At 73.4% G+C, this 57671-nt stretch carries 45 protein-coding genes (1 of these 45 running past the window's edge); 30 read left to right on the top strand and 15 right to left on the bottom strand.

From position 1 onward, the window contains the following. The 3 genes in view from crtI (AB0M30_RS04515) to AB0M30_RS04505 are tightly spaced (each overlapping or abutting the next) and all read right to left on the bottom strand, a layout consistent with a single transcriptional unit that may run on beyond the window. Nucleotides 1-1069: the 5' portion of a phytoene desaturase family protein gene (gene crtI, locus AB0M30_RS04515; protein WP_364579751.1), read on the bottom strand. 443 nt of this gene lie to the left of the window's left edge; the window shows 1069 of its 1512 coding nt (coding positions 1-1069); it begins with the start codon at nucleotides 1067-1069; the stop codon falls past the left edge of the window. Next, nucleotides 1066-2166 (bottom strand): glycosyltransferase, encoded by a 1101-nt coding sequence (locus AB0M30_RS04510; RefSeq protein ID WP_364579748.1) that lies wholly within the window; start codon nucleotides 2164-2166, stop codon nucleotides 1066-1068. The genes crtI (AB0M30_RS04515) and AB0M30_RS04510 overlap by 4 nt, the downstream gene beginning before the upstream one ends. Then, a complete protein-coding gene (locus AB0M30_RS04505) occupies nucleotides 2145-2963 on the bottom strand; it encodes a carotenoid biosynthesis protein (protein WP_364580483.1) in 819 nt (272 codons plus the stop codon). The genes AB0M30_RS04510 and AB0M30_RS04505 overlap by 22 nt, the downstream gene beginning before the upstream one ends. A gap of 382 nt (nucleotides 2964-3345) precedes the next feature. Between AB0M30_RS04505 and AB0M30_RS04500 the strand changes: the two genes are divergently transcribed. The 9 genes from AB0M30_RS04500 to AB0M30_RS04460 all read left to right on the top strand — a co-directional run bounded on the left by AB0M30_RS04500 (nucleotide 3346) and on the right by AB0M30_RS04460 (nucleotide 13804). Next, nucleotides 3346-4446 (top strand): polyprenyl synthetase family protein, encoded by a 1101-nt coding sequence (locus AB0M30_RS04500; RefSeq protein WP_364579745.1) that lies wholly within the window; start codon nucleotides 3346-3348, stop codon nucleotides 4444-4446. Nucleotides 4447-4891: 445 nt separating this feature from the next. Further along, on the top strand, nucleotides 4892-6367 hold the full coding sequence (gene crtI, locus AB0M30_RS04495; RefSeq protein ID WP_364579742.1) for a phytoene desaturase family protein: 1476 nt from the start codon (nucleotides 4892-4894) through the stop codon (nucleotides 6365-6367). Beyond that, nucleotides 6364-7326, top strand: coding sequence for a phytoene/squalene synthase family protein (locus AB0M30_RS04490; RefSeq protein ID WP_364579740.1), 963 nt, complete (start codon nucleotides 6364-6366; stop codon nucleotides 7324-7326). The genes crtI (AB0M30_RS04495) and AB0M30_RS04490 overlap by 4 nt, the downstream gene beginning before the upstream one ends. Before the next feature lies 1 nt (nucleotide 7327). Continuing rightward, a complete protein-coding gene (locus AB0M30_RS04485; protein ID WP_103342234.1) occupies nucleotides 7328-7669 on the top strand; it encodes a lycopene cyclase domain-containing protein in 342 nt (113 codons plus the stop codon). Beyond that, entirely contained in the window at nucleotides 7666-7986 is a 321-nt protein-coding gene (locus tag AB0M30_RS04480) for a lycopene cyclase domain-containing protein (protein ID WP_364579738.1), read from the top strand. The genes AB0M30_RS04485 and AB0M30_RS04480 overlap by 4 nt, the downstream gene beginning before the upstream one ends. Beyond that, complete coding sequence (locus AB0M30_RS04475) at nucleotides 7983-8714, top strand: class I SAM-dependent methyltransferase (RefSeq protein WP_364579736.1); 732 nt, start codon at nucleotides 7983-7985, stop codon at nucleotides 8712-8714. Before AB0M30_RS04480 ends, AB0M30_RS04475 begins: the two co-directional genes overlap by 4 nt. Further along, nucleotides 8711-10252, top strand: a complete 1542-nt coding sequence (locus tag AB0M30_RS04470) for an NAD(P)/FAD-dependent oxidoreductase (protein WP_364579733.1) — start codon at nucleotides 8711-8713, stop codon at nucleotides 10250-10252. The genes AB0M30_RS04475 and AB0M30_RS04470 overlap by 4 nt, the downstream gene beginning before the upstream one ends. A 5-nt stretch (nucleotides 10253-10257) precedes the next feature. Continuing rightward, nucleotides 10258-11529, top strand: coding sequence for an NAD(P)/FAD-dependent oxidoreductase (locus tag AB0M30_RS04465; protein WP_364579730.1), 1272 nt, complete (start codon nucleotides 10258-10260; stop codon nucleotides 11527-11529). 400 nt (nucleotides 11530-11929) lie between these two features. Beyond that, complete coding sequence (locus AB0M30_RS04460; protein WP_364579728.1) at nucleotides 11930-13804, top strand: Calx-beta domain-containing protein; 1875 nt, start codon at nucleotides 11930-11932, stop codon at nucleotides 13802-13804. Nucleotides 13805-13849: 45 nt separating this feature from the next. On the opposite strand, the gene AB0M30_RS04455 is transcribed toward AB0M30_RS04460, so the two are convergent. The 3 genes from AB0M30_RS04455 to AB0M30_RS04445 are packed head-to-tail and all read right to left on the bottom strand — an operon-like array spanning nucleotide 13850 to nucleotide 28015. Next, nucleotides 13850-14836 carry a 3-oxoacyl-ACP synthase gene (locus tag AB0M30_RS04455; protein ID WP_364579726.1) on the bottom strand — a complete coding sequence of 329 codons (987 nt, stop codon included), beginning with the start codon at nucleotides 14834-14836 and terminating at the stop codon, nucleotides 13850-13852. Then, nucleotides 14833-20214, bottom strand: coding sequence for a condensation domain-containing protein (locus tag AB0M30_RS04450; RefSeq protein WP_364579724.1), 5382 nt, complete (start codon nucleotides 20212-20214; stop codon nucleotides 14833-14835). Before AB0M30_RS04450 ends, AB0M30_RS04455 begins: the two co-directional genes overlap by 4 nt. Before the next feature lie 13 nt (nucleotides 20215-20227). Beyond that, complete coding sequence (locus tag AB0M30_RS04445; protein ID WP_364579721.1) at nucleotides 20228-28015, bottom strand: amino acid adenylation domain-containing protein; 7788 nt, start codon at nucleotides 28013-28015, stop codon at nucleotides 20228-20230. A 255-nt stretch (nucleotides 28016-28270) separates the two neighbouring features. Between AB0M30_RS04445 and AB0M30_RS04440 the strand changes: the two genes are divergently transcribed. Genes AB0M30_RS04440 through AB0M30_RS04425 form a run of 4 tightly spaced genes read left to right on the top strand, consistent with a single transcriptional unit; the run spans nucleotide 28271 to nucleotide 31510 of the window. Further along, complete coding sequence (locus AB0M30_RS04440; RefSeq protein WP_364579718.1) at nucleotides 28271-28555, top strand: acyl carrier protein; 285 nt, start codon at nucleotides 28271-28273, stop codon at nucleotides 28553-28555. Between the two features lie 5 nt (nucleotides 28556-28560). After that, entirely contained in the window at nucleotides 28561-29655 is a 1095-nt protein-coding gene (locus tag AB0M30_RS04435; RefSeq protein ID WP_364579716.1) for an acyl-CoA dehydrogenase family protein, read from the top strand. Further along, nucleotides 29652-30674 (top strand): HAD-IIIC family phosphatase, encoded by a 1023-nt coding sequence (locus tag AB0M30_RS04430; RefSeq protein WP_364579713.1) that lies wholly within the window; start codon nucleotides 29652-29654, stop codon nucleotides 30672-30674. The genes AB0M30_RS04435 and AB0M30_RS04430 overlap by 4 nt, the downstream gene beginning before the upstream one ends. After that, on the top strand, nucleotides 30671-31510 hold the full coding sequence (locus AB0M30_RS04425) for a 3-hydroxyacyl-CoA dehydrogenase family protein (RefSeq protein ID WP_364579710.1): 840 nt from the start codon (nucleotides 30671-30673) through the stop codon (nucleotides 31508-31510). The genes AB0M30_RS04430 and AB0M30_RS04425 overlap by 4 nt, the downstream gene beginning before the upstream one ends. Here the strand turns inward: AB0M30_RS04425 and AB0M30_RS04420 are convergent. Beyond that, nucleotides 31495-32331, bottom strand: coding sequence for a PaaX family transcriptional regulator C-terminal domain-containing protein (locus AB0M30_RS04420; protein ID WP_364579707.1), 837 nt, complete (start codon nucleotides 32329-32331; stop codon nucleotides 31495-31497). The two genes, AB0M30_RS04425 and AB0M30_RS04420, sit on opposite strands and share 16 nt — an antisense overlap. A gap of 154 nt (nucleotides 32332-32485) precedes the next feature. On the opposite strand from AB0M30_RS04420, the gene AB0M30_RS04415 reads away from it, so the two are divergent. From AB0M30_RS04415 to AB0M30_RS04405, 3 genes are all read left to right on the top strand, one after another. Continuing rightward, complete coding sequence (locus AB0M30_RS04415) at nucleotides 32486-33799, top strand: MFS transporter (RefSeq protein ID WP_364579705.1); 1314 nt, start codon at nucleotides 32486-32488, stop codon at nucleotides 33797-33799. Beyond that, on the top strand, nucleotides 33796-35145 hold the full coding sequence (locus tag AB0M30_RS04410; protein WP_364579702.1) for an alpha/beta hydrolase: 1350 nt from the start codon (nucleotides 33796-33798) through the stop codon (nucleotides 35143-35145). The genes AB0M30_RS04415 and AB0M30_RS04410 overlap by 4 nt, the downstream gene beginning before the upstream one ends. Before the next feature lie 104 nt (nucleotides 35146-35249). Beyond that, nucleotides 35250-35852, top strand: a complete 603-nt coding sequence (locus tag AB0M30_RS04405; protein WP_364579699.1) for an NAD(P)H-binding protein — start codon at nucleotides 35250-35252, stop codon at nucleotides 35850-35852. A 61-nt stretch (nucleotides 35853-35913) separates the two neighbouring features. Here AB0M30_RS04405 and AB0M30_RS04400 read toward each other — a convergent pair whose 3' ends face one another. Then, nucleotides 35914-36816 (bottom strand): LysR family transcriptional regulator, encoded by a 903-nt coding sequence (locus AB0M30_RS04400; protein ID WP_364579696.1) that lies wholly within the window; start codon nucleotides 36814-36816, stop codon nucleotides 35914-35916. A gap of 34 nt (nucleotides 36817-36850) precedes the next feature. On the opposite strand from AB0M30_RS04400, the gene AB0M30_RS04395 reads away from it, so the two are divergent. Next, on the top strand, nucleotides 36851-37630 hold the full coding sequence (locus AB0M30_RS04395) for an inositol monophosphatase (RefSeq protein WP_364579694.1): 780 nt from the start codon (nucleotides 36851-36853) through the stop codon (nucleotides 37628-37630). Between the two features lie 11 nt (nucleotides 37631-37641). On the opposite strand, the gene AB0M30_RS04390 is transcribed toward AB0M30_RS04395, so the two are convergent. Then, nucleotides 37642-38808 carry a serine hydrolase domain-containing protein gene (locus AB0M30_RS04390; protein ID WP_364579691.1) on the bottom strand — a complete coding sequence of 389 codons (1167 nt, stop codon included), beginning with the start codon at nucleotides 38806-38808 and terminating at the stop codon, nucleotides 37642-37644. 86 nt (nucleotides 38809-38894) lie between these two features. On the opposite strand from AB0M30_RS04390, the gene AB0M30_RS04385 reads away from it, so the two are divergent. Together AB0M30_RS04385 and AB0M30_RS04380 are read left to right on the top strand one after the other, a co-directional pair. Continuing rightward, nucleotides 38895-39551 (top strand): response regulator transcription factor, encoded by a 657-nt coding sequence (locus tag AB0M30_RS04385; protein ID WP_364579688.1) that lies wholly within the window; start codon nucleotides 38895-38897, stop codon nucleotides 39549-39551. Further along, entirely contained in the window at nucleotides 39548-40648 is a 1101-nt protein-coding gene (locus AB0M30_RS04380) for an ATP-binding protein (protein WP_364579685.1), read from the top strand. The genes AB0M30_RS04385 and AB0M30_RS04380 overlap by 4 nt, the downstream gene beginning before the upstream one ends. A 26-nt stretch (nucleotides 40649-40674) precedes the next feature. Here AB0M30_RS04380 and AB0M30_RS04375 read toward each other — a convergent pair whose 3' ends face one another. Both AB0M30_RS04375 and AB0M30_RS04370 read right to left on the bottom strand, forming a co-directional pair. Beyond that, entirely contained in the window at nucleotides 40675-40893 is a 219-nt protein-coding gene (locus AB0M30_RS04375; protein ID WP_364579682.1) for a hypothetical protein, read from the bottom strand. Continuing rightward, complete coding sequence (locus tag AB0M30_RS04370; RefSeq protein ID WP_364579679.1) at nucleotides 40886-41821, bottom strand: PHB depolymerase family esterase; 936 nt, start codon at nucleotides 41819-41821, stop codon at nucleotides 40886-40888. The genes AB0M30_RS04375 and AB0M30_RS04370 overlap by 8 nt, the downstream gene beginning before the upstream one ends. 198 nt (nucleotides 41822-42019) lie before the next feature. Between AB0M30_RS04370 and AB0M30_RS04365 the strand changes: the two genes are divergently transcribed. Both AB0M30_RS04365 and AB0M30_RS04360 read left to right on the top strand, forming a co-directional pair. After that, complete coding sequence (locus AB0M30_RS04365; RefSeq protein ID WP_364579676.1) at nucleotides 42020-42856, top strand: PaaX family transcriptional regulator C-terminal domain-containing protein; 837 nt, start codon at nucleotides 42020-42022, stop codon at nucleotides 42854-42856. 74 nt (nucleotides 42857-42930) lie between these two features. Then, entirely contained in the window at nucleotides 42931-44439 is a 1509-nt protein-coding gene (locus tag AB0M30_RS04360) for a hypothetical protein (RefSeq protein ID WP_364579673.1), read from the top strand. Between the two features lie 133 nt (nucleotides 44440-44572). On the opposite strand, the gene AB0M30_RS04355 is transcribed toward AB0M30_RS04360, so the two are convergent. Beyond that, complete coding sequence (locus tag AB0M30_RS04355; RefSeq protein ID WP_364579670.1) at nucleotides 44573-45118, bottom strand: 2'-5' RNA ligase family protein; 546 nt, start codon at nucleotides 45116-45118, stop codon at nucleotides 44573-44575. A 205-nt stretch (nucleotides 45119-45323) separates the two neighbouring features. Further along, nucleotides 45324-45569, bottom strand: a complete 246-nt coding sequence (locus AB0M30_RS04350) for an ATP F0F1 synthase subunit C (RefSeq protein WP_103342261.1) — start codon at nucleotides 45567-45569, stop codon at nucleotides 45324-45326. Nucleotides 45570-47041: 1472 nt separating this feature from the next. Here AB0M30_RS04350 and AB0M30_RS04345 point away from each other — a divergent pair. The 9 genes from AB0M30_RS04345 to AB0M30_RS04305 all read left to right on the top strand — a co-directional run bounded on the left by AB0M30_RS04345 (nucleotide 47042) and on the right by AB0M30_RS04305 (nucleotide 56330). Next, nucleotides 47042-47776, top strand: a complete 735-nt coding sequence (locus AB0M30_RS04345; protein ID WP_364580480.1) for an AfsR/SARP family transcriptional regulator — start codon at nucleotides 47042-47044, stop codon at nucleotides 47774-47776. 274 nt (nucleotides 47777-48050) lie between these two features. Further along, nucleotides 48051-48302: an acyl carrier protein gene (locus tag AB0M30_RS04340; protein ID WP_364579667.1), complete on the top strand. Its 252-nt coding sequence runs from the start codon at nucleotides 48051-48053 to the stop codon at nucleotides 48300-48302. Between the two features lie 10 nt (nucleotides 48303-48312). After that, nucleotides 48313-49563 (top strand): beta-ketoacyl-[acyl-carrier-protein] synthase family protein, encoded by a 1251-nt coding sequence (locus tag AB0M30_RS04335; protein ID WP_364579665.1) that lies wholly within the window; start codon nucleotides 48313-48315, stop codon nucleotides 49561-49563. Then, on the top strand, nucleotides 49560-50669 hold the full coding sequence (locus tag AB0M30_RS04330) for a beta-ketoacyl synthase N-terminal-like domain-containing protein (protein ID WP_364579662.1): 1110 nt from the start codon (nucleotides 49560-49562) through the stop codon (nucleotides 50667-50669). Before AB0M30_RS04335 ends, AB0M30_RS04330 begins: the two co-directional genes overlap by 4 nt. Beyond that, nucleotides 50666-51406, top strand: coding sequence for a 3-oxoacyl-[acyl-carrier-protein] reductase (gene fabG / locus AB0M30_RS04325; RefSeq protein WP_364579660.1), 741 nt, complete (start codon nucleotides 50666-50668; stop codon nucleotides 51404-51406). The genes AB0M30_RS04330 and fabG overlap by 4 nt, the downstream gene beginning before the upstream one ends. Nucleotides 51407-51421: 15 nt before the next feature. After that, the gene (locus AB0M30_RS04320) at nucleotides 51422-52798 is read left to right on the top strand and encodes an ATP-grasp domain-containing protein (RefSeq protein WP_364579657.1); all 1377 of its coding nucleotides are present in this window, start codon (nucleotides 51422-51424) and stop codon (nucleotides 52796-52798) included. Nucleotides 52799-52830: 32 nt separating this feature from the next. Next, complete coding sequence (sbnB, locus tag AB0M30_RS04315) at nucleotides 52831-53868, top strand: 2,3-diaminopropionate biosynthesis protein SbnB (protein WP_364579655.1); 1038 nt, start codon at nucleotides 52831-52833, stop codon at nucleotides 53866-53868. Nucleotides 53869-53881: 13 nt separating this feature from the next. After that, nucleotides 53882-54865: a 2,3-diaminopropionate biosynthesis protein SbnA gene (gene sbnA / locus AB0M30_RS04310; protein ID WP_364579652.1), complete on the top strand. Its 984-nt coding sequence runs from the start codon at nucleotides 53882-53884 to the stop codon at nucleotides 54863-54865. Between the two features lie 163 nt (nucleotides 54866-55028). Further along, a complete protein-coding gene (locus AB0M30_RS04305; protein ID WP_364579649.1) occupies nucleotides 55029-56330 on the top strand; it encodes an MMPL family transporter in 1302 nt (433 codons plus the stop codon). On the opposite strand, the gene AB0M30_RS04300 is transcribed toward AB0M30_RS04305, so the two are convergent. Both AB0M30_RS04300 and AB0M30_RS04295 read right to left on the bottom strand, forming a co-directional pair. Next, a complete protein-coding gene (locus AB0M30_RS04300; protein ID WP_103342269.1) occupies nucleotides 56323-57288 on the bottom strand; it encodes an ATP-binding cassette domain-containing protein in 966 nt (321 codons plus the stop codon). The two genes, AB0M30_RS04305 and AB0M30_RS04300, sit on opposite strands and share 8 nt — an antisense overlap. Beyond that, nucleotides 57288-57491, bottom strand: coding sequence for an MbtH family protein (locus AB0M30_RS04295; RefSeq protein ID WP_013225885.1), 204 nt, complete (start codon nucleotides 57489-57491; stop codon nucleotides 57288-57290). The genes AB0M30_RS04300 and AB0M30_RS04295 overlap by 1 nt, the downstream gene beginning before the upstream one ends. Nucleotides 57492-57671 lie beyond the last annotated feature (180 nt).

The raw sequence follows: 57671 nt of genomic DNA, 5'->3' as shown, positions 1-57671 counted from the left end.
CGCAGATGTAGACCGCCGGGTCGTCGACCGGCCGGGGCGTGCGGCCGAAGAGCGCGTCGAATTCGGCGTCGTAAGCGGCCGGGAACAACACGCGGTGGTGGCCGGGATCCGGTGTCGTGCCGCGCAAAGCGAGCAGCAGCACGAATCCGGCCGACGACGGCTGCGTCCGCCGCAGGGCTCGGCGCGGCCGGCGGGTGCGGGGGTCGTCGAGCAGGTCGCCGTACACGTGCGTCGCGTCCGCGTTGGCCACCACCACCGAGGCCGCGAGCCGCTCGCCGCTCGCCAGGCGGACGCCGCGGACGCCGGCCGGGCCGGTCTCGATCGCGGTGACCTCCGCGTCCGTCCGGACTTCGACGCCCAGCGCGGCGAGCCGGCCCAGCAGGGCGTCCCCCAGCCGGCGCAGGCCGCCGCGGACGTGCCAGGCGCCGAATTCCTGCTCCACGAACGGGACGACGCTCAGCACGGCGGGCAGCCGCCGCGGGTCCGAGCCCGTGTAGGTCGCGTAGCGGTCCAGCAGCATCCGGGCGCGCGGATCGCTCAGGCGGCGCCCGATCCCGCGCAGGGTGCGCCACGGGGCGATCGCCATCAGGTCCCGGACGCTCCTGGCGTGCTTGAGCAGGTCCCGGGTGCCGTTCAGCGGGCGGCGCAACACCGGCTCCCCGACCAGGCCCCAGAGCCGCTCCGCGTCGCGCATCAGCCCACGCCACTCGTCGCCGGCGCCGCCGCCGAAGGCCGCCTCGAGCGCGCCGGGGACCGCCGCCCGCTCGTGGGGGACGGCCAGTTCGGTGCCGTCGGCGAACCGGTAGCGGCAGGCGGGGTCGACCGGGACGATGTCGACCAGCTCGTCCAGGTCGGCGCCGGTGGCCGCGAAGAGTTCGCGGTAGACCGAGGGCAGGGTGAGCAGCGAGGGACCGGTGTCGAAGGTGAACCCGTCCCGGGTGAACGTCGCGAGCTTGCCCCCGCATGACGCCGAGCGCTCCAGCACGGTCACCCGGTGCCCGGCCGCGGCGAGCCGGGCCGCGGCCGCGAGCCCGCCCATGCCGCCGCCCACCACGACGACGGCACTCATACCGGACGCCCCTTCCACACGAGCCGGCCGGTGATCCGCGCCCGCCACGACCGGCCGATCAGCCCGGCCAGCGCGAGCACGGACACGGGGTGGGCCAGGCTGTCCGGCCACACGCGGCCCCCGGTGCGCCGAGCCGCCACGACCCGCCCGGCTACGCCCGCCGCGTAGCCCACCAGGCCCGCCCGCGAGCCGGCCAGGGCCGCCACGGCGGGCAGCACCCACACCACCAGCAGCAGCCCGGTGATCGCCACCGCCGCCGGAGCCGGACCCGTCGCCGACCACAGCGACTTCGTGTAGCCCTCCCGCAGCTGCGGCCACGTCGCGTACATCCGGCACTCCGCGACCCGGCTGCCGTCCGCGACCACCCCGCGGCCGCCCGCGCGCTTCACCGCGCGCATCAGCGCGATGTCGTCCAGCACCTCGCCCGCGACCGCGGTGAACCCGCCGCACTTGCGCAGCATCGCGGCGTCGATGACGAAGAACTGGCCGTTGGCCGCGGAAAGCGACGGCCGCGACGACGTCTCGGCGAGCCGCAGCGGCAGCAGCACCAGCCACGACCACTGCAGTAACGGCTGCACCAACCGGGCCCCGAGCCCCTCCGCGCGCTGGCGCGGAAACGGCGACACCGCGTCGAGATCCGCCTCGCGCAGCAGGGAAACCGCGGCCGCGACGGCGTCGGGAGCCAGCACGACGTCCGCGTCGACGCAGACCAGCACGCTCCCCCGCGCCCGCTGGGCCAGCTGGTGGCACGCGTGCGGTTTGCCCAGCATCCCCGGCGGTGGCTCGGTGCCGGTCAGCAGCGTGACCCGCGGCCCGGCGACCCGGCGGACGACGTCCGCCGTCCCATCGCGGGAACAGTCGTCCAGCACCAGGATTTCGGCGTCGTCGAGGCCGCGCTGCGCCAGCAGCGACCGCAGGGCCGGGGTGACGCGGTCGGCTTCGTCGCGCAGCGGCAGCAGGATCGACACGGCTTCGCGGCACCGGGCCGGCCCCTCGCGCGGCGCCCGGACGATCCGCGCGTTGTACGCCGCGTGCGCGGCACCGGCCACCGCGGCGCAGGCGGCGGCGCGCACGATCACGCGGACACGCGCGCCCATCGGAATCCCCTCCCCAGCCGGATCGCGAACGGCACGGCGACCGCGCCCATGAGCACGCCGCCGGCGACGGCCACCCACGGCCGGCCGAAGAACGCGAAGTGCGCCCACACCGACGAAAACCACGTCCAGAGGTACAACGCGGGCGCCGGACCGGCGGCGAGGCCCGGGATCGGGTCCGGCGGCCGGGGCACCCAGCGGTGCAGTGCGGCCTGGATGAGGACGGCGACCAGCAGCCAGCCGGCGAAGTTGGTGGCCGGGATGCCGGCCACCAGCGGCAACGACGGCTCGGGCGACGACCAGATCCAGTACCCCTCGTCCACCATCTGCGGGTCGAGGAAGACGTCCCACGCCGCCAGCGCGCACGCGGCCACCGCGACCACGCCGGCCGGTTTCACGGCCAGTGCCCGGCCGGCCAGCAGCGCCGGCCACGCCATCATCAGCCAGGCGAGCGGGACGATGCCCGGCACGCCGGCGACGGGCCAGCCGAGCAGGTCGGTGTAGGCGTAGCGCCCGAACGGAACTCCGGTGTGCAGGCCCGTCACCTCGGCCAGCAATCCGCCGCCGCCCGCGACGACCGCCAGCGTGACCGCCGCCCGGGCGCCGCAGCGGGACCACACGTCGGCGAGGGACGCCGCCGCGAAGCACAGCACCGTGAGCACGGTGAGCGCGGTGCGGCCGCCGGGGTCGGTCACCGAGTAGAAGATCTGGCAGAGCACGGTCGCCGCGGCGCAGAGCCAGGCGGCCAGTGCGGGCGGGGTGGGGCGGAGACGGGTGAATGCGGCGGTCCGCGAAACCATCACGGAAGCAGAATAGCCCGGCAGTGAAAGGCCTGAACCTCGTGGCCTCGATTTCTCCGGCCGCTTCGATAATCGATGTTTGGCTCAGTGATAAATGGGCATGACAATGCACGACGAGCACCCGGCGACGCCCAGGTGTGGGCGAGCGCCGCCGGGTGCGGGGCCCGCGACCGAGGGATGGCACGGCGGGCCCGCCGGGACGACGTGTGGCGTCGCCGACCCGGCCCCAGGGAGGTCCTTCCGGTGCAACACCGATGCAGATCGCCGGGCGAAGTTCGGTGATCACGCGGGTTTCCTGGTGTTCATCGGGTTCAAGTAGACAAGCTACACCACATGTGAAACGGTTGCGAATCGAATAGGCCGAGAGTGGGAGGGGCGCCGGATGACCGCGACCTTGACGACGGGGGTGGCCCGCGCGGGCGATGCGCCCGCCGAGCGGCTGGACGCACTGGGCCGTCGCTGCCTCGCCGCGGCGCACGGATTCGTGAGCGAGCGGGCGACGGAACATTTCGCCGGCCGCAGCGAGGGAGCGCTCGCGGAAACCGCGGTTCCGGAGTTCGTCGCGGGCGGGAAATGCCTCCGCCCGCTATTCGCCTACGTCGGGTGGCGGTGCGGGCAACCGGAATCCGACGCCGCCGTCCGCGCGGCCGCCGCGCTGGAACTGCTGCACTGCTTCGCCCTCGTCCAGGACGACGTGATGGACGGCTCCGCGCTGCGCCGCGGCCGCACCGCGCTGCACGTCCGGTTCGCCCGCTGGCACGAGGAACAGGGCTGGGCGGGCTCGGCGCCGCGGTTCGGCGAGTCCGCCGCGATCCTGTTCGGCGACCTGTTCCTGGTGTGGTCCGAGCAGATGCTGCGCGAGAGCGGGCTGACGCCGGAGCAGCTGGCGCGGGGCTGGACGCACTACGACGCGATGCGGGCCGAGCTGGCCGTCGGCCAGCTCGCCGACCTGGTGAACGACGCGCGGGCGCTGCCCAGCTGGGACACCCTGCTCGACGTCCTGCGCCGCAAGTCCGGCAACTACACGGTCCGGCGGCCGCTGGAGTTCGGGGCGGCGCTCGCCGGCTGCGGCCCGGAGCTGATGGCCGGGCTGGGCGAGTTCGGCGGCCTGGTGGGCGAGGCGTTCCAGCTCCGCGACGACCTGCTGGGCGTGTTCGGCGACCCGGCCGTCACGGGCAAGCCGGCCGGGCAGGACCTGCGCGAGCGCAAGGCGTCCAGCGTGGTGGTGCTCGCCGCGGCGATGGCCGACCGGCGCCGGCAGACCGAGTTCGCCGAGCTGCTGGAGCTGGAAACCGTGGATGACGAGGCGGTTTCGCGCTGGCGAGAGCTCATCGTGGCCACCGGCGCGCGGGAGCGCATGGGCGAGCTGATCCGCGAACGCGCCGACAAGGCGCTGGCGGCGATCGACCCGGCGGTGGTCCCCCGGCACGCCGGTGACCTGCTCGCCGCGCTCGCGGCCCGCTGCACGGAGCGGGAGCGATGATGGGCACGCCGATCCCCGCAACCGCCGACCCCGCACCACACTGGCGCCCTGCCCGCAGCGCTCGCGGTCCACTGCACGGAGCGGGAGCGATGACGGGCACGCCAAACCCCGCAACCGCCGACCCCACACCACGCCGGCGACCTGCCCACAGCACTCGCGGTCCACTGCACGGAGCGGGAGCGATGACGGGCACGCCAAACCCCGCAACCGCCCACCCCACACCACACTGGCGCCCTGCCCACAGCACTCGCGACCCACTGCACAGAGCGCGACCGACGCCAAGCCAGCCGAACCCCGCAACCGCCAACCCCGCACCACACCAGCGGCCCACTGGCCGCCCGCCGCACGGAGCGTGGCCGACGACAAGCCAGCCGATCCGAAGCCGAGCAGGCCAAGCACCCGCCGCGACCATCCCCGCCGCCTTCCCAGCCACGGAACGGAACCGATGAAAACCGTGCCCGGACCGGTCAACCGGGTCGTCGTCGTGGGCGCCGGGCTGGCCGGCCTCGCCGCCGCCCTGCACCTGGCCGGCCGGGGGCGGGAAGTCACCGTCCTCGAACGCGATCCCGGGCCCGGGGGCCGTGCGGGGCGCGTCGAACGGCACGGCTACCTGCTCGACACCGGCCCCACCGTGCTGACCATGCCGTCGATCCTCGCCGGCACCTTCGCCGCCGTCGGGGCCGAGCTCGGCACCGAACTACCGCTGACGCAGCTCGACCCGGCGTACGTCGCCCAATTCGCCGACGGCAGCACGCTGCCCGTGCACACCGACGCGGCCGCGATGGCCGACGCGGTCCGCGACTTCGCCGGCCCCGCCGAAGCCGCCGGCTACACCCGGCTGCGCGACTGGCTGACCCGGCTCTACCAAGCCGAATTCGGCCGGTTCATCGACGCGAACATCGACTCCCCGCTCGGCATGCTCCGGCCGGAACTGGCCCGGCTCGTGGCCCTGGGCGGGTTCCGGCGGCTCGACGGCCGGGTCGGCCGGTTCCTGCGCGACGAGCGGCTGAAGCGGGTCTTCACCTTCCAGGCGCTCTACGCGGGCGAATCCCCGATGCGGGCGCTGGCCCTGTACGCGGTGATCTCGTACATGGACACCGTCGGCGGGGTGTACTTCCCGCCCGGCGGCATCGCGGCCCTGCCGCAGGCGCTCGCCCGCGTCGCGGCCGACGCCGGGGTCAAGTTCGGCTACGGCGACGCCGTCGCCGAGCTCGAACGCGCCGGGTCCCGCGTGACCGCGGTCCGGACCGCTTCCGGAGCCCGCTACCCGTGCGACGCCGTCGTCCTCACCACCGAACTGCCCGAGAGCTACCGGTTGCTCGGCCGGAAGCCGCGGCGGCCGGTCCCGCTGCGGGCCGCGCCGTCCGCGCTCGTCGTGCACGCCGGCGGCCCCGCCACGCACCCCGAGGTCGCGCACCACACCATCTCCTTCGGGCACGGGTGGCGGTCGACCTTCGACGAGCTCATCACCCAGGGCCGGCGGATGAGCGACCCTTCGCTGCTGATCACCCGGCCGACCGCCACCGATCCCGGGCTCGCCCCGCCCGGGCGCCAGCTCTATTCCGTGCTCGCCCCGGTGCCCAACCTCGACCGCGGCCCCGCGGACTGGGCGGCCGAAACGGACTCCTACGCGGAAGAGGTCCTCGACGTGGCCCGGGCCCGGCTGCTCCCCGGCTTCACCCCGGACTTCACGCACGTCATCGGACCGGCCGAGTGGGCGGACCGGGGCCTGGTCGCCGGGACGCCGTTCAGCTACGCCCATTCCTTCGGTCAGACCGGGCCGTTCCGGCCGCGGAACCTCCCCCGCGGGACGGACAACGTCGTCCTGGCCGGCGGGGCCACGGTGCCCGGCGTGGGCGTGCCGACCGTGCTCATCTCCGGCAGACTGGCTGCCGACCGGATCACCGGAGGGACGCGATGACCCGACGTGAACTCGACGCCGCCGGCATCCGCGAGCCCGGGCTGCGCGCGGCCTACACGTGGTGCCGCGAGCTCAACGCCCGGCACGGCCGCACGTACTTCCTCGCGACGCGGCTGCTGACCCCGGCGCAGCGGCCGGCGATCCACGCGCTCTACGGCTTCGCCCGCTGGCTCGACGACATCGTCGACGAACCGGAGGACGACGCCACGCCCGAAGCCCTCGACGTCCGGCTGCAGGAGGTCGAGAAGCGGTTCCTCGCCGACCTCGACGCCGGCGCGAGCGACGACCCGCTGCTCACCGCGGTGATCGACACGGCGGCCCGGTACACCCTCGCCAAGGCGTACTTCGAAGCGTTCTTCACCTCGATGCGGATGGACCTCACCGTCACCGGCTACGCCACCCGGGAGGAGCTCGACACGTACGTGCACGGCTCCGCTGAGGTGATCGGCCTGCAGGTGCTGCCGGTGCTCGGCACCGTCGCCCCGCGCGAAGAGGCCGCGCCGAGGGCCGCCGCGCTCGGGAAAGCCTTCCAGCTCACCAACTTCCTGCGCGACGTCGCCGAGGACCTGGAACGCGGCCGCGTCTACCTGCCGGCCGACGAGCTGGCCGTGCACGGCGTCGACCGCGCCCGGCTGCACTGGTGCGCCGCCCGGGGGCGGGCCGATCAGCCGGTCCGGGCCGCGATCCGCAACCAGATCGCCGTCACCCGCGACATCTACGCCGAAGCCCGGCCGGGCATCGCCATGCTGCACCCGGTCTCCCGCCCGTGCGTGGCCACGGCGGCGAGGCTGTACGGGGGCATCCTCGACCGCATCGAGGACGCCGGCCACGACGTCTTCGCCGGACGCGCGGCGGTTTCGCGCGGGCAGCGGCTGGCGGTGGCGTGCGGGGCGGTCGCGCGGACGCAGTGGGCCCGGCGGCGCCACGCGGCGCCGGCGCTCCCGGTGGCGGTGGGCTGAAGTGGGCAAGGCCGAATACCTCGTCGTGCTGGCCGCCTGCGTCCTGGTCACGCTGCCGCTGGAGATCGCGGGCGCGCGGGTCTACCGGCAGCCCCGGCGGCTGGCGCGCGCGGTGCTGCCGGTCGCGCTGGTGTTCCTCGTCTGGGACGCGCTGGCGATCGCCGGCGGCGTCTGGGACTACGCGCCCGAGCACGTCACCGGCCTCCGCGCCCCCTTCGCCGTGCCGCTGGAGGAAATCCTGTTCTTCGTGGTGATCCCGATCTGCGGGGTGCTGACCTACGAGATCGTCCAGCTCACCCTCGCGGTGCTCCGGCGGTTCGGCAGGCAGGAGGCCCGCCGGTGATCCCGTGGGGCTACACCGTGCCCGCGGTCGCCGCCGTGGCCGCGGTCGTGCTGGCCGAGCTCTTCCTGCTGCGCACGGGATTGTTCCGCCGGCCCGCCTACTGGATCACGATCGTCATCGTGACCGCGTTCCAGATCCCGGTGGACGGCTGGCTGACCAAGCTTTCCGACCCGATCGTGCGCTACGCCCCGCAGCACATCACGAACTGGCGGGTGCCCTGGGACATCCCGGTCGAAGACTTCCTCTTCGGCTTCGCGCTCGTGACCGCCGTGCTGCTGGTGTGGGAACGAGCCGACCCCCGACGGGAGCGAGCATGAACGCGATGGCGAAGGACGGTCTCCCCCGCGGCGCGGTGCCGTCGGCCTTCGACACCGAAGCGCGGTGGTACGACCAGCTGGTCGGCGCCAATCCGGGCTACCACGAGCACCTCCGGCTCTCGGCCCAGCGGCTGGAGCTGCCGTCGGACGGGACGGGCCTGCGGCTGCTGGACGCCGGCTGCGGCACCGGCGCGTCGACGGCGGCGCTGGTGTCCGCCGCCCCGGGCGCCGAGGTCACCGCGTTCGACGCCTCCGGGGAGATGCTCGCACGCGCCCGGGCGAAGGCCTGGCCGGACGGCGTCACCTTCGTCCACACGCCGGTCGAGGACCTCGACGGCGTCTCCGGCCCGTTCGACGCGATCCTCGCGGCGTACCTGCTGCGCAACCTCAAGGAACCGACCCGGCAGCTGCGGCGGCTGCGCGGACTGCTGCGTCCCGGCGGCCGCATCGCGGTCCACGAGTACTCCGTCCACGACTCCCGGCGCGCCCGGTGGGTGTGGAACGCGGTCTGCGCGGGCGTGATCATCCCGCTCGGGAAGATCACCACCGGCGACGCGACCCTCTACCGCCACCTGCGCCGCAGCGTCCTCGAGTTCGACGGCATCGCCGCGCTCGCCCGCCGGCTCACCGACGCCGGCTTCACCGACGTCCGCACTGCCACGATGCCCGGCTGGCAGGACGGCATCGTCCACACCGTCCTCGGCACCAACCCGCAGGAGCACCCGTGACCCGCCCCCTCGGCACCGACCGCCGGATCGAGACGCGCCCGGCCCCGCCCGGCCTGGCCGACGCCGGGCTGCTCGGCCGGCGCCCCACGGCCGCGGTCGTCGGCGGCGGCATCGCGGGCCTCACCGCGGCCACCGGGCTGGCCGAGCGAGGCGTCACGGTGACGCTCTTCGAGCGCGACGGCCACCTCGGCGGGCGGGTCGGCGGCTGGGCCGACCGGCTGCCGGACGGCACCCCGGTGACGATGAGCCGGGGCTTCCACGCCTTCTTCCGCCAGTACTACAACCTGCGGTCGCTGCTCATGCGCACCGATCCCCGGCTCGACCGGCTGACCCCGCTGGCCGACTACCCGCTGCTGGACGCCCAGGGCCGCACCGACACCTTCGCGGGTCTCCCCCGGACGCCGCCGTGGAACGCGCTGGCGTTCGCCTGGCGCAGCCCGACGTTCACCCCGCGGGACCTCGTGCGCATCAACGGCCGCGGCGCCCTGCCGCTGGCGACGGTCAGCGTCCCGGAGACCTACCACCGGCTCGACGGCACCGACGCCGCGAGCTTCCTCGACGCGATCAACTTCCCCGAGGCGGCCAAGCACCTGGCGTTCGAGGTGTTCTCGCGCAGCTTCTTCGCCGATCCCCGAGAACTGTCCGCGGCGGAACTGGCGACCATGTTCCACCTGTACTTCCTGGGCTCCAGCGAAGGTCTCGTGTTCGACGTGCCCACCGAGCCGTTTCCGCAGGCACTGTGGGACCCCCTGGCCGGCTACCTGGCCGACCGCCGCGTGACCATCCGGACCGGCACCGCGGTGGCGTCGCTCGACCGCACGTCCGACGGGTTCGCGGTCACCACGGCGGAGGACACCACGCGGTTCGACGCCGTGGTGCTCGCCTGCGACGTGCGAGGACTGCGCGAGATCGTCGCCGCTTCACCGAGCCTCGCCACGCCGGAGTGGCGGGCGGCCGTGGCCGGACTGCGCACGGCACCGCCGTTCCTCGTCCGCCGGCTCTGGCTCGACCGGCCCGTCGAGGCCACCCGGCCGCCCTTCCTGGGCACCGGGAGCGTGCCGCCGCTGGACAACATCAGCCTGCTCGACCGCTACGAGGGCGAGGCACGGCGGTGGGCGGCCCGCACCGGCGGCTCGGTCGTGGAGCTGCACGCGTACGCGGCCACGACCGACGACCGCGAGACGCTGGCGAAGGCCGTGGACGACCGGCTGCACGCGATCTACCCCGAGACGCTCGGCGCGCGGGTGACGGCGTCGATTTCCTTGTGGCGCGAGGATTGCCCGCTGTTCGGGCTGGGCGACTTCGCACGGCGTCCGACGGTCGGGACCCCGGACCCGGCGCTGGCGCTGGCCGGCGACGGCGTGCGGATCGACCTCCCGGTCGCGCTGATGGAACGCGCGGCCACCACCGGCTGGGCCGCGGCCACCGCGCTCCTGGCGGGCTGGGGCCTCGCCGGGCACCCGCTGCGCTCGGTGCCCAACCGCGGCCGCATCGGCCTGCTGAACCGGCTCGCCGCGACGAAGTACTTCGGCGGGTGAGCGGGATGCCGGACCACGAAGTCGTCATCGTCGGCGCCGGGCTCGCCGGGCTGGCCGCCGCCATCACGCTGCACCGGGCCGGGGTTCCGTGCGCGGTGCTCGAGGCTTCGGACGACGTCGGCGGCCGCGTGCGCACCGACGTCGTCGACGGCTTCCGCCTCGACCGCGGGTTCCAGATCCTCAACCCGGCCTACCCGGCGATCCGGCGGCTGGTCGACGTCGGCGCTCTGCGCCTCGGCCGGTTCTGGCGCGCGGTCCGGGTGGCCGACGACGACCGCGTCTCGCTGCTCGGCCACCCGCTCGACACACCCAAGGCGATCCGGGACATCGCGGTCCGGCGTTACCTGTCGGCGAAGGACCTGGCCGCGCTCGGCACGCTGTCCGCCCGCGTCGCCGCGGGTCCGGCCCGGTCGATCATCGACCGCGACGACCGCACGACGCTCGACGAACTGCGCCGCGCCGGTGTGTCGGCACGGGCGGTGGACACCGTGTTCCGGCCGTTCCTGTCCGGGGTGTTCCTGGAGCGCGAACTGACCACATCGGCCCGGTTCTTCCAGCTGGTGTGGCGCAGTTTCCTGCGGTCGGCGCCGTCGTTGCCGGCGCTGGGCATGGGTGAGCTGCCGCGCCGGCTCGCCCGGGCGCTGCCGACGTCGGCGATCCACCTGGGCACGCCCGTCGAGGAGGTCCGGCCGGGCCGCGTCCGCACGGCGGGCGGCGAGGTGTGGACGGCCCGCGCGGTCGTCGTCGCAGCCGACGGTTCGACGGCCGCCCGGCTCGCCGGGGTCGCGGAGCCGCGGTGGAACAGCGGGACGACGTGGTACTTCGCGCCCCCGCGCTCGCCGTTGCGCGAGCCGGTCATCGTGATCGACGCGCGCGGCGGGCCGATCACCAACACCAGCGTGGTCAGCGAGGTGTGCCCCACCTACGCCCCGCCGGGGGCGGCGCTGGTGAGCGCCTCGGCGTTGACGACGCTGCCCGAACCCGAGGTGCGCCGGGCGCTGGGCCGGCTGTACCGCACGGACGCGACGCGCTGGCCGCTGGTCGCCCGGTACGAGATCGCCCACGGGCTCCCGGCGATGCCCCCACCGCACGAGCTCCGGCGGGACGTCCGCCTGGGCGAGGGCCGGTACGTGTGCGGCGACCACCGGGACACGAGTTCCCTTCAGGGCGCCTTGGCGTCGGGGACCCGGGCGGCCCGGGCGGTGCTCACCGACCTCGGCCGACCGGGCCGGACGGAAGACCGACCGAGACGGCCCGGGCTCGAAGGTCGCGAATGACTCATTGGGGACCTCGCACGTCGCGAATGAGTCATTCGCGACCTCCCGCCGGGCCGACCGGACCCGCGGCCGGCGCCCGATACGGCGCCGCGCGCTACGGCATCCGGGCGGAAATTCGCTCCCCGCACGGCGAAATCCGCCCGGATCCCGCCGATCGGCCGCCACCGATCGTGTGATTTTCCCGGGCCCCGTCGCTGGATGGAGTGAAAACCACTTCGTGATCTTCGGTGTTCCGGCCCAGTGCACCCGTGGTTTACGTAGGCCGGATCCGGTGTCGTGCCCCGTTGAGCCCCTTGACACAGGGCGCTCCGGGTGACGTCTTCCCGTTCTGCTAACGAAATCCGGCGTTTTCCGTCTTCCCGAGGCAACCCGCAGTAATCCGGCCTTCGGAAGGAAGTCCATGTCGCGGAGATCATTGTTCGTCGCGTTGACCACGGTCAGCGCCTTGCTCACCCCGGCCGCCGTGGCGGCCGCGGCGCCACCCGGGGTCGATCCGGCCACCGTCGACCTCACGCTCTCCGCCGGGCAGAGCACCACCGTCACCAAGCACGTCACGACCTCCGCCGTCCCCCCGAACCCCGACCTCGTCCTGCTCGCCGACACCACCGGCAGCATGAGCGGCGCCATCACCAACGTCCGCACCAACGCCGGTGCCATCACCGGGGACGTGCTCGCCGCGCAGCCGACCGCCCAGTTCGGCGTCGCCGAGTACAAGGACTTCAGCGACTCCGTGCCCTTCAAGGTCAACCAGGGCATCACCGGCGACACCGCCGCGGTGCAGGCCGGGATCAACCAGTGGGCCGCGTCCGGCGGCGGCGACCTCCCGGAAGCCGACCTCAACGCGCTCTACGAGCTGGCCTCCGGCGCGGTCACCTTCCGCCCGGACGGCACCCGCATCATCGCCTGGTTCGGCGACGCGCCGTCGCACGACCCCAGCGGCGGGCACACCCTGGCGCAGACCATCGACGCGCTCAAGGCGGCGAACATCCGGGTGGTCGCGGTCAACGTCGGCGCGCTGGACGCCGACGGCCAGGCGAGCGCGATCGCCACGGCCACCGGCGGCGTGCTGCTGAACAACGTGCCGTCGAACCAGGTGTCGCAGGCCATCCTCGCCGGCATCAAGTCCATCGAGGTCACGGTGACCCCGAAGGTGACCACCTGCGACCCGCAGCTGACGCTCGCCAACGCCCCGGCAAGCGTCAAGGTGGCCAGCGGGGACGTCGCCACGTTCACCGAGACCGTCACCGCCAAGGCCGACGCCGCGCCCGGCACCTACCACTGCACGGTCGACTACCTGGTCGACGGCATGTCCCGCGGGTACGTCGAGACGACGACCGTGCGCGTGCTCGGCTTGAGCATCAACGACGTCACGGTGACCGAGGGCTCCGGCGGCGCGCCGGTGCCGGCCACCTTCACCGTGTCACTGCTCGGCGGGGCCAGCCCGAACCCGGTGTCGGTGCACTACGCCACCGGGAACGGCACGGCGACCGCACCGGCCGACTACCAGGCGACGAGCGGTGACGTGACCTTCGCACCCGGCGAAACGACCAAGCTGGTGACCGTCCTGGTCAACCCGGACACCGTCGACGAGCCGGACGAGACGTTCACCGTCACCCTGTCGGCGCCGTCCGGCGCCGGGCTGGTCGACCCGACCGGCGTCGGCACGATCCTCGACGACGACCGCGACGGCGTCTTCTCCTGCACCGGCACCGCCGCGAACGTCATCGGCATCACCGCGGCCGTGGCGAACCCGGCGAACCTGCCCTGCGCCGACGACAGCAAGACCGTCCTCGACGCGACGCTCAACGCGGGCCTGATCAAGGTGCAGACCCACGCGCTGACGTCCTCGACCGACCTGGCCCCCGACAACCAGTCGGCGGCTCCGGCGGCCGGTGACCACGCGCAGGCGTCGGCCAAGATCGACAAGACGGTGATCAGCACGGTCGGGCTGACCATCGAGCTGGGCGTGATCCAGTCCCAGGCGGCGGCGACCTGCCAGCCGGCTCCGGGCGGCCTCGCCCCGGCGCTGACCGGCAGCTCGAGCGTCGCGTCACTGAAGATCAACGGCGTCTCGGTCACGGTGGGCACGGCCCCGGTGACCATCGCGCTGGTCATCGGCTCGCTGAAGCTGAACGGCCAGACCATCGCGAACGGCGTCGTGAAGCAGCAGGCCGTCGCGCTGGAAACCCCGCTGGCGAAGATCGTGCTGGCGGAGTCCCAGGCCGACGTGCACGGCACCGCCGCGCACCCCGCGGGCAACCCCTGCACGCGGTGATCCGGTGAACCCCCCGGGGCGGGCGGCTTCCGCCCGCCCCGGGGCTCACAGCTCGTGGGCCGTCGTTTCGCCGGTGGTCACCAGCAGGGCGCTCCAGGCCGCGGCCGGGCTGATGTTGAGCAGCACCGCGCGGCCGTCGAACTCCCCGGTTTCCCGGGCGCTCGACAGGTTGAAGAACACGTCGTTCGGCCCGAGGTGGCCGTAGCGGGCCAAGTTGCCGAAGCACGCCTTCGCGATCGGGACGCCGATCGCCTCCGACCAGTTCCGGAACGCCGCCGTAGACAGGTTCTGGGTGAGCCAGCACGGGACGTCGTCGAGGCTCAGGCCGTTGCGGCCGAGCAGGCGGGTCACCAGCGCCCGCAGGCGGTTGCGGGTCTCCACGGCCAGCCGGAAGGAATAGGCCGCCGGGTCGGTGCACTCTTCCCGCCACCGCGCGAACTCCTCGTCGCGGTACTCGACGCGGAACAGGTCCGCGTAAGCGCCGTTCGTCTCGAGCAGGATGTCCCGGATCCGGAGATTTCCCTGACGGCGCAGCAGAAGCGCGCCACCGCTGTCGCCGTTGACCGTGACGGGGTGGCGGTAGCGCCCGGGCGTCGCGGGCTTGCTCCCGTGCAGCACGAGCACGTTCGCCAGGTCCGGGTCGGCGCGCAGCAGCCCGCTTGCCGCGAGCAGGGCCGGGGTGAGCGACGCGCAGCCGAGCCCACCGACCGAAAACGCCATCGCCCGCCCGGCGCCGAGCATCGCCTGCAGCCGGGTGGCTTCCGAGCTGACCAGCGTCTCCGGGGCCCGCGGCTCCACCGTCAGGACGACGTCGACGTCATCCGCGTCGAGGCCCGCGGTGGCCAGCGCGCGCCGGCCCGCGCGGGCGGCCAGCTCGGCCGCGGTGAGCGTGTCGTCGGCGGGCACCCGGTCGATGCCCAGCGCGGCGCAGGTCGCGCGCTCGACGTCGGACAGCGTGGCCAGCTCCGGCAGCTCGGCGACGGCCAGCGCGGTGTCCGGCAGGTACCAGGCCGACGCGGCGAGCGCGATCACTTGAGTTCGGTGAAGGCGCCGAGGATTTCGTCGGCGAGCGCGTCCAGCCGCTCCTGGCCGACGCCGCCGGCCACGGCCAGCCGCAGCGCGCCGTCACGCACCGCGCTGGTGACCACCAGCGGGAACCAGGACGCGACCGCGCGCTTGAGGTTCACCGAGAGGTCCCAGCGGGTCCGCAGGAGCCGGACGCCGGAGTCGAACGCCGGAGTGTCGCTCGGCCCGTGCAGCACCAGGACCTCCGGTTCCGGCAGGGCGCGCAGCCGCGCGGTGCCCGGCGAGTCCGGGGAGAGGTGGCGCAGCATGCCGTAGCCGACGCCGTCGTTCGGCACCGACCGCGCGCGGTCGGTGATCTCCGGCAGGCAGTCGCGGGCCGCGGTGCCCGGCTCGACCGGCAGCACCAGCGGGTGCAGCGTGGTGAACCAGCCCACCGACGGGCCGCGCCCGGCGAGCCGGAACGGGTTGGGGGTGGCCTCCCCTTCGGTCATCACGAACGCGCTCGGCGCGTCCTGCCACCGGGCCAGGCCGCAGGACACCGCGCACAGCGCCGCCTCCCGGCCCTGCGCGCCCCCGGCGGACAGCAGCGTCGCGACGGCGGGGTCGTCCAGGGTGCGGGCGGTGATGCCGTCGCCGGGCGAGCCGCCGATCGTCCCGGCGGCGCCACCCGCCCGCAGTGTCGCCGTCCAGTAGGTCAATTCCGCCGAGAGGTCGTCCGAAGCGGCCATCGCCCGCAGGTGCTCGGCCCACTCCCGCCAGCGCGGCGGGCGGGGTGCCAACGCCGGGGCGCGGCCCGCCGCGAGGTCGGCGAGCAGCACGTCCAGGTCGTCGAGAACGACCACTGTGGACATGTTGTCGAAGACGAAGTGGTTGACCAGCAACACGAGCAGGCCGCCGCGGGCGCGGCCGCGGTCGTAGTGGCGGACGCGGAACAGCGGCCCGCGCGCGGGGTCCATCTCCGCCTTCATCGCCAGGCAGTCGTCGGCGACGATCCCGAGCTCTTCGTCGGTGGTCAGCGGCGGGAGCACCATGGTGTCGAACACGTCCGCCGCGGTGACGTCGGCGACCTCGAGCCGGGCGCCCAGTGCGTTGCGCCGCAACCGGTAGCGCAGCGGTTCGTGCAGGGTCAGGAGGTGCCCGATCGCCGTCCGGACCGCGGCCGCGCCGATCCCGGGCGTGGTTTCCACCGTGTGCACGTCGACGAAGTCCCCGACGTCGTCCGGCATCCGGTGCAGGAAGCTGAGCATGATCGGGGTGGGCGGGATCAGCTGGAGCGGCTCGGGCGTGGCGGCGGCGACCGGCGCCGCGGAGGGCACGGGGGCCGGGCCGTCGACGACGGCGGCGCGGGCCAGCTCGCCGAGCGTGCGGCACTGCAGCAGCTGCTGCGGGGTGAAGTGGACGCCGTCCTTCGCCGCCCGCGCGGCCACCCGGACGCCGAGGACCGAATCACCGCCCAGGTCGAAGAAGTTGTCCTTCGGGGAGACCGGACCGGCGGTCAGCAGGTCCGCGCAGATCGCGGCGAGGACCCGTTCGGCGTGGGTGACGGAGTCACTGTCCACGAAGGAAGGTGCGGCCATGGCGGGCTCCCGGTGGCTGGTGGCGGGGACCGGCTCGCCGTCGACGGCCGGCAATGCGTCGAGCGGGCAGCCGGGATCGCGCAGCACGGCGTCGAGCAGGCCGGGCAGCAGACGGGCGAGCGCGGCGGCCGTCTCGCGGTCGAACAGGGCGGTCGCGTACTCGAAGTAGCCGTCCATCGGCCCGTCCTGCTGGTCGATGACGCCGACCGTCAGGTCGAACTTCGCGGTGCCCGGCGCGATCCCGGCGACCGTGCCGCTGTCGGAGAAGCGCGAGCAGCCGAGGCCGCCCAGCTCGGCGGTGTCCTGCGGGACGTTCTGGTAGGTGTAGGCGACGTCGAACAGCGGCTGGCGGCCGGGTTCTCGCGGCCCGCACACCGCCGAGACGATCTTCTCGAGGGGGATCTCCTCGTGGTCGAGGACCTGCGCGACGGTGTCCGCGCAGCGCCGGACCAGATCGGTGAACGACAGCGCTCCCTCGACCCGGGTGCGGAACGGCGGCAGGTTGTTGAAGTACCCCATGAGGTCGTGCGTCGCGGGGTGTGTCCGGCCGGAGGTGGCCACGCCGACGACGACGTCGGTGCACCCGGCCCAGCGGTGCAGCAGGGCGTCGACCAGCGCGAGCATCGTGACGAACGTCGTCACGCCGTGTTCGCGGCTGAACTTGCGGGCGGCCTCGGCCGCCGGTTCGGCCACGGTGAACTCCACGAGGTCGCCGTCGAAGGTCTGCGCCGCCGGGCGCGGCCGGTCCAGCGGCAGCTGCGCGGTGGGTGGCCCGGCCAGTGCGGTGCGCCAGAACCGCAGGCCGCGCTCGAGGGTCTCCCCCGTCAGCCGCTTCCGCTGCCAGGCCGCGAAGTCGGCGAACTGGAACGGCAAGTCGGGCAGGTCCGGCGTCCGGCCGGCCAGCCGTGCCTGGTACAGCTCGGTGAAGTCGCGGAAGAAGATCGTCGGCGACCAGCCGTCGAAGACGATGTGGTGGTAGGTCCACAGCAGGACGTGGTCGTCTTCGGCCAGGCGCACCAGGGTGATCCGGACCAGCGGGCCGGTGGCCAGGTCGAACGGGCGGACGGCTTCCGCCTCGGCCAGCTCGTGCGCCGCGGCGTCCCACTCCGCTTCGGGCAGCGTGCTCAGGTCGTGCACGACGAGCCGGGGCCCGGGTTCGGCGAGCCGGGCGAACGGCACGCCGTCGTCGTCGGGGATGCAGGTGCGCAGCACTTCGTGCCGGGCGAGCAAGTCGTCCACCGCACCGCCGAGCGCGGCTTCGTCGAGGGGACCGGACAACCGGAGGTCGTGCGGGATGTTGTAGAGCGCGCTGCCGGGGTTCAGCCGGTCGAGGTACCACAGCTGTTCCTGGCCCGCCGACAGCGGCAGCGGGCCGCCGCGCGGCAGGACGGTGATGGCGGGGAGGTCTTCGGACGGGCCGCGCTCGGCCCGCACGGCCTCGATGCGGGCGGCGAAGGCCCGCACGGTCGGGTGGCCGTACAGGTCGGCGAAGGTCAGCTCGACACCGAAGTCGTGTTCCATGGTCCGCAACGCGGTGATCGCCGCGATCGACGTCCCGCCGAGGGCGAAGTAGTCCGAGGTCCCGGTGAGCTCGTCCTCGCCCAGGGCCCGCGCCCAGATCTCGGCGACCCGGCGCTCGGTGTCCACATCGGACACCGGAGCCGGCGGAGGTTCCGGAGCGCGGTTTCGAACGGCCGGGGCGCCCGGCCGGCGGCACCAGCAGCGGACGCTTTCGAGCGGGTACGCCGGGGCTTCGATCCGCGGCACCACCGCACCGGCGTAGTGGCGGTCCCAGTCCAGCCGGACCCCGAGCCGGTAGAGCGACGCCAGCTGCCGCAGCACCGCCCGGCGGCCGGCGCCGGCGATCAGCTCGACGCAGCCGAGCTCGGGGGCCAGGCGGCGCATCGTCCGCGACAGCACGCCGCCGGCGCCCAGTTCGACCAGCACCGCGCCGTCGCGGACGAACCCGCGCACCGCCTCGGCCAGCCGGTCCGAGTCGAGCGTGGCCCCGACGGCCCGGTCCGCCGCGGCCGCCAGGCCGTCCTCGAGGGACAGTTCGCCGCGCGCGATCCGCACCGACAGGTTGCCCGCGCCCGAACCGACGAGGTGGGTGTCGGGGATGCCCAGCGACCGGGCCAGCCGGTGCAGCGCGTGGTGGACGGCGACCAGCCGGGGGCCCGGCTCGGCGGGCAGCGGGTCGTCGCCGAGGATCGGCCAGGCCGCACACAGGTCCGCCCAGAGCTCGGTCTCGACGCCGCCGTCGCCGGAGAACAGCAGCACCACCGGCGGGTCGTCCGCGGCGGGTGCGTCCGGGACGGCGGCCGACCGCAGCGCCGCCGCGAGGCCGGCGGGTTCGTCGGCGACCACGGCGAGCCGGAACGGGTGGTCGTCGCGGCCGCGGTTCATGGCGTGGCCGATGGGGAGCACGCCGTGCCCGCTCTCCCCGGCGAACGCGGCGAGGCGGTCGCGATAGGTGGCGAGGGCGGCCGCCGACTTCGCCGACACCGTGACCAGGTGGCTCGTCTCCGCCGGTTCGGCGGGCACCGCGGGCGGTGGGGGCTCCTCGACGATGGCGTGCACGTTGGTGCCGGTGAGCCCGAACGAGCTCAGGCCCGCACGCCGCGGGCGGCCTTCCTCCCACGGGCCGAAGGCCGGGTTGACCCGCACCGGGCCGCCGAAGTCGATCAGCGGGTTGGGCGTCTCGAAGTGCGCGGTCGGGTACCGGACGCCGCGCCGCACGCTGAGCAGCACCTTGACCAGCCCGGCGACCCCGGCGGCGTTGTCCAGGTGCCCGATGTTGCCCTTGATCGAGCCGATCGCGCAGGACGGGGTCGTCACCCCCGCGTCGAGGAACGCCTGGCGCAGGGCCTCGACCTCGACGACGTCGCCGAGCGGGGTCGCCGAGCCGTGGCACTCGACGTACCCGACGGTGGCCGGGTCGACACCGGCGTCGCGCCAGGCCGCGGTGATCACCTCGGTCTGGGCCGCCCGGCTCGGCGCGCTCATGCTGGCCATCCGGTAGCCGTTGTGGTTGACCGCGATGCCCTTCAGCACGGCGTGCACGTGGTCGCCGTCGGCGAGCGCGGCGGGCAGCGGCTTGAGCACGACGATGCCGCCGCCTTCGCCGCCGACCGCGCCGGTGGCCTTCTCGTCGAACGGGCGGCACCGGCCCTCGGGTGACTCGACGCCGCGGACCGGGACGTGCCCGGCCACCCGGATCGGCACCGGCCGCACGCTGACGCCGCCCGCCAGGGCCAGCTCCGCGGCCCCGCTGCGCAGCAGGGCGACGGCGTGGGCGATCGCGACCAGGCTGCCGCTGCACGCGGTGTCGAGGACGAGCGCGGGCCCGGTGAAGTCGTGGCGGTAGCTGATCCGCGCCGCGAGTGCCGCCCCGATGATACCGAGGATCTGCTGCGGGTCCTCCTCTTCGAAGAGGTCTTCGTAGTCACTGCGCGAGCTCCCGAGCACGACCGCGGTGCGCGATCCCCGCAGGGCCTGCGGTGCGTAACACGCGTTCTCGAGCGCTTCGTGGGCCAGCTGCAGGATCAGCCGCTGGTGCGGGTCCATCCACGCGGCCTCGGCCGGCGGGACGCCGAAGAACCGGTGGTCGAAGCGGTCGATCCGGTCGAGGTAGCCCATCGGCAGGTAACCGGGCCCGGCCGCGAAGCCGTTCTCCCGCAACCGTTCCGCGGTGGGCTGCCCGACCACGTCCCGGCCTTCGGCGAGCAGGTCGTGCACGGCGTCCGGCCCGTGGGCGCCCGGGAGCAGGGCGGCCACCCCGATGATCGCCACGTCGTCGTTGCGCACCGGCTCCGACCTCCTAGAGCTCGTAATCCTTGGGCGGGTTCAGGCCGCGGTCCACCGCCCGGCCCAGTGCGGCGAGCGTGGGGTGCTCCAGCATCAGGGCCAGCGCCCCGACCGTGGGGTTGTCGAACAGCGCCCGCGGCGGCAGCGCCGTGCCGAAGTCCGCGCGCAGGCGGGCGGTGACCCGCAGGCAGAGCAGCGAATCGCCGCCGAGGGCGAAGAAGTCGTCGTCGACGCCGACCTGCTCGACCGCGAGCACGTCGGCCCAGATCCGGCTCAGCGCCCGCTCGGTGGCGGTGCGGGGCGCGAGGTAGGCCGGGTCGTGGCCGGCCGGTCGGTCCGGCACCGGCCGCGCCGGCGGGCGATCGGGCGGCGGTGCGGTCTTCCCGGCCGGTTCGCGCAGGAAGTCCACGAGTTCGCCGGCGAGGGCTTCGGCCGTGGCGGTGTCGAACAACGCGGGGTCGTAGCCGAGCCGCAGGCTCAGCGGTTCGTCGTCGCGCGCGCTGCCGTGGGCGACGAGGACCAGGGGGTAGTTGGTAATCTCGACGGCGGTCAGCTCCGCCACGTGCAGCCCGCGTTCGGCCAGGGCTTCCCGGTCGAACGGGTAGTTCTCGAACACGACGATGCTGTCGAAGAGGGCCATCTGAGCGGGCAGCCCGCTCCAGCGGCGCAGCGCGGCCAGCGAGACGTGTCCGAACCGGCGCGCCTCGGCCTGGTCGGCCTGCAGGCGCCGGAACCAGCCCGGCCGGTCTTCCGCCTCCGCGACGGTGACGCGGACCGGCACGGTGTTGACGAACATCCCGACGATGGTGTCCACACCGGGCAGTTCGGGCGGGCGGCCGGACACGACCGCGCCGAAGCAGACGTCCGGCTCGCCGCCGTGCCGGGCGAGCAGCCGTGCCCACGAGCCCTGCACGACGGCGTTGACGGTCACCCGGTGGCGCCGCGCGAAGGCGGCCAGCCGCCCGGAGTCCACAGCGGACAGTTCGCGGTCCACTGTGGACGTCGAGCGGGCGCGGTGCGCCCGGCCGGGTGGCCGGTCGCAGGGCAGCCGGGTGGGCGTGAGTCCGGAAAGGACCTTCCGCCAATGGGTTTCGGCGGCGGCCGCGTCCTGCCGGGCCAGCCAGGCGAGGTGGTCGGCGAACGGGCGGCGCGGCTTGGCGGGCAGTCCCGAGAGGTGCGCGAGGACGTCGGTGAGCACCTCGAAGACGCTCCAGCCGTCGAGAAGGACGTGGTGGAAGGTCCAGAGCGTCCGGATCCGGGTGTCGTCCAGCCGGATCAGGGTGACCCGCATCAGTGGCGGCACGGCCGGGTCGAGCCCGGCTTCGCGATCGGCGGCGAGCAGCTCGGCTTCGCCGGGTGCGCTCCCGTCGTGCACGGTCACCGGCAGGGTCACGGCCCGGTGCACCACCTGGACCGGTTCGCGGACGCCGGTCCAGCGGATGGCGGTCCGCAGGGCGGGGATCTCGTCGACGGCCCGTCGCCAGGCGCGTTCCAGGGCGGCCGGGTCGCCGGCGCCGGTCAGGGTGAAGCAGATCTGTTCGAGGTAGGTGCCGGGTTCGGACAGGCTGTGGAACAGCATCCCGGCCTGCATCGGCGTGAGCGGGTAGACGTCCTCGACGTGGCGGCCGTCGCCGAGGAGCCGGTCGAGCTCCGGCTGGGTCGCGGCGGCGAGCGGGAAGTCGGAAGGGGTGCGCCCGCCGGCGCCCGGCTCGGCGCAGTGAGCAGCGATTTCCCGGAGGGCGGCGAGCACCTCGGCGGCAAGCCGGGTGACGGTGTTGGGGTCGTGCGCGCCCGGGGAGTAGGTCCATTCGAACTCGAGTTCGCCGCCGGCGGTGACGGCCGCGGTGACGTCGAGCCGGGCGGTGCCGGTCACGTGCGGTGCGCGGCTCAGCCCGATGGCGGAGGGAGCGCCCCGGAACAACTCGGTCCCGGCGGCACCATCCCGCCTGACCCCGCCGAGCCCCGCCCCGGCGTCTTCGGGCTGCTCGGCGTCGGCCAGGTCGAAGCGGCCGAGGTAGTTGAACGCCGCCACCGGCCGGGGGTCCGGCAGCTCCGCGTTCCCCAAGTACCGCAAGGCCCCGTAACCCACGCCGCGGTCCGGGGTCGCGCGCAGGCACTCCTTCACCGACTTCAGCACCGCGCCCCAGCCGCCCTCCCGCGGGATCTCCACCGGGCACGGGTACAAGCTCGTGAACCACCCCACGGTCCGGGACAGGTCCACGTCGCCGAAGATCTCCTCGCGGCCGTGGCCCTCCAGTTCCAGCAGCACCGCGTCCTGCCCCAGCCACCCGGCCAGGACGCGGCCGAGGGCGCTCACCAGCACGTCGTCGATCCGGGTGCGGTACGCGGCCGGGGTGTCGCGCAGCAACGCCGCCGTCTCCGCCGGGCCGAGCCGGACCGTCACCGCGCGGGGCGGCCGCGGGTCGCCGCCGGGCGATGCCCCCGGCGCCGGCCGCCGCCAGTGCGGGAGCTGGTCGTCGAAGCCGCCCGCCGCCACGTGCCCGGCCAGCCGCCGCGACCAGTCGCCGAACGACGTGGTGCGGGGCGGCAGCTCCGGCGGCCGTCCGGCGCGGGCCGCGCGGTAGGCCGTGCGCAGGTCGGCGAGGAGGATCCGCCACGAGACGCCGTCCACGATCAGGTGGTGGGCCGCCAGCAGCAGCCGCGAGCCGTCCAGCACCGCCGTGAACAACGCGCCGCCGTCGAGCTCGAAAAAGTCCATAGTGGACACCGGTCCGACGCGGAACACGTCGGCGGGAACGGTTTCCGCGTACTCCTGGCGCCAGGAGTCACCGACCCGGCGGAACCGCAGCCGGAGGGCGTCGTGGTGGCCGGCCAGCGCCGCGATCGCGGCGCACAGCGCCCGGTGGTCGACGTCCGCGGCGAGTTCGGCCGACACCCACTGGGTGAAGTGCCCGCGGTGCTCGGTGACCGTCTCGAAGAACCAGTGCTGGATGGGCGACAGCGGCACCGGGCCGGACGGCCGGGGCGCCTCGCGGGCCGCCGGTTCCTCCCACACCCCCGCCGCAGCCAGCTCGGCCGGGGTCTGCCGGAGGAAGACGTCCTTCGCGCTCAGGCGCAGCCCGAGCTGCCGGGCCCGGGCCACGACCTGGATGCCGAGGATCGAGTCCCCGCCCAGCTCGAAGAAGTTGTCCCGCGACCCGACGCGCTCGACGCCGAGCACCTCGGCCCACACGCGGGTCAGCAGCTCCTCGGCCGGGCCGCGGGGCGCGGTGCGGGTCCCCGCGGCCCGCGGCCGCGGGGCCGGCAGCGCCCGGCGGTCGAGCTTGCCCTGCGGCGTCAGCGGGAACCGGTCCAGCAGCACCAGCGCGCCGGGGACGAGGTGGCCCGGCAGGCTCTTCCCCAGGAACTCCCGCAGCGCACCGGGCTCCACCGGACGGCGGGGCACGACGTACCCGGCCAGCCGCTTGTGGCCGGGGGTGTCCTCCCGCGCCAGCACGGCGGCCTCGGCGACGTCCGGGTGCCGGCGCAGCGCCGCCTCGATCTCGCCCACCTCGATCCGGAAACCGCGGATCTTGACCTGGTCGTCGGACCGGCCGAGGAAGTCGAGCACCCACTCCGCGCCGGCGCGCCAGCGCACGACGTCCCCGGTGCGGTACAGCCGGGTGCCGTGGCCGAAGGGGTCGGCGACGAACCGGTCGGCGGTCAGCCCGGGCCGGTCCAGGTAGCCGCGGGCCAGGCCGCTCCCGCCGACGTACAGCTCGCCGGGCACCCCGGCCGGCACCGGGTCGAGGTGGCGGTCCAGCACCAGGCAGCGGGTGCCGGTGATCGGCCGCCCGATCGGCACCGGGCGGTCGCCGTCGCCGGCCCGGACCCGGTGGCAGGCGGTGAACGTGGTGTTCTCCGTGGGCCCGTACCCGTTGACCAGCTCCAGGGCCGGCCACCGGCGCAGGACCGCCGCGCACTGCCGCGGCGAAAGGACGTCGCCGCCGGAAACCAGCCGCCGCAGCCCCGCGAACACCCCGGGGTCGGCCGCAGCCACCTCGTGGAACATCCCCGCGGTCAGCCACAGCGCGGTGACGCCCTCGGCGCGGACGAAGGCGCCGAGCGCGTCGACCGACGGCACGTCGTCGGGGTCGATCGCCAGCCGCGCCCCGGACAGCAGCGCGCCCCAGATTTCCAACGTCGAGGCGTCGAACGACAGCGGCGCGTACTGCGTCGCGACGTCGTCCGGGGTGAGCCGCGCGTACGGATCGGCGCACAGCCGGGTGACCGACCGGTGCTCGATCAGCACGCCCTTCGGCCGGCCCGACGAACCCGAGGTGTAGAGGACGCAGGCCAGGTTCTCCGGCCGGGCCCGGCGCGGCGGGGCGCTGCCGGGCTTCCCTTCGCCGTCCGCGATCAGCACGCGGGCCCCGCGAGGGACCCGGTCGCGCACCGCGTGCGTGGTGACCACGGTCGTGGCCCCGGAATCCGCCAGCAGCAACGCCAGCCGCTCGTCCGGGTAGCGCGGGTCGAGCGGGACGTAGGCGCCGCCGGCCTTCAGGATGGCCAGCATGCCGACGACGGCGTCGATCCCCCGCGGCACGCACAGGCCGATCCGGACGTCCGGCCCGGCGCCGTGCGCGAGCAGGCCGGGCACGAGCCGGTTCGCCCGCGTGTCCAGCTCCCGGTAGGTCAACGCCGTGCCGGCGCAGGTCACCGCGAGGGCGTCCGGGCGCTCGCGGACGCGCTCGGCGAAGACGTCGGGCACGGTCAGCCCGGGCCCGTCCGCCGTCGGACGGCCCACCGCCAGCAGCTCCCGTCGTTGCGCGGGCGCCGGGAACGGCAGCCGGGACAACCGGCGGCCGGGATCGGCGGCGATGCCGGCGAGCAGGGTCAGCAGGTTTTCGGCCAGCCGCCGGATCGTGCCGGCGTCGAACAGCTCGGTGCTGTACTCGGCGGTGGCCCGCAGGCCCCCGTCCCGCGGCTCGAACTCCAGCGTGAGGTCGAACTGCGCGGAGCGCCGGGGCAGGTCGAGCTCCTCGACCGCCAGCCCGCCGAGCTCCGGGACCGCCGAGGGCGCGTTCTGCAGCACCACCATGGTGTTGATCAGCGGCGAGCGGCTCGCGTCGCGATCCGGGGCGAGCAGCTCGACCAGGCGGCCGAACGGGACGTCGTCGTGACCCATCGCGTCGAGCACCGTCGAGCGGACGCCGGTCAGGAAGTCGGCGAAGGACGGATCTCCAGCGCATCGGGAGCGGAGCACGACGGTGTTGACGAAGAAGCCGACGAGGCCGGCCAGCTCGTCCCAGGACCGCCCGGCGGTCACCGTGCCGATCGCGATGTCGCGCTGCCCGGTGTAGCGCGCGAAGAGGACCTGCGTCGCCGCGATCAGGGTCATGAAGAGCGTGGCACCGCGCTCCCGGCCGAGCTCGGCCAGCCGGGCCGTCACGGCCGTGGGCACGGTGAACCGGTGCGTCGCGCCCGCCGTTCCCCGCACGGCGGGCCGCGGCCGGTCGGTGGGCAGCTCGAGCGCCGGCACCCCGGCCAGCTGCCGTTCCCAGTAGGCGATCCGGTCGTCCAGCTCGGAACCGGCGAGCCGGTCGCGTTGCCAGGCGGCGAAGTCGGCGTAGCGCAACGGCAGGGCGGGCAGCTCGGCCGCCGGGTCCGAGTACAGCCGGCCGAGCTCGCCGGCGAGCACGCCCATCGACCAGCCGTCGGTGACGATGTGGTGCAGCACCAGCAGGAGCAGGTGGTCGTCGTCGCCCAGCTCGAACACCGTCGCCCGGAACAGCGGGCCGCGGGCGAGGTCGAACGGCCGCTGCACCTCGGCGAGCAGCTCCCGCTCGACGTCTCCGGCGGCACGGACGTCCGGCCGGAGCTCCGGTGGCGGCCCGACGACCTGGACACCTCGCCCCCGCACGGTGGGGAACGTCGTCCGCAGCGATTCGTGGCGTGCGGCCAGCGCGGTCAGCGCCCTGGCCAGCGCGCCGACCGAGAGCGGCCCGCGCAGCCGGAACCCCGCGGCGGTGTTGTATTCGGCGCCGCCCGGGGCGAGCTGGTCGAGGAACCAGAGCCGCTCCTGCCCCGACGACAGCGGCAGCGCGGTGCCCGGCGCCGCCGGCACCGGCGCGTGGCCGGCGTGCGCGGCCGGCAGGGCCGCCGCGAGCCCGGCGACCGTCCGGTGCCCGAACACGGCCTGGGCGGGCAGCGCCGTGCCCAGGCGCCGGTTGAGCGTGCCGGCCACCCGCATGGCGAGGATCGAATCCCCGCCCAGCTCGACGAAGTCGTCGTCCGCTCCGACGCGGTCCAGGCCCAGTGCCTCGCGCCAGACGCCGGCGACCAGCTCTTCCGCCGGGTTCCGGGGCGCGGCGCCGTCGCCGCCGGGGCGGCCGGGCTCGGGCAGGGCGCGGCGGTCGACCTTGCCGCTGCCGGTCAGCGGCAAGGCGGCGAGCTCGATGAACCGGGCAGGCACCAGGTGCTCCGGGACGCGGCCGCGCAGGTAGGCCCGCAGCCCGGTCACGGACGCGGACTTCGGCACGACGTAGGCGACGAGGTGGTCGGCGTCGCGGCCGTCCCGCCTCGCCACGACGGCCGCGGCGGCCAGCCCGGGGTGGCCCAGCAGGGCCGCTTCGGCGTCGGCGGGGTCGACGCGGATGCCGCGGATCTTGACCTGCCCGTCGGCGCGGCCGAGGAAGTCCAGCAGGCCGTCGTCCCGGCGGCGCACGCGGTCGCCGGTGCGGTACATCCGCGAGCCGGGCGGCCCGGCCGGGTCGGCGACGAAGGCGGCGGCGGTCGCGCCGGGCCGGCCGAGGTAGCCGCGCGTCAGGCCGGGCCCGGCCAGGTGGAGCTCCCCCTCCGCAGCCGGCCGCAGCCCGGCGTCCAGCACCTGGGCGCGGGTGCCCGCGACGGGCCGGCCGAGCACCGCGCGGCCTTCGGGAACCGTGTCGCAGACCAGACTGTCCACTGTGGTCTCGGTGGTGCCGTAGGCGTTCCGGATCACCACCCCGGCGGCCGCCAGTGCGGCACCGAGGTCCGGGCCGACGGGCTCGCCCCCGGTGACGACCACCCGCGGCCTCGCGGGACCGTCCAGCAGGCCGGCGAGCAAGAGCATCCGGAGGTGGGAGGGGGTCACGTCGAGCACGTCCACCCGCGCGGCGGCCAGCGCGGCGACGGTCGCCCGCGGGTCGGCCCGCTCCAGCACGTGCAGCTCGTGCCCGGCGAGCATCCACAGGAGCGGAACCCAGGAGGCGTCGAAGGACAGGGCGGCGGTGTGGGCCACCCGCAGCCGCTCGCCCGCGGTGGCGGTCGCGAAGATCCCGGCGTGGTGGGCGGCGAAGAGGGCGAGGAGCCCGCGGTGGGTGCCGAGCACGCCCCGGGGCCGCCCGGTCGAGCCGGAGGTGTAGAGGACGTAGGCGAGGTTGTCGGGCCGGATCCGCGGGACGGCGACGGCCGGGTGCTGGCCGCCGCCCGCCACGAACACCGGCACGCACCCGGGTGGCAGGCTTCCGGCCAGCTCGGGCTCGGTCAGCACCAGCGCGGCCCCGGCGTCGGCCAGCAGGGCGGCCCGGTGCCGGGCCGGGTGCGCCGGGTCCAGCGGGACGCAGGCCGCCCCCGCCTTCAGCACGCCGAACACCGCCACCACCATGTCCACGCCGCGCTCGGTCAAGAGCCCGACCCGGGTCTCCGGGCCGGCCCCGTGCGCGGTCAGCCGCGCGGCCACTTCGTCGCTGCGGGCGGCCAGTTCCGCGTAGCTCAGCCGGGTGCGGCCGCACACCACCGCGATGTCCGCGGGGGTGCGGGCCACCCGGTGGGCCAGCAGGTCGCCCACGCTGTTCAATGGTCCGGTCGTGGTAGTCATCCCCAGAATTCCCATGCACGGTGCCGGAATCCCGGCGGTGCCGAACTCCGGATACTTCCAGCGGCTTCGCGCCCCCGGCAAGCCGCCGATCGAGGGATCGGCCGTCACTGTCCATAATTGCCGCCGACCACAAGGGAAATTGATCGTCCAAGATGGACACTCGAAATTCCGGTCGGCCGATTAGGCCGTTCGGCGCCGCCGGTGCGCCGCGGACCGTGTTAGCTTCGGACGGGGGAATTCGTCGAGGGAGGGCGCGTGGCAGGCCATCAGCCGGTGCACACCGGCGTCACCGCCGAGGAGATCCTGGCCGAACTGACCGGCTTCTTCGCGACCGCGACAGCCGGGAACACCCCCGGCCCCGACGAGGACTACTTCGCGCTGGGGCTGGTGAATTCCCTGCTGGCGCTCGAGCTCGTGGCGTACGTCGAACGCCGGTTCGGCATCGAAGTCGCGGTGGCGGACCTCGACCTCGACAATTTCCGGACCATGAACCGGGTCACTGCTTTCGTGCTCCGCAAAAGATCGGCCGGAATTCCGTGACCACAATGGACTCCGCCGCGTTCGCGGCCGCACTGCGCCCGGAAGCCGCGGAGTGGGACGTCCGCGGCGCCCTGCCCGCCGAAGTCGTCAAAGCCGTGGCGCACGCCGGTTTCCTGGCCGCCGACCTGCCCGCCGCCGCCGGCGGCGCCGGGTGCACGCAGCCCGAGCTCGGCGCGCTCTGCGCCGACTTCGGCGGGGTGTGCAGTGCCTTGCGAGCTCTGCTCACGGTGCAGGGCATGGTTGCCGCGGCCATCCTGCGCTGGGGCACCGCCGAACAACGTGCCCGCTGGCTGCCCACCCTCGCGCGCGGCGACGTCCTCGCCGGGTTCGCGGCCACCGAAGCCGGCGCCGGCACCGAGCTGTCCGCGGTGAGGACGTCCGCCGAGCGCGCGGGCGGGCAGGTGCGCCTGCGGGGCCACAAGCGGTGGGTCACCTTCGGGCAGCTCGCCGACGTCTTCCTGGTGCTCGCCACCTGCGCGGGCCGTCTCGTCACCGTGCTCGTCGAGGCCGACCGGCCGGGGATCACCGCCGAACCGGTGCGCGGCCAGCTGGGGATGCGCGCGGCGCAGCTCGCCCACCTCGGGTTCGACGGCGTGCTCGTGCCCGCCGAAAACCTGCTCGCCCCACCGGGATTCGGCCTGTCCCACGTCACGGCGACGGCGTTGGACCACGGCCGGTTCACCGTCGCCTGGGGCTGCGTCGGCATGGCGGAAGCCTGCCTGCGCGCCGCCGCGGCCCACGCCGCCGGCCGCGTGCAGGGCGACGTCCCGCTGGCCGGGCACCAGACCGTGCGCGCACTGCTCGGCCGCAGCCTGGCCGACACGAGTGCCGCGCGCGAGCTGTGCGCCCGCGCCGCGGCCCTGCGGCAGAACGGCGATCCGGACGCCGTCGCCGGGACCGTGCTGGCCAAGTACGCCGCCGCCCGGTCGGCCGCCGCGGTCGCCGACCGGGCCGGTCAGGTGCTCGGGGCGGCCGGCTGCGCGGAAGACAGCCTGGTGGGCCGGTTCTTCCGCGACGCCAAGATCATGCGGATCATCGAAGGCTCCGACGAAGTCGCCGAACAGCAGCTCGGCGAGTACGCCTTGCGGTGGCGGCCGTGAGCACCGTCAAGTGCCTGGTCTGGGACCTCGACGACACCCTCTGGGACGGCGTCGTGCTCGAAGGCGACCGGCCGCGGCCGTTCCCCGCCGCGATCGAGGCGCTGCACACGCTGGACCGGCGCGGCATCCTGCACGCCGTGGCGGGCCGCGGCGAGCTGGCCCGCGCCACCGGCCACCTGGCCGAACACGGCCTGGCGGAGCTGTTCTGCGCCGTCGAAGTCAGCTGGGGCGAGAAGTCGGCGGCGATCCGCCGCATCGCCGCGGAGCTGAACATCGGCCTGGACACCATCGCCTTCGCCGACAACGACCCGGCCGAGCGCGCCGAGGTCGCCGCCGCGCTGCCGATGGTGCGCTGCTACGCCGCCGAGCGCGTCGGGGAGCTGCCCGGCCTGACGGAGTTCCGGCCGGCGCTGGTGACCGGCGAGTCGCGCCGGCGGCGCCACCGGTACCTCGCCGAACGCTCGCGGGCCGCGGCCGAGCGCGCGTTCCCCGGGTCCCCACCCGAATTCCTCGCCTCGCTGGACCTCAGGATGACCGTGCGCGCCGCCACCGAAGCGGACTTCGGCCGCGCGCACGAGCTCACCCTCCGGACCCACCAGCTCAACACCACCGGCCGCACCCTCGACTCGGCCGAGCTGCGCGCCCTGTGCGCGACCGCCGACCACGAGGTGCTCGTCGCGGACGTGACCGACCGGTTCGGCGCGCACGGCACCGTCGGGCTCGCCGTGCTCCGCCACGACGGCGCCGACGTCGTCCTCGAGCTGCTCCTGACGTCGTGCCGGGTGCTCAACCGCGGGATCGGCACCGTCCTGCTCGGCCACCTCGTGCGGGACGTCCTCGCGCGCGGACGGCGTCCGGTCGCCCGCTTCGTCCCCACCGCGGCCAACCGGATCATGCTGGTGACGCTGCGGTTCGCCGGGTTCGAGCCGGCCGGCCCCGACGTACTGGCCTTCGACCCGCGGCGGCCGCCACCGCCGCGGCCCGGGCACGTCCGCATCCTCGACGGGAGGGACCGATGAAGATCGGGATCGTGGGAGCCGGGGTGATGGGCACCGGGGTCGCGCAGTGCTTCGCCGCGGCCGGGCACGACGTCGTCGTCGCCGACGCCGACCCGCGGGCGCTGGACCGGGGCCCGGAGCGGATCCGGGCCGGCCTGCGGATGGCGGCGCTGCTCGGCGACCGCCCGCCGGCCACGGTCGCGGACCGCATCCGCTGGACCGGCCGGCTCGAAGAGCTGAGCGGCAGCGCATTCGTCGTCGAATGCGCGGCGGAACGGCTGGCCGTGAAGGAAACGCTGTTCGCCGAACTGGACCGGCTCTGTCCCGCCGCGACGATCCTCGCCTCGTGCACGTCCGCCGTCCCGATCGGCCGCCTCGCCGCGGCCACCGCCCGCGCGGACCGCGTCATCGGCACCCACTTCATGAACCCGGCCCCGCTGAAGGACACCGTCGAGGTGGTCCGCGCGGCGGCGACCGGTGAGGAAACCCTGCGCGTCACCACGGATCTGCTGGCCGGCCTCGGCAAACGCGCAATCGTTGTCGCCGACGGCCCCGGTTTCGTCGCCAACCGCGTGCTGATGGCCACCATCAACGAGGCGATCGCGACGGTCGGGGACGGCATCGCCGACGCCGGCACGGTCGACCAGGTCTTCGAGAAGTGCTTCGGCCACGCCATGGGCCCGCTGCGCACCGCCGACCTCATCGGGCTCGACGTCATCCTGGACACCTTGGTGGTGCTGCTCGAGTGCACCGGACAACCGATGTACCGCCCGTGTCCGCTGCTGACCGAGCTCGTCGGCACGGGCCGGCTCGGCCGCAAGACCGGCCGGGGCCTGCACGTCTACCCCGGGGGCTGAGCCGCGGCCGGCACCAGTTCGAGCGTCTCGTCCGCCAGCCGGTCCGCGCCCTCGCGGAAGTCTTCGTCGAGCTTCCGGAACAGCGTCTCGGCCTGGAAGGCGGGCCAGTCGCGGGGCAGGTGCCCGGCCGGCAGGTGCGGATCCCGGCGGACGACGTGCAGCCAGTCCGAGTGCAGCACCAACCGGCGCGTCAGGTCGTCCGGGAACGCCGGCTTCCCGCCGTCCCACTTCTCCATGAAGTCGTGGTAGCGCGCGGCGATCGTCGCCGTGTCGAAGGCTTTGCGGACGAGCTCGGCCGCTTCCGTCGGCTTCGCCGGGTGGGCCGTGAAGACGGTGACGTGCCCGTCGAGGCCGAGCTGTTCGACGATGGCCGTGACGTCCCGGACGCCGGGGGCGACCCACAAACCGTTCTGCAGCAGGCCGAAGCCGGCCCAGGTCAGCTGCCGGCGCAGGTCGTGCCGGTCGCCGCGGCGGGTGTCGGGCAGCGAGAAGCCGACCAGGGTCCAGCCGCCGTCCTCGGCCCGGTTGACCGCGCCCGTCTCCCAGATCCGCCGCCTGCCGTCCTCGAGGACGGCGGCGAGGCGCTCGCTGAGACCGAAGTAGGCCTTCCGCCCGTGCCGGTGGCGGGTCAGCAACCCGCTGCCCGCCATGCGGGTCAGCGTCGAGCGGACCGCTTCCTCCGAGACGCCGACGCGGCCGAACACGTCGATCACGCTGCCCGAGTAGATCGCGCTCGCCCGGCCGAGCAGGTGGATGCCCAGGAACGTGAGCATGACGGACTTCGGGCGGGGCCCGGAGCCGGTCTCGGCGGGAAGCGTCACGACCGTCAGCGTAACCCGACCAATTGATGTTGGGCAGATTGTTGACGGCCGTCATGCCTCTGACTAACGTTGGGGCCCGCTCCCCCGTCGTCCGCACCCGGACGAACCCGCCCCTCCGCAGTGCCCAGCCCCCAAAGACGAGGGTGTCCTCCCCATGAGCACTCAGCTCCGCAGAGCGGTCGCGTCCAGCTTCCTCGGCAGTCTCATCGAGTACTACGACTTCCTCCTCTACGCCACGGCGAGCGCGGTGGTCTTCGGCAAGGTCTTCTTCGCCGACCTCGATCCGGCACTGGCCACGGTCGCCAGCTTCGGGACGTTCACCACCGGCTACCTCGCCCGCCCGCTCGGCGGCCTGATCTTCGGCCACTTCGGCGACCGCCTGGGCCGCAAGCGGATGCTCGTGCTGACCATGACCCTGATGGGCGTCGCGAGCTTCCTCATCGGCCTGCTGCCCGGCTACGACCAGATCGGCGCGGTCGCCCCGCTCGGCCTGGTCCTGCTCCGCGTCGTCCAGGGCATCGCGGTCGGCGGCGAATGGGGCGGCGCCGTGCTGATGTCGGCCGAACACGCGCGGTCCCGCCGCGGCCTGTGGGCCGGCTTCACCAACGCCGGCGCACCGAGCGGCATGGTCGTTTCGACGCTCGTCATGTCCGCCACCGCCGGGCTCACCTCCGAAGCGGACTTCCTCGCCTGGGGCTGGCGGATCCCGTTCCTGTTCAGCATCGTCCTGCTCGCCGTCGGCCTGTTCGTGCGCTCCCGCGTCGACGAGACGCCCGCGTTCCTGGCCGCCCGCAAGGAAGAACGCCGCCGGCTCCCGGTCGTCGCCGTGCTGCGGGACCACCCGCGCGTGCTGCTGCTGAGCGTCGGCGTCGGGCTCGCCGCGTTCGTCGTCCAGGCCACGCTCACCACGTTCGTGCTCGCCTACGGCGTCCAGCACGGGCACCCGCGCCAAGAGGTGCTCAACGCGCTCACCCTGTCGTCGGCCTGCGCGGTGGCCGGGATCCTGCTGTGGTCGGCGCTGTCCGACCGGATCGGCCGCCGCCCGGTCGTGCTGGCCGGCGTGGCCGCCATGGCGGTCTTCGGGTTCCTGCTGTTCCCGATGGTCCGCAGCGGCAGCGGCCTGCTGCTGGTGCTGGCGCTGGTGATCGGCCAGGGCGTGATCCACCCGATGATGTACGGCCCGCTGGCCGCGCTCTACTCGGAACTCTTCGCCACCGAAAACCGGTACACCGGCGCGTCGCTGGGGTACCAGCTCGCCGGGCTCGGCGCCGGGTTCGCCCCGCTGATCTTCGCCGAGCTCCAGCGCGCCAACGGCGGCGGTTCGACCACTCCGGTGTCGTGGACCATCGCCGCGTTCTGCGTCCTGTCCGCCGGCTGCGTGCTGGCGCTGCGGGAAACCCACCACCGCGACCTCACGCCGGAGCCGGCCGTCCCCGCGGCCGTCCAGCGGGAAGGAAACCGACGATGAGCAAGTGGCTCCGCCGGATCGGCGCCCTCGCCGTGACGACGCTGACCGCGTTCGGCCTCACCACGGGAAGCGCGGCGCAGGCCGCCACCCCCGCGCACTACACCGGCGCGCTGCCGGACGGCGCGAGCTGGGTGGCGGACGTGCCGGGCGCCTGGAACGGGACCGTCATCCTCTACAGCCACGGCTTCGGCCCCCTGCAAGCGCGCGACGCCCCGGACGAGCCGACCGGGCAGGCCCTGCTCGCGGCCGGCTACGCGCTCGTCGGCTCGTCCTACAGCGGACCGTCGCTCTGGGCGCTCGCCTCCGCGCCGCGGGACCAGTTCGCCTCGCTCGACGCGCTCGTGCGGAAGATCGGCGAGCCCCGGCGCACCATCGCGTGGGGCACGTCGATGGGCGGGCTGGTCAGCGCGCTGGAAGCCGAGTCCGGCGACCGGCGGCTCGACGGCGCGCTGACCACGTGCGGCCTGGTCGCCGGCGCGCTGAACCTGAACGACTACCAGCTCGACGGCGAATACGCGCTGTCCCGCCTGCTCGCGCCGGCGCAGCCGGTGAAGCTCGTCCGCTACGCGAGCGCCGACGAAGCGAGCGCGGCGGGCGCGGCGCTGACGAAGATCGTCACCGACGGCCAGGGCACCGCGGCCGGCCGGGCGCGGATCGCCCTCGGCGCCGCGCTGATGAACACGCCGCCGTGGCTGACCGGTGACGCGCCGCCCGGGCCCGCCGACTACGCGGGTCAGGAGCAGCAACAGCAGCAGGCCCTGGCGCAGTTCGTGCTCGGGTTCGTGGTGCCCGGGCGGTACCAGATCGAACTGGCGGCCGGCGGGAACAGCGCGTCCAACGTCGGCGTCGACTACCGCGCGCTGCTGTCCGGCAGCCCGCTGGCGCGGCAGGTCCGGGCGCTGTACCGCACCGCGGGCCTCGACCTCGACGCCGACCTGGCCGAGCTGACCCGCCACGCGGACGTCACGCCCGACCGGCAAGCCGTCGGCACCCTGGCCCGCACGTCCACGGCGACCGGGCGGCTCCGCGTTCCGGAGCTCACCATCCACACCACCGCGGACCACCTGGTCCCGGTCGAGCAGGAAAACTGGTACGCCCACCGGGTCCGCGCGGCCGGGCGGGAACCGCTGCTGCGCCAGGCCTACGTCGGCGCGGCCGGGCACTGCGCGTTCCGGCCGTCGGAGACCCTGGCGGCCCTGCACGCCCTGGAATCCCGCATCGGCACCGGGCACTGGCCCGACCTCCGCCCGGAACGCCTCAACGCGGCCGCGGCCGCACTCGGCGACCCGGGCCGCTACCTCCGCTACACGCCGGCGCCGCTCACCGGCAGCTTCGACCGCCGCTGAGGCAAGGGGCGGCCGTCCTCGCGGCCGCCCCTTGCGTCACGGTAAATCATTGCTTTCCTAACTTGCATTTGATGTTAAGTCGCCGGGTCCCTAGCGTGGTCGGCATGAACCTCACCGTCCTCGCGGCGTCCGGCCGGACCGGCCTCGCGCTCACCCGGGAAGCCCTCCGGCGCGGCCACACCGTCACCGCGATCGCCCGGGATCCCGATCGGATCGCCGTTCCCGGATCACCGCACCTGCACAAGGTGGCGGGCGACGTCGACGACCCGGCGAGCCTCGCCGTCGCCGCCGGTTCGACCGTCCTTTCCGGACTCGGCACGGACCGGGCCGGCGTCCTGCTGGCGGGGGCCAAGGCGGTGGTCGCCGCCGGGCCGCGGCGGATCATCTGGCTCGGCGCGTACGGCACGGGGAAGTCGGCCGAGGTGGCCGGCGAAGCCGCCGGTCAGCTCGGGACGATGCTGGGCGACCGGCTCGGCGACAAGGTCGACGCCGACGGCACGATCCTCGCCGCGGGCGGCACGGTGTTCCACGCCGGGTTGCTCACCGACGGGCCGGAAAGCCCCGGGCGGCGGACGGTCGGGCTGGACGCCGGGCCGCCGCTCGACTTCGCCGCGGTGATCAGCCGGGCGACCGTCGCCGCGGCGATGCTCGACGAAGCCGAAAACCCGCGGTTCGCGGGCACGATCGCGCTGCCACTGCCCGAGTAGCAACCGCCCCGAGGTGGCTTCGGGTGCGGTGAACGCGAGGACACCTCGGGAGACGCGGGGCTCAGCCGTCGCCGGTGAGGTGTCCGAGGACCGCCCGCACCTCGGTGCGGAGCCAGAGGTGGGCCGGGTCCGAGTCGTAGCGCTGGTGCCAGGTGCAGCAGATCTCCGCGGCCGGGGATTCGGCCGGCAACGGGCGGGTGATCAGCCCGAAGGCGTCGATCAGCGAGCGGCCGAGCAGATCCGTGCAGCTGACCAGCGCGTCGCTGTGCACCGCCAGCTGCAACGCCGTCGCGAGGGTGGCCACCGAAGCGATCACCCGGCGGCGGAGGCCTTCCGCGGCCAGCACGTCGTCGATCGGGGCGGTCAGCCGGCCGCGGCGGGAGACCAGGACGTGCGGGTGTGCCGCGAATTCGCGCAGGTCGAGACCTCCGGCCGCCGGGTGGCCCGGGCGCATCGCCACGACCAGGTGGTCGTGGCCGACCACCTCGGACCGGAACTCCGGCAGGTACGGCCGGCCCCCGCCGATCTCCAGGTCGACGCGGCCGTGCCGGAGGTCGTCCGTGTCCGCGGAGTGCTCGGCCAGCACCCGCAGCTGCACGCCGGGCGCCTGCTCCTGGAGCTGCCCGGCCAGCACCGGGACCACCGACATCGCGAGCGCGTCGTGGCACTGGATCGTGAACGTGCGGTCCAGTTCGGACAGGTTCAGCTCGCGGGCCGGCAGGAGCACCTCGCGGGCCCGCCGGACCAGCTGGTGCACGTCCTCGCGGATCGCCATCGCGTACGGCGTGGGCACCATCGTGTGGCCGGCGCGGACCAGGATGTCGTCACCGGTCACCGCCCGCAGCCGGCCGAGGGTGCGGCTGACCGCGGGCGAGGACAGGTGCAGCCGCTCGGCCGCGCCCATCACGCTGCTCTCTTCGAGCAGCGCGTCGAGCACCGTGAGCAAGTTCAAGTCGAGTTGCACGAACCCAAGACAACCACAGGAGATGGGACGAACCATGAGCCAGGACCTGCTCACCGCCACCGCCGCCGCCGTCCGCGAGGCGGGCGCCCGGATACTGGCGCGCTACTCCCCCGCGTCCCGCCCGTCCGGGCTGACCGAACTGCTGGCGGGCCTGCACGCCAACGACACCGCCGTCACCGACGTGCTGCGGCCGGCGTTGACCGCGATCCGGCCGGAGGCGCGGTGGCTCGACGACGAACACGGCTCCGGGCCGATGCCCGCGGGCGAGTGGTGGCTGATCGACCCCATGGGCGGCAACATGAACGCCGTGCAGGGCATGCCCGACTGGAACATCGGCGTGAGCCTCGTCCGCGACGGGCGTCCCGTGCTGGCCGCGCTCTTCTTCCCGGTGCTCGACGAACTCTTCACCGCCCGCGAAGGCGGCGGGGCACACCTCAACGGCGAGCCGCTGCGGGTCTCCGCCAAGACGTCGCTGGACGGCGCGCTGACGGGCACCGGCCAGGCCCAGGCCGGCCAGGACGCCGAGCTCCTCGCCCGGATGGGCGCCTCGTTCACCGCGATGTCGGAAGCGGCGCTGTACGTGCGGATCTCCGTCCCCGTGACCCACCAGCTCGCCCAGGTCGCCGCGGGCCGGATGGACCTGCACTGGCAGTTCGACAACGTCCGCTCCCACGCCGCCGGCGTGCTGCTGGTCCAGGAAGCCGGCGGGGTCGTCACCGGCCTCGACGGCGGCCCGTGGGACCTGACGAGCCGGGCGTACCTGGCCGCCGCGCCCGGGGTGCACGCCGCCGCGCTGAAGATCTTCACCGCCTGACGGCGCGAAGGTCACGCGGTGATGAGGTCGCGCGCCTTCTTCACGACCGGTGGGGGCCCGCCGTCGTAGTCGTAGTTGCTCAGGATCACCGTCACCCAGTCGGTGTCCGGGTACATCTGGAAGTCGGTCGACGTGCCAGGGGCACCGCCACCGTGGCCGGTCACCCACTGGTCGCCGACGAGCAGCGTCACCGGGCCATAACACTGGAAGGCGACGTGCGGAGCCCCGGGCGTCCCGCCGGGCGGCGGACCGGGCTGCGGCGGAGGTGGCACCTTGCCGCTCAGCGTGATGCCGGTGAAGGCGCGGTCGAGCAGCTTCGAACCCTGCAATGCGGCTGCGAAACGCGCCAGGTCGGCGCACGTCGTGAAGGCGTCGCCGGCGGGAGTGCCGATGTACAGCCGCTGGTCGATCGTGTCGGCGCGGCCGCCGGACGGTTGTTTCGCGTAGGGGTGCGCGATGCGGGGGTCCGTGTGCCACTGCGGCCTGGTGTAGAAGTCCGTGGTGGTCATCCCGGCCGGGCGGAACACGTGTGCACGCACGTAGTCGTAGTAGGACTTCCCGGACACCTGGGCCACGATCGCGCCGAGCAGGTGGTAGGCCGCGTTGCTGTAGCGGGACCCCGCCCCGGGCGCGAACTCCAGTGCGGTGCGCCGGATGTAGTCCGTCGTGCCGGTCATCACCTGGCCGGCGTCGGTCCAGGTGAGTGCTTCCTCCAGGTACCCGGGCATCGTGAAGGTGTCGCCGAGCCCGGACGTGTGAGTGAGAAGGTGGTGGACTCGCACCGTGTCGGCGATCTCGGCCGGGAAACCGCTGAGGAACGTGCCCAGCGTGCTGGTGTACGCGATCCTGCCGGCCTGCGCGAGCTGGGCGATGGCCACCGCCGTGAAGAGCTTCGTCACCGAGGCCATGGCGAACAGGGTGTCCGGGCCGTTGGGCGCGGCGTCGTTGGCCCGGCCGTAGGACCTGGCCAGCACGGGACGTCCCCGGTGGACCAGCAACAGGCTGCCGGAAAACGCGTCCATGGCCGCCTGTTCCCCGACGAACCGGTCGAACGCGCGCACGTCGACGGAGGTGGGGCCGAGGGTGGTGCCGGAGGCCGCTCCGGCGAGAGCACCGGTGGCGAGCATCGCCCCGGAGGCGCCGAGCACGCCCAGGACGGATCGTCGTGTCGTGGTCATGGCCGAAGGTCTACCGGGCCCGGCCGATCGGGGACCGATGGCCGGCCCATACGTGAGCCATATGCCGCGCGCGGGACACTGGCCGGGTGCGGGTGCTGCTGGTCGAGGACGAGCAACCATTGGCCAAGTACGTCGCGGCCGGCCTGCGCAAGCACGGGTTCGCCGTCGACGTGGCCTTCGACGGGCGCACGGCGCTCGACAAGTGCGGGGTCACGCCCTACGACGTCGTCGTCCTGGACCGGGACCTGCCCGTGGTCCACGGGGACACGGTGTGCCGCGAGCTCGCCGGGCACGGCGCGGCGCGGATCCTGATGCTCACCGCGTCCGGCACGGTCGAGGACCGGGTCGAGGGGCTCACGCTGGGCGCCGACGACTACCTCGGCAAGCCGTTCGCCTTCTCCGAGCTCGTCGCCCGGGTGCGGGCCCTGTCCCGCCGCAGCGCGCCCGCGATGCCGCCGGTCCTGCGGGCCGGCGACGTGGTGCTCGATCCCGCGCGGCGCACCGCGGAGCGCGCGGGCCGGCTCCTGCACCTGACGCCCAAGGAGTTCGGCGTGCTCGAGCACCTGCTCGCCGCCGGCGGCGCGGTGCTGAGCGCGGAAACGTTGCTGGACAAGGTGTGGGACGAACACGCCGACCCGTTCACCAACGCGGTCCGGATCACCGTCGGCACGTTGCGGCGCAAGCTCGGCGACCCGCCGCCCATCGAGACGGTGCCGAGTGCGGGCTACCGGATCGTCCCGTGAACGCGCGCGCCCGGCTCACGATCCTTTACGCCGCACTGGTCTTCGCCGCCGGCACCCTCTTGACCACGCTCACCTACCTGCTGATGCGCGGGAACGGCGGCCATCGGATCTCGGTCATCACGCTCGGCCCGGCGCCGGACGCGATGCCGCCGTTGCCGCCCTCGATCCAGGCGGTCACCCTCACCGATTTCATCACCCAGGCCGCGCTCGCGCTCGCGGTGGTGACGGCGCTCGCCGCGGTCGCCGGGTGGCTGGTGGCCGGGCGGGTCCTGCGGCCCATCCGCACGATTTCCGCCACCGCACAACGCCTTTCGGCGGAAAACTTGTCCGAGCGGGTGCCGGTCACCCGGCCCCTCGACGAGCTCGCCACCCTGGCCGGCACCGTCAACGGGATGCTGGACCGCATTTCGGACGGCGTCGCCGAACGCGACCGGGTGCTCGCGAGCCAGCGCATGTTCACCGCCAACGCCGCCCACGAGCTGCGCACCCCGCTGACCACCATGCGCACCGCCATCGACGTCACCCTCGACAGCCGGCCCGGTACCGAAGAGCTGCTGGCCATGACCGCCGACGTCCGGACCGCCGTCGAGCAGAGCCGGCGCACCCTCGACGCGCTGCTGGCGCTGGCCCACAGCCAGGCCGGCCCCGGCGTCCGGCACCGCGTCGACCTCGCCGAGGTCGTGGCGCACAGCCTCGGCGGCGTGGACCTCACGGTGCGAGCCGACCTGCGGCCCGCGCCGGTCCGCGGTGACCCGGTCCTGCTGGAACGCCTGTGCGGCAACCTGGTCGACAACGCTGTTCGCCACAACTGTCCCGGAGGCCGGGTCGAGGTCGCCACCGGCGGCGCCGGCGGGCGGGCGTTCCTGCGCATCGGGAACACCGGCGCGCCGATCGCGTCGGAGGCCGTCGACCGGCTCCGGGAGCCGTTCGTCCGCGGCGACGGCCCCCGGATCCACACCGGCCGCGGCACCGGCCTCGGACTGTCCATCGTGGACGCGATCGTCGCCGCGCACCGGGGTGAGCTCACCATCGCCGCTCGCCCGGCCGGCGGGCTGGACGTCGTCGTCCACCTCCCGGCCGGCGAACACTCCGGCTGAACCGGCGCGCTTGCTTGCGAGAGCAGTCAGCCGCCGAGCCCGAAGAAGGCGCCGGCGACCGCAGCCATTCCGCCCGCAGGCAAACTGCGCCCGGCACCCTGGACGACGTAGTCCTCCACGCGAACCGTGCCGGAACTGTCGGCGTAGCGGCGGCGGTTCCAGCCGGCCTGCGGGATGTCGGCGGATGTCGGCGCCGGCGGGGTGCGACCCCCGCCGGCGCGCTTGCCCACGAAAGCGTCAACCACCGAGCCCGAAGAAAGCGACGGCAACCGCGGCCATCCCACCCGCGGGCAGGCTGTGCCCGGCACCCTGGACGCTGTAGGCCTCCACCCGGACCGCGCCGGAACTGTCGGCGTAGCGGCAGCGGTTCCAGCCGGCCTGCGGGGTGTCGGCGGACGTCGGCGTCTGGCTCAGGCCGAACACGTTGGTCCACTGCTCGATTTCCTCCTGCAGCAACGCATACGGCACGAGCGTGTCGGCGGTGCCGTGCCACAGCTGGACGCGCGGGCGCGGACCGGTGTAGCCGGGGTAAGCCTGCCGCACCGCGTCACCCCACTGCTGAGGCGTGCGGTTCGCCCCGCCGTTTCCGGTGCACTTGCTGCTCCACGGCGGGAAGTCCGCGGCGTTCGCGAAACAGTTGAAGGGGACGCCCATGAACGCCGCGCCCGCCTTGAACACGTCCGGGTAGAGGGCGAGCATCTCGTTGGTCATCATGCCGCCGGACGACGAGCCGGTGGCGAAGACGCGGTTCGGGTCGCCGCCGTAGTGCTGCTCGGCGTAGGTCACCATCGAGACGATCGAAACCGGGTCGCTGCCGCCGCCCCGCCGCTTCGCCGCGTCCGACCAGGTGTCGAAGCAGTTCCCGAAGCCCGCCTGCTGCTGGGCACTGGGGTAGATGACGAGGAACCCGTAGCGGTTGGCCAGCGAGGCGAATTCGCTGCCGGAGTAGAACCCCGGCCCCGAACCGCCGCAGCCGTGCATGGCGACCACGATCGCGGGGTTGGCCGGCCGGGCGTCCGGCACGTAGACGTGCATGCGCATCCCGCCCGGGTTGTTCCCGAAGCCGGTCACTTCCACCAAGGAAGCGGCCGACGCCGGGGCCGGCACCACAGCGGTGACGGCCAGCAGCAGGGCACTGGCGATGGTCACGAACGCCGTTCTGAATCCACTCATCGGTGACCTCCGGTCGGCGATCCCCCTCGCGACTGAGGTTAGGCAGATCGACGGCGACCGTCAACAATTCATCAACCATTTCGAAGAACCGAAACTTTCGAACTCGGCAATGGCCGCTGAATGCCGGATAAATCATTGATGATCGTCGCGGAAACAGCGAACAATCCGGCGCGGTAGGTTGGACGCCGGAGGTGGCGCATGCTCGAAGCGGCCGGCTGGGCGGAGGACGAGGGCGTGCCGGGCGTGCGGCCCGAGGCCCTGCTGCTGACGCTGTTCGGCGACCACGTGCTCGACCGCGGGATCGCCGTGTCGACCGGCGGGGTCATCGCCGCCCTCGACCGCCTCGGCGTCGGCGAACACGCGACGCGGGCGACGCTGAGCCGGATGAGCCGTCGCGAGCTGCTCCGCACCGTCCGCCGGGGGCGGCGGGCGTTCCTCGGCCTGACCGCGCACGGCACCGCGGTACTGCGCGATGGCCAGCGCAAGCTCGACGGCGACGTCGTCGACCGGCACTGGGACGGCCGGTGGACGCTGCTGACGTTCTCGGTGCCGGAAACCCGGCGCGCGGACCGGTACGCCCTGCGCACCCGGCTGGGCTGGTTCGGGTTCGGCCCGCTGCGCAGCGGGCTGTGGGTCTCGGCGTCGGCCGCCGACATCGCGCCGGCGCTGGCCGAGCTCGACCTCCTCGACCACGCCGAGGTGTTCCGCGCGGAGCCGTTCATGTGGACCGACCCGGTGCGCATCGCCCGTGAAGCCTGGGACCTGCCCCGGATCGCGGCCGGCTACGAGCAGTTCCTCCGCCGCTGGAGCGGCAGCGCACCCGGCGAGCTCGGCGACGAGCTGTCCCGCCGCATCCGGCTGGGCGCGGAATGGCTCCTGCTGATCCGCCGCGACCCGGTCCTGCCGCCGGCGCTACTGCCCCCGGACTGGCCGGGCACGCGCGCCGCGGCGCTGTTCCGCACCCTGCGTCACGAATGGACGCGCCCGGCCGAGGAGCTGGCGGGCGGCCTCCTCGAGTCCCTCGTCGAGGAATGAGGCCCGTCGGCGGTTGCCACGTTGCATGCCACGTTGCAAACTGAGGGCCCCGTTCCCCATCACGGAGGTCAAAGGTGACCGGCTTCGATCGACGCGACGTGCTGCGTGCCCTCACCGCGCTGGGGGTCACCGGCGTGACCGCGAGCCTCTTCGGCGGCACCGCCGAGGCCGCTGTGCCGCCCGGAGCTCCGCCCCGGGCCGGGGGCTTCGCCACCGGGACCCCCGAAAAGATGGCCACCGGCACCGGCCCGCTGGACCTGAAGTTCGCCGTCACCGAGCAGTTCCGGCCGTTCGACCTGATCGCGCCGAAGTTCGTCCAGCTCGACTCCCCCGCCCGGCCCGGCGCGCTCGTCAAGACCGGCATCCGGCCGAGGGCGCCGTACGGGACGGTGACCGTGCAGGTGCTCGACGACCGCGCGCCGGTCGTCGCCGGGCTGGCCGGGGCCGGGATTTCGGTGCTCGGCACCTACGACGCCACCGCGGGCCAGGCGGCCATCGAGATCACCACGGCCGGCGGCACCACCGTGGTCAAGTCCGCACCGGCGGACCTGCGGGCGCCGTTCGGCTTCGCCGTGGTGGTCAACGAAAACGCGGTCACGGTGCTGGCCGACCGGGGCACCGGCTGGCGGCCGCTGCTGACCGAGCGCGACCAGGTCCGCGCGCGCGTCGACCTGCGCGACCCGGCCGTGCTGGGCCGGCTGGGCTACGCCTACGGCACCCGCGGGCCGGCGCGGCTGGGCCGGGTGCGGGCCGGGTACTACGGCCAGGCCGGCGTCCGCGACCCCCACGTCGTGCAGTACGCCGACGGCCGCCCCTACATCCGCCACGGCAAGCTCTACCTGACGATGACCAACGCCGGCCTGGGGTTCTTCCAGCAGGCGCACTGGGCCGTGTGGACGCTCGACCTGGCCGACCCGACGAAGCTGGAGCAGGTGGCGACCCTGTTCTTCGCGCGCGACGGCGTCGTGCTCGGCGACCACGCGGGCCAGATCGTCCTCGACGGCGACCGCTTCATCCTGCTGATGAGTTCCTGGGGCGACTTCTCGTTCAACGGCGTCCACGTGCGCCACGCGGTCACCCGTGCCGACGTGCTTTCGGGGGTGCACGTCCTGCCCACCGAGCGGCTGCCGCTGCCCACGACGGTCAGTTCGTGGGACCCGGCGCTGACGAAGATCGACGGCCGCTGGCACATCGCGTTCGTCGAAAGTCCCGCCCAGCAGCCGGCTTTCGTGTTCCACCCGGCCCTGGCGGCGGCCCCGCGCGGCGCGGACTACGACCACGGGCTGACACTGCTGGGCGCCGACGTGTCGGTCGGCCAGACCGAAGGCACGATCCTGCAGCGGGTGGGCGGCCGCTGGTACCTGTTCGCCAGCGACGGCGACGCCCGCGAATACCCGGTGTACGACCTGAGCCTGCGCAAGCTCGGCACGCTGAACGCACCGTACGGCACCAACATCCCCCACCCGATGCTGGTCCGGATCGGCGACCGCTGGTGGCTGCCCACGTTCGACGGGACGCAGTACGCCGAAGACGTCCTCGGCTACGGCGGCCACGGGGACTTCATCCTGATGCGGTCGAGCTAGTGTCGCGCGTCGCAAGTTGTTTGACGTCCGGGAAGAGCGCCCCAATGTGGCCTTCGGTGCGTTCAACGCAACCAAGGCCACATTGGGGCGCTCGGGGACCGGGCCGCTGTCACTGAACTTCGGACGCGCGACACTAGCAGCCCGCCAGGGCGAACTCGGCGACCGTGCGCCACGAACCGGGGGCCGTGCTCCCGGCGATCAAGCGCACCCGGTCGATCCCGGCCCGGATCGGAAGCGTCGCCCGGACCTCGGCGGCCGCCCGGTCCAGCGCGGCCGTGCCGGCCCGGCGGGTGCTCCCGATCGTCAGGTGCGGCACCACCTCGGCGTGGGCGCCGCCGTACGGGGGGCACTCGGGGAACCGGCGCCACACCCGCTCGGTCAGCGCGCGGAACGGCCCGGCCGGTTCGGGAGCCAGCCAGACCACCTCCCGCCCGAACCACGCGACCCGGGAGAACACGCACTCGAACGCACCGGTCCGGGTCAGTACCTCACCCAGGCCGTCGACGACCGCGGCGGTGATCCGCTCCGGCGGGAGGAACGGGTAGAGGACCGTGACATGGGCCGGGACGCCCCACAGCGCCGAGTGGTCCAGCTCCTGGCGGTAGCTGTCCACCACCGCGTCGGCCGCCGGGACCGGCACGATCACTGCCGTTTCGGTCGTGCCCGCCAGGTTTTCCACCACTGGATGCTCGCACCTCCTTCCACGGACTTTCCCGGCCGGGCAGACGCGCTCGCCCCTGCCACCGGAATGGCCCGGCTCGCTTCGGTCAAGCTGTGCACCGGACCGAAGATCTCCTCGCGCAGCACGGGATCGCCGGGCGCACCCGGTCCGGACGGACCGCCGCCCGCGCGCCGGCCGAGGGCCGGGCGCGGGCGGTGGTATTTCACCGGTTGGACGCGATGAAATACACCACGATCCCGATCAACGCGAGCACTTCGCTCAGCACGAACGTCGAGTAGCCCAGCGTCTGCAGTTTCCCGCGCGCTTCCGGCTGCCGTGCGGTACCATTGATGACGGCGGCGAAGATCAGGCCGACACCGATTCCCGGGCCGATCGCCCCCAATCCGTATCCGATGGCGGCGAGGCCGGGGTTGATGTTGGCGGCCTGGGCCAGAACTGTGTCACTCATGGGCATTCCCCTTCACATCGGTCCACGCGCACGCTCGCGTGGAACAGCGGGTTCGTGCGTCACACCGGACGGAATCAGAGCTGGGGCGAAGGGCCGGAACCGGAGACGGTCGTCGAATCGAGGCAGATCTCGCTGGGCGGGCGGGATTGTCGGTAATCGAGTGGTCCGATCACCATCAGGATATCACGGGAAATCGGAACTCGCCGCCGCTGAAAGCGGGCCGGCTGATCCACACCGGGGTGGCAGTGTCCATTGTGGTCGGTCGAACGCGACGCGGCTCGGGAGCGACCAGACCGGGAGTGGGGCTGTCCGGCGGTCCGCCATGAACGCACTCGGCCGGGTCGGCTGAACCGGCGAGAGGGGACCGCCCCAAACACACTCGACCCTGGGCCGGCCAGACCGGCGAGAGAGACCGCCCGGCAGTCCACCCGAACGCACCCAGCCCTGGTCGGCCAGACCGGCGAGAAGGACCGTCCAGCGGTCCGCCCTGCACCCACTCGACCCGAGTCGGCCAGACCGAGCTGAGAGACCACGCGGCGGTCCACCCCGAACCCACCCAGCCCGGCGCAGGCCGCCGTCCGGCGAAGGGGACACTCAGCGTGACCGAACCGTCATCCCTCCGGCCCGGCCGCCCGGTGACCGACGCCCGGCTTGGCCGTCACCCACGACAAGCCGCCGACGCGAGGACACCCACCCGGCACACGTCCGCGAGCCCCGGAGACTCGCCTCGGCAGGACACCATCCCGTCGAAGCCTTCGAATCCCGGCGGCCGATCGGGTGAGGCCGGGGACCACCTTCGGAGGACAGTTCGCGAAGCCGGTGCCGGGGCCTTTGCCGGGTCAGTCCGAGCTACGCTTCCGAGCCCGGCTTTGTTTCGAAACTCGGTGTACACCGTTCACTGACGCAAAAGCCCGGACAAACCCGGACGCCGCCCGAAACCCGCCCACCGAGGGCGCCGATTTTATTAGCCGGGCCGAAAGCCCGAATGATGTTTGCGCTCCCATTGCGGTCGCCTCGGCCACCCGCCTGCCCGGCGTCCCCGGCGCACCCCCCACGCCCCGGGCCCCGACGGGTCCGGACCACCGCCGCCCGGCCGACGACCGCCCGGTCAGCGGGGGTTTCTCGACGTAATGACCCTCGTGCCGTCCGTGCAAGGAGCCGAGCCGCCGGCACCGCTCACGAGGACCCTACCAGCGAAGATCGGCCGCGGCCCCTGGAGTGCTGACACCACCATTAATGGTGGTGCTAACACCACCACCCAGGGGTATGTCCGAATACATCCCGAGCCAAACTGTCCACCAGGTGATACTACTGACGAGTTGGGCGTTTCACTCGTCCGAACGGAGGTACCTAAGCTACCGGCCCTCTGCCACTATCTTGCGCAAAATACATCTTCGGGTGGTCCGGCCGCTGAGTATCGGGCTGCCCGAATCTGGGGGTCGATCGAAGTGGAAATCGAACTACTAGGCAGCATGGAAATAAGATCGAATGGGAGAATTTACTCGATACGCGCGAAGAAAGTGCGGACCCTGCTGGCCATGATGGCTCTGTCGCCTGGCCGCCCGGTGTCCTACGAGCAGCTGGCGGACGAGCTCTGGGGCCCGCGGTCACTCGCCAACTCCCGTAACGCACTGCAAGCAAATATCGCACGACTGCGGCGGCTTTTCAAGCCGATCACCGACGCGAGCGGGGAGGAGATCGTCCGGACCACCTACAGCGGCTACCAGCTGGAAGTGTCCGCCGAATCGATCGACTCGCACCGGTTCCTCGAACTCGCGCGGCGCGGCACGTCGCTGGTCGCCTCCGCACCGCAGGAAGCCACCGGCATCCTGCGGGAAGCCCTGGTCCAGTGGCGGGGGCCGGCGCTGATGGACGTGCAGGAGGGCGTGCGCTGCCGGGCCGCGGCCACGCACCTGAACGAGCGGCGGCTGGCCGTCCAGGAAGACCTGATCGCCGCCCGGCTCGCGGTGGGACAGCACCACGACATCGTGCACGAACTGCGGCAGCTGGCCACCGAGAACCCGGGCCGGGAACGGCTCAGTGAACTGCTGATGCTCGCCCTCTACCGCACCGGCCAGCAAAGCGAGGCGCTGTCGGTGTTCCACCGCACCAGCAAGTGGCTCGGCAACGAACTCGGTCTCTCACCCGGCCGGGCGCTGCGGCAGCTGTATCAGGCGATCCTGGTGCAGGACTGCATGCTCGACTGAACACCACGGCACCACCGGCAGCAGGGACGGCGCGACCACCGGCCGTCCCTGTTGTCGTTTCCGGAGAAATTTCCGAAGGAATTTCACGAATACCTTCCGGGCTCATCCACTCTCCTTCCGTGAGCACGACCATGATCGTGGCGCACGCGGATGACCGACGGCTGACGGCTCACCGACGCCTGCCTTCGTCAGCGTTCGGTCAGAGTGCGGTCATCTGCGCTGGCTAGTTTCCCGGCGAGGCCGAAGTTCGTCCGAAACCGGTACAGGAGTCGTCATGACAGCGGCAGTGTCCGAGCGCAGGGAACAAATCCGCGCGATCGTTTGCGAGCACCTCGAGCTCGAGGACAACGAGCTCTCCCCGACGAGCAACTTCATCGAGGACCACGAAGCCGACTCGCTCACGCTGATGGACGTCCTCGCGGCGCTGGAGAAGGAGTTCGGCGTCACGATCGACCAGGCGCAGTTCCGGCGGATGGTCGACCTGGACAGCGCCTACGAGGTCGTCGCGGAATCCGCCGGCTGGTAAGGGAAATCCGATGAGCGAACAGTCCACCGCACCCGGCAGGCGGGTGGTGATCACCGGTTGCGGGGTGGTTTCCAGCCTCGGCACGGGCATCGAGGAGTTCACGGCCGCGCTCCGCGCCGGGCGCAGCAACGTCCGGCCGATCAGTGTCTTCGACACGACCGGCTTCGAGCACAACAACGGCTGCGAGGTCATCGGGTTCGAGCCGGAACGCTGGATCCACAACGTCGAAATCGACTCGCTCGGCCGAGCCAGCCGGTTCTCGACCGCGGCCGCCCGGCTCGCGGTGGCGGACTCCGGCATCGACCTCGACGTGCTCCGGGACGCGCGCTGCCTGCTCTCGGTCGGCACGACCGACGGCGAGTCGCACGAAATCGACAGCATGGTTTCCCTGGAGATCGCGGACGGACCGGAAGCGATGAGCTCGCGGCTGGCCCGGCGGACCTCGGCCGGCCGGCTCGCCACCTCGATCGCCCACGAGCTGCGCCTGTCCAATGTGGAGGTCGGCAGCATCGCGACGGCCTGCTCGGCGGGCAACTACGCGATCGGCCACTCGTTCGACGCGATCCGGCTCGGGGAAGCGGACTTCGCGTTGTGCGGTGGCGCGGACGCCGTCTGCCGCAAGACGTTCACCTCCTTCTACCGGCTGCGCAGCATCGCGCCGGACTTCTGCCGCCCGTTCGACAAGAACCGGCTGGGCATCCTGACCGGCGAGGGCGCCGGCATCCTGATGCTGGAGAGCCTGGAGTCGGCCACCGCCCGCGGTGCCCGGATCTACGGCGAAGTGCTCGGCTACGGCCTGTCCTGCGACGCCCACCACCCGGTGGCCCCGCACCAGGGCGGCATCGCCCGGTGCATGGAGCTGGCGCTGGCGAACGCCGGCGTCAAGCCCGCCGAGGTCGACCTGATCTCCGCGCACGGCACCGGGACCCACGCCAACGACAAGACCGAAGCCGCGGCGATCCGCGAGCTGTTCGGCGACGACACGCCCCGCGTGGTGTCGATGAAGTCGATGCTCGGCCACTCGATGGGCGCGGCGAGCGCGCTGGCCGCGATCGGCTGCTCGGTCGCCATCACCGAGGGGTTCATCCCGCCGACGATCAACCACGTCGAGACCGATCCCGAGTGCGCCGTCGACTGCGTGCCCAACGTGGCGGTCGAGGCGGACCTGCGGATCGTGCAGAACAACGGCTGGGCCTTCGGCGGCAACAACTCGGTCGTGCTGATCGGCCGCTACGACGGCCCGCGGGAGGCAGTGGCATGAGTACCGCAACCCCGGCCGCGCCGGTCATCTCGGCCTGGACGGCGATCTCGCCGTTCGGCCACGACCGCGCTTCCTTCGCCGACGGCGTCCGCACCCGGACCTCACCGGTGTCCACACTCGACACACAACGCTGGGCGCGGGGACCCGCCGCCACGGCGGCCACCGTCCCGGGCTTCGAGCCGCGGGAGTTCCTCGGCACGAAGGGCACCCGGGCCATGAACCGGGTCAGCGGGCTCGCCGTCGCCGCGGCGAAGCACCTGCTCGCCGACATCGGCGTCGAACCGGGCGACGAGCGCGACGACATCGGGTTCGTGCTGGGCACCACGACCGGCAGCGTGCAGAGCATGATGGACCTGACCCGCGCCTCGCTCACCGGCGACAAGCCCGACCACGTCGAACCGGCCGCGGTGCCCGGCTGCGTGATGAACTGCGCGGCCGGCCAGGCGGCGATCTGGCACGGGCTCAAGGGCCCGAACGCGACGATCGCCGCGGGCCGGACCACCGGCCCGCACGCGCTGAACTACGCGCGGCGGCTGCTGCGGACCGGCCGGGCGACCCGGGTGCTCTGCGGCGCCGCCGAGGAGTACTCCCCCGCCCGCGCCTGGGTCGAACACCACCGCCGCGGCGGGCCCGACCCGGTTGTCATCGGCGAAGGCTGCGCCATGTTCCTCCTCGAACCCGCGGAGCTGCGGCCGCCCGGCCGCCGGGTGCTGGGCACCCTGGAGGGGTTCGAATCCCGCGTCTGCCTCGACGGCGACCTCGCCGGGACGGTGGCCGTCGCGGTGCGCGCGCTGCTCGCCTCCGCCGGGGTCGCTCCCGAGCAGGTGTGGGCGGCCACCGGCAGCGGCTTCACCGACTCCCGCGGCGAACCGGCCGAGACGGTGGCGCTGCGGGAGCTGTTCGGCGACGCGCCCGTCGACCGGGTGCCGTCCGCGGACTTGCTCGGCGACACGGCTTCGGCGAGCGCGATGTTCCAGCTCGCCGCCGTCCTCAGCGTCGCGGAATCCGCCGAGCGGGCCGGCGCCGACCACACGGTCGTCACCACCTGCGACGACGACGGTTCGGTGGCGTGCACGCTGCTGCGGCTCGGCGAGCCGGTCGCATGAGCGCGCCGAAGGTCGCGCTGATCAGCGGCGGTTCGCGCGGCATCGGCCGCGCGGTCGTGCTGAACCTCGCCGCGAGCGGCCACGACATCGCGTTCTGCTACCGCTCGGACGAACAGTCCGCCGACGTGCTCACCAAGGAGGTGCACGACCTCGGCCGGCGGGCGGTCGCGACGAAGGTCGACGTCACCGACCGGGAAGCGGCCGGTGACTGGGTCGCGAAGACGGCCGCCGACCTCGGCGTCCCGGACGCCGTGGTGACGTCGGCGGGCATCACCCGCGACGGTGCGTTCGTGACGATGACCGAGGACCGCTGGACGGACGTGCTGCGGACCAACCTCGACGGCGTCTACAACGTCTGCCAGCCGGCCGTGTTCCTGATGCTGAAGCAACGCCGCGGCAGCGTCGTGACGCTGTCTTCGGTGTCCGGCGTGTACGGCAACCCGACCCAGGTCAACTACTCGGCGTCCAAGAGCGGGGTGATCGGCTTCGCCAAGGCGCTGGCCAAGGAGGTCGGCCGGTTCGGCATCCGGGTCAACGCGGTCGCGCCGGGCCTGATCGAGACCGACATGACCGCGCAGATGACGGACAAGGCCCGCGAGAAGCTGCGCGCGGCCATCCCGCTGGGCCGGTTCGGCACCGCCGAGGAGGTCGCCGACCTGGTGGCCTACCTGGCGTCCGACCGCGCCGCCTACATCACCGGAAGCGTATTCGAGATCGACGGCGGCCTGGTCGTCTGAGGGGAAGGTCCGCCAATGGACTCCGATAGCCCGAACTTCATCGCGCGGCTGAAGACCGCCGCGCTCGGCTCGGCCGAGCACCCGCTGGTCTTCCTCGGCAACTTCGAGGTCGAGGAACTGTGGGCCGCCGACGAGCTCGGCCTGCCGCGGGTGTCCGCCGCGGGCAGCACGGCGGTGGTCAACAGCATGGACGAGTTCGCGCTGCTGCTGGGCGGCAAGGGCGACCACGTCGTGCTGAAGCACGCGCCCGACCCGGACTACCACCGCTACCTGCTCGACCTCGGTTTCGAGCTGCCGGAAGTCCACGTCGTGGCGGCACCGGACCCGGCGCGCAACGTCAGCCAGGACGCGCTCGCCGATCCCGCGCTCGTCGCCACGCTCGCCGAGCTGGCGACCGACGGCGCGCACCTGCTCCCGCATGGCGCCTCGGCCGTCGAGGAGGAACTGGCGGCCCGCACGGGCGTGCCGCTGGCCACCCCGTCCGCCGCGCTCTGCAAGTCCGTCAACAGCAAGGTCTACAGCAGGCAGCTGGCCGACGAACTCGGGCTGCGGCAGCCGCCCGGCTGGGTCTGCGACACGCCCGCCCAGCTGGCCGAGGCCGTCCCGGAGGCCGCCAAGGTGCTCGCCGAGGGCGGCACGGTGGTGGTGAAGGAGGCCTACGGCGTGTCGGGGAAGGGCATCGCCGTCGTCACGAGCGAGCAGCGGCTGCTGCGCCTGCAGCGGATGATCGAACGCACCGCGCAGAAGGCAGGCCGCGACCGCATCGCGCTGGTGACCGAGACCTGGGTCGACAAGCTCGCCGACCTGAACTACCAGTTCACCGTGGGCCGGGACGGCTCGGTGCGGTTCGACTTCGTCAAGGAGGCGATCACCGAGAACGGCGTCCACAAGGGACACCGGATGCCGGCCCGCCTCGACGAGGGCCAGCACCAGGTGATCCGGGACGCGGCGGACGCGCTGGGCGCCCGGCTGGCGAAGGACGGCTACTACGGCGTCGTCGGCGTCGACGCGCTGGTCGAGCCGGACGGCGGGATCTTCCCGGTGCTGGAGATCAACGCCCGCAACAACATGTCGACCTACCAGGTGCCGCTGCAGGAGCGGTTCGTGCCCGCCGGCGCCGTCGCGATGGCGCGGCACTACCCGGTGCGCCTCGCCGCTCCCCTGTCCTTCGCCCGGCTGCGCGAGACGCTCGGCGAGCTGCTGTTCGCCGGCTCGGGCAGCGGGCTGCTCGTCAACAACTTCGCCACGGTCAACGCCGGAGCCGGCGTCGCCGCCGCGGGCGACGCCTTCGCCGGCCGCCTTTACGGCGTGCTCATCGGGCCCTCGGCCGAGCCGCTCGACGAGCTGGACCGCCGGATCACCGAGCGCCTCGCCACCCTCGCCGCGGCGTGACCGCGCACCGACCGCCTCAGGAGGCTGCCAGCATGAGCACCAGCACGTCCGTCCCGGAGTTCGCCGTGATCTCCGGGGCGCAGGTCCACGACATCCTCGGCGGACAGGAAAAGCTCGTCATCGACCTGATCGAGTCGGCCTACCGCCTGCACGGCGACGGCGACACGGTCAACCCGCCGTCCTACTTCCTGCGCTTCCCCGACCGGCCGTCCTCGCGGATCATCGCCCTGCCGGCGTCGGTCGGCGGCGACATCGCGGTCGACGGGCTCAAGTGGATCTCGAGCTTCCCGGAGAACGTCGCGAGCGGGCTGCCGCGGGCCTCGGCGATCCTCGTCCTCAACGACCGGCAGACCGGCTATCCGCTGGCCTGCCTGGAAAGCTCCATCATCAGCGCCACCCGCACCGCCGCCTCGGCCGCGCTCGCCGCCGACTGGCTGACCCGGGACCGGGCCCGGCCCGCCCGCCTCGGCATCGTCGGCACCGGCCTGATCGCGCGGTACGTCCACGCGTACCTGGCCGCCGCCGGCTGGAGCTTCGACGACGTCGGCGTGTTCGACCTGAACCCGGCGCACGCCGACGGGTTCAGCGGCTACCTCAGCGCGGCGGGGCAGCCGTCGGTCACCGTGCACGACAGCGCCGAAGACCTGATCCGCGGGAGCGACCTGGTCGTGTTCGCGACGGTCGCCGGCGAGCCGCACGTCCACGACCCGGCGTGGTTCGAGCACAACCCGCTGGTCCTGCACGTCTCGCTGCGCGACCTGTCGCCGGAGGTGATCCTGGCCTCGACCAACGTCGTCGACGACGTCGAGCACTGCCTCAAGGCGAACACGTCGGTGCACCTGGCCGAGCAGCGGACCGGGGACCGGGACTTCCTGTCCGGGACGCTGCACGACGTGATGACCGGAAAGGCGTCCCTGCCGAAGGACCGGCCGCTGGTGTTCTCGCCGTTCGGGCTCGGGGTGCTCGACCTGGCGGTCGGCAAGCACGTCTACGACCAGCTGCGTGCTTCCGGCGAACTGCGGACCGTGCCCGAGTTCTTCTTCGAACTCGACCGGTACGGCAAGCGGTGAGCGGGAGCTTCACGTGCCGATAATCAGCGCCCCGCAGGACTTCAACACCGACGACCTGTTCGTCGACCTCCGCCGGTTCGCCGGCCACCCGCTGTTCCTCAAGTGCGAGGGCTTCAACTTCGCCGGGTCGATCAAGGTCAAGGCCGCCCGGTCGATGGTCGCCGCGGCCGAGCGCCGCGGCGACCTGCGGCCCGGCTCCACGCTCGTGGAGAGCTCCTCCGGCAACCTCGGCGTGGCGCTGAGCCTCGTCGCCGCCAGCTCCGGCTACCGGTTCGTCTGCGTCACCGACTCGCGGTGCACGCTCGGCGCCCGGCAGCTGATGGAGACGATGGGGGCCGAGGTGCGCATCGTCACCGAACCGCACCCGGAGCACGGGCTGCTGGGCGCGCGCATCGCGCTCGTGCGGCAGCTGTGCGCCGAGCGCGGGTTCGTCTGGCTCAACCAATACGAAAACGCCGGGAACTGGCGCGCCCACTACGAAACGACCGGCCCGCAGATCGCCGAAGCCTTCCCCGACGCGGAGGTCGTCTTCATCGGGGCGGGCACCACCGGGACGCTCATGGGGTGCGCCCGGTACCTGCGCGAGCACCGGCCCGGCACCCGGGTGGTCGCCGTCGACACGGTCGGCTCGGTCACCTTCGGCACGCCACCGGCCCGCCGGATGATCCCCGGGCTGGGCACCGGGATCCGGCCGCCGATGCTCGATGCCTCCTACGTCGACGACGTCCTCCACGTCGAAGAAGCCGATACCGTGCGCACCTGCCGGGCGCTCACCCAGGAAGGGTTCTGCTTCGGCGGCTCCACCGGAACCGTCGTAAGCGGCGCCCTGAGCTGGCTGGAGCGGCACCCGGACATCGGCACGGCGGTCGCGATCGCGCCCGATCTCGGCGACCGCTACCTCGACACGGTCTACCACGACCAGTGGGTGGCGGACCTCTACGGCGAAGACCTGCTCGAGCACGACCCGGCGATCCGGCCCGCCGGGCTCGGCCGATGACCGGGCCCGGTGCTGTGATCCACCACACACGGCCTAGCACCACCGCGAATCCGGGTCTCACACCCCGTGAACGAACGGTCACGGCCCCCTAGACTCGAACACACGCGCGGACGGAATCGCACCGCGAACGCCGCCTTGCCCATCGGGTCGAACGGGGACGATCGTGAAGGCTTCGCTCGCCGTCCGCACCTCCTGCTGGTGTGCCGAGCACCCCAGCGCGGTCATCGCGCTGTGGCTCGTCTTCGTCGCCCTGGCGGAGCTGCCGGGCCTCACCGGCACCGCCCGGCTGGGTGACGGCTCGCTGTCCGACCCCGACGTGGCGGCGAACTGGTGGCCGGTGGTCGCCGCGCCGATCGCGGTCGTCGTGAGCGCGCCCTTCTCCCGGCTGCTGCTGCTCGTGTCCGCGCTGTTCATCAGCATCGTCACGGCGACCTCGGCGGCCGTGCTGGACGCGGTGTCCGAATCCGCCGCGATGTCGCCGCTCGCCGGCAACGCGGCCCTGCTCGTCGTCATCACGGTGGCGGTCCAGCACATGCTGTTCGCCCTCTGCCGGAGCCGGGAAGCGGTGGCGAGCGGGAACGACGCGTCGCGGGCCGCCCGGATCGTCGCGAGCACGGCCGGCAACGCCGCCCTCGTCTCGGGCGGGGCCCTCGCCGTCTCGCTGACCGCGGTGGCCCTCGTCGCCGCTCCGGAGCTGGCGCCGCTGGCCACCGCCGTCCTCGTGGTGGTGCTGGTCGCGACCGTGGCCTCGCTCAGCCTGCTGCCGGCCCTGAACGACCGGGTGCTCGCCTCGTCCAGGCCGCTGCCGCCGCTGCCCTCGGCCCTGAAAGTCGGCCTCCTGCCCCGGTTCGTGCGGCCGACGGCCATCGCGGCCGGCGTGCTCACGCTGGCCGTCGCCGCGGTCTACGGGTCGATGCGGGTGTTCTCCCCCGCCTGCGCGGGCTGCCGGCCGCTGGCCGCCGACCTGGACGTCTGCGGGGTGACCACGATGCTGGTCGTCCTCGGCCTGGCCACGCTCGTCGCCTACCGGCGTCCGGTGGTGGCCGTGGCGACGTTCCTGCTGAACGGCGTCGCCGTGCTCGCCGGGCTGGGGATGCTGGCCCTGCTCGTCGACCCGCTGCCCGGCTGGGCGCCCATGGTGCTGGTGGTCGCGCTGCTCGTGCCGGCGAACCACCTGCAGATCTACCTGCTGCACCGGCTGCGGAGCGAAACCCTGGCCGGGATGTCCCGGCGCAACACCGTGGCACACGCGTGCCGCCGGGCCTGGTCGGCATCCGGCGGCGCGCTGCTGGTGACGGTGGTGATGTGGCTGGTCTGGGGACTGACCGAGCGCGGGGACGTCCGGGAGTTCGCCCTGGCCACCGCGCTGGTCCTCGTCGTCGACACGACGATCGTCCGGTTCCTGCTGCTGCCCCGGCTCGCCGTCCTGGGTGGACGGACGAGCTGGTGGCGGCCGGTCAAGTGACCGAAGGACGTCCCGTGAGGTCGAGGAACACCTCGTCGAGCGTCGGGCGGCGCAGGGCGAAGTCGGTGTACTCGACGCCGGCGTCGCGCAGGGCGGCCGCCGCGGCGGCGATGCCCCCGGCGGTGTCGGGCAGTTCGACCGCGATGCTCCGCTTGCGTTCGTCGACGGTCACCGCCGAGGCCGAAACGCCGGACAGGGCCGAAACCGCGGGCTGGAGCCACTTCTCCTCGGCGACGGCGATCTCGAGCCGCTCCGCGCCGATCTTGCGCTTCAGCTCGTCGGCGGTGCCCTCGGCGATCACGCGGCCGTGGTCGATCACGACGATGTGGTCGGCGAGGTAGTCGGCCTCCTCGAGGTACTGCGTGGTGAGCAGGACCGTGACGCCTTCGTCGACCAGGCCCCGCACGATTCCCCACAGCGTGCTGCGGCTCGCCGGGTCGAGGCCGGTGGTCGGCTCGTCGAGGAACAGCACCGACGGGCGGCCGATGAGGCAGGTCGCCAGGTCGAGTCGCCGCCGCATGCCACCGGAGTACGTGCCGACCGCGCGGTCGGCGGCGGCGGTCAGGTCGAAGCGCTCCAGCAGCTCTTTGGCCCGTTCCCGGGCGCCACGCCGGCCGAGGTGCAGCAGCGTGCCGAGCAGCTGGAGGTTCTGACGCCCGGTGAGCAGCTCGTCGACCGCGGCGTACTGGCCGACGAGACCGATCCGCCGCTGCACTTCCTTCGCCTGCGTGGCCACGTCGAAGCCGGCGACCCGGGCGGTGCCGCCGTCCGGGCGCAGCAGCGTCGCGAGCACCCGGACGGTCGTGGTCTTGCCCGCGCCGTTGGGGCCGAGCAGGCCCAGCACCGAGCCCGCGGGCACCCGCAGGTCGATGCCGGCGAGGGCTTGGTGGTCGCCGAAGCCCTTGCGCAGCCCGGTGACTTCGATGGCCGCTTCGCGGTCGAGCGCCTCGCTCGCCATCAGCCCGCGTCCCGCAGGCTCTTCGGGCGCAGGTCGGTCCAGGTGGCCTCGACGTGGGCGACCGCGTCCGCGCGCGAACTCTCCCCCAGCGAGACCTCCCACCCCGGCGGCACCGCGGCGAACACCGGCCAGATGCTGCGTTCTTCCTCGGCGTTGACCAGGACGAGGAACCGGCCGTTCTCGTCGTCGAAAGGACTCGTCACTTCACATCTCCGTCTGTTTCGGGCCTGGTGGCTTGCTGTCATGGTGTTCGGACCGGCTGACGGCACGCTGACCGCCACCTGACCCGCTAGTGTCGCGCGTCGCAAGTTGTTTGACGTCCGGGAAGAGCGCCCCAATGTGGCCTTCGGTGCGTTGAACGCACCGAAGGCGGCCTTCGGTGC

Source organism: Amycolatopsis sp. NPDC051716 (assembly GCF_040681595.1).
Taxonomy (GTDB): domain Bacteria; phylum Actinomycetota; class Actinomycetes; order Mycobacteriales; family Pseudonocardiaceae; genus Amycolatopsis.
This window is presented reverse-complemented; position numbering and strand designations above follow the sequence as displayed.

What these genes read in the sequence shown, in the direction of transcription:
- AB0M30_RS04510 (WP_364579748.1), bottom strand. Translation starts at nt 2,166, where the DNA reads ATGGGCGCGCGTGTCCGCGTGATCGTGCGCGCCGCCGCCTGCGCCGCG.
- AB0M30_RS04505 (WP_364580483.1), bottom strand. Translation starts at nt 2,963, where the DNA reads ATGGTTTCGCGGACCGCCGCATTCACCCGTCTCCGCCCCACCCCGCCC.
- AB0M30_RS04500 (WP_364579745.1), top strand. Translation starts at nt 3,346, where the DNA reads ATGACCGCGACCTTGACGACGGGGGTGGCCCGCGCGGGCGATGCGCCC.
- crtI (WP_364579742.1), top strand. Translation starts at nt 4,892, where the DNA reads ATGAAAACCGTGCCCGGACCGGTCAACCGGGTCGTCGTCGTGGGCGCC.
- AB0M30_RS04490 (WP_364579740.1), top strand. Translation starts at nt 6,364, where the DNA reads ATGACCCGACGTGAACTCGACGCCGCCGGCATCCGCGAGCCCGGGCTG.
- AB0M30_RS04475 (WP_364579736.1), top strand. Translation starts at nt 7,983, where the DNA reads ATGAACGCGATGGCGAAGGACGGTCTCCCCCGCGGCGCGGTGCCGTCG.
- AB0M30_RS04465 (WP_364579730.1), top strand. Translation starts at nt 10,258, where the DNA reads ATGCCGGACCACGAAGTCGTCATCGTCGGCGCCGGGCTCGCCGGGCTG.
- AB0M30_RS04460 (WP_364579728.1), top strand. Translation starts at nt 11,930, where the DNA reads ATGTCGCGGAGATCATTGTTCGTCGCGTTGACCACGGTCAGCGCCTTG.
- AB0M30_RS04445 (WP_364579721.1), bottom strand. Translation starts at nt 28,015, where the DNA reads ATGACTACCACGACCGGACCATTGAACAGCGTGGGCGACCTGCTGGCC.
- AB0M30_RS04435 (WP_364579716.1), top strand. Translation starts at nt 28,561, where the DNA reads ATGGACTCCGCCGCGTTCGCGGCCGCACTGCGCCCGGAAGCCGCGGAG.
- AB0M30_RS04425 (WP_364579710.1), top strand. Translation starts at nt 30,671, where the DNA reads ATGAAGATCGGGATCGTGGGAGCCGGGGTGATGGGCACCGGGGTCGCG.
- AB0M30_RS04415 (WP_364579705.1), top strand. Translation starts at nt 32,486, where the DNA reads ATGAGCACTCAGCTCCGCAGAGCGGTCGCGTCCAGCTTCCTCGGCAGT.
- AB0M30_RS04410 (WP_364579702.1), top strand. Translation starts at nt 33,796, where the DNA reads ATGAGCAAGTGGCTCCGCCGGATCGGCGCCCTCGCCGTGACGACGCTG.
- AB0M30_RS04405 (WP_364579699.1), top strand. Translation starts at nt 35,250, where the DNA reads ATGAACCTCACCGTCCTCGCGGCGTCCGGCCGGACCGGCCTCGCGCTC.
- AB0M30_RS04395 (WP_364579694.1), top strand. Translation starts at nt 36,851, where the DNA reads ATGAGCCAGGACCTGCTCACCGCCACCGCCGCCGCCGTCCGCGAGGCG.
- AB0M30_RS04390 (WP_364579691.1), bottom strand. Translation starts at nt 38,808, where the DNA reads ATGACCACGACACGACGATCCGTCCTGGGCGTGCTCGGCGCCTCCGGG.
- AB0M30_RS04370 (WP_364579679.1), bottom strand. Translation starts at nt 41,821, where the DNA reads ATGAGTGGATTCAGAACGGCGTTCGTGACCATCGCCAGTGCCCTGCTG.
- AB0M30_RS04365 (WP_364579676.1), top strand. Translation starts at nt 42,020, where the DNA reads ATGCTCGAAGCGGCCGGCTGGGCGGAGGACGAGGGCGTGCCGGGCGTG.
- AB0M30_RS04350 (WP_103342261.1), bottom strand. Translation starts at nt 45,569, where the DNA reads ATGAGTGACACAGTTCTGGCCCAGGCCGCCAACATCAACCCCGGCCTC.
- AB0M30_RS04345 (WP_364580480.1), top strand. Translation starts at nt 47,042, where the DNA reads ATGGAAATAAGATCGAATGGGAGAATTTACTCGATACGCGCGAAGAAA.
- AB0M30_RS04340 (WP_364579667.1), top strand. Translation starts at nt 48,051, where the DNA reads ATGACAGCGGCAGTGTCCGAGCGCAGGGAACAAATCCGCGCGATCGTT.
- AB0M30_RS04335 (WP_364579665.1), top strand. Translation starts at nt 48,313, where the DNA reads ATGAGCGAACAGTCCACCGCACCCGGCAGGCGGGTGGTGATCACCGGT.
- AB0M30_RS04330 (WP_364579662.1), top strand. Translation starts at nt 49,560, where the DNA reads ATGAGTACCGCAACCCCGGCCGCGCCGGTCATCTCGGCCTGGACGGCG.
- fabG (WP_364579660.1), top strand. Translation starts at nt 50,666, where the DNA reads ATGAGCGCGCCGAAGGTCGCGCTGATCAGCGGCGGTTCGCGCGGCATC.
- AB0M30_RS04320 (WP_364579657.1), top strand. Translation starts at nt 51,422, where the DNA reads ATGGACTCCGATAGCCCGAACTTCATCGCGCGGCTGAAGACCGCCGCG.
- sbnB (WP_364579655.1), top strand. Translation starts at nt 52,831, where the DNA reads ATGAGCACCAGCACGTCCGTCCCGGAGTTCGCCGTGATCTCCGGGGCG.
- AB0M30_RS04300 (WP_103342269.1), bottom strand. Translation starts at nt 57,288, where the DNA reads ATGGCGAGCGAGGCGCTCGACCGCGAAGCGGCCATCGAAGTCACCGGG.